Source organism: Bacillus sp. FSL W7-1354 (assembly GCF_038002405.1).
Taxonomy (GTDB): Bacteria; Bacillota; Bacilli; order Bacillales; family Bacillaceae; genus Bacillus; species Bacillus paralicheniformis.
On sequence record NZ_JBBOCL010000001.1, the window covers coordinates 1484666 to 1538940 of the forward strand.

Annotated in this window: 65 protein-coding genes, 2 pseudogenes and 1 riboswitch (1 of these 68 cut by a window edge); of the genes and pseudogenes, 15 read left to right on the top strand and 52 right to left on the bottom strand. The window is 46.6% G+C overall.

Features of this window, described 5'->3' with window-relative positions; translation table 11 throughout:
* Nucleotides 1–78: 78 nt before the first annotated feature.
* The 12 genes from MKZ04_RS07600 to MKZ04_RS07655 all read right to left on the bottom strand — a co-directional run bounded on the left by MKZ04_RS07600 (nt 79) and on the right by MKZ04_RS07655 (nt 11435).
* The gene (locus tag MKZ04_RS07600; RefSeq protein WP_105981052.1) at nt 79–1860 is read right to left on the bottom strand and encodes an ATP-binding protein; all 1782 of its coding nucleotides are present in this window, start codon (nt 1858–1860) and stop codon (nt 79–81) included.
* Nucleotides 1857–2579, bottom strand: a complete 723-nt coding sequence (locus tag MKZ04_RS07605) for a response regulator transcription factor (protein ID WP_020451999.1) — start codon at nt 2577–2579, stop codon at nt 1857–1859. The genes MKZ04_RS07600 and MKZ04_RS07605 overlap by 4 nt, the downstream gene beginning before the upstream one ends.
* 144 nt (nt 2580–2723) lie before the next feature.
* Entirely contained in the window at nt 2724–3899 is a 1176-nt protein-coding gene (ccsB, locus tag MKZ04_RS07610; RefSeq protein ID WP_020452000.1) for a c-type cytochrome biogenesis protein CcsB, read from the bottom strand.
* 12 nt (nt 3900–3911) lie between these two features.
* The gene (resB, locus tag MKZ04_RS07615) at nt 3912–5552 is read right to left on the bottom strand and encodes a cytochrome c biogenesis protein ResB (protein WP_023857483.1); all 1641 of its coding nucleotides are present in this window, start codon (nt 5550–5552) and stop codon (nt 3912–3914) included.
* Nucleotides 5552–6088 carry a thiol-disulfide oxidoreductase ResA gene (resA, locus tag MKZ04_RS07620; protein ID WP_341047095.1) on the bottom strand — a complete coding sequence of 179 codons (537 nt, stop codon included), beginning with the start codon at nt 6086–6088 and terminating at the stop codon, nt 5552–5554. Before resA ends, resB begins: the two co-directional genes overlap by 1 nt.
* 84 nt (nt 6089–6172) lie before the next feature.
* A complete protein-coding gene (gene rluB, locus MKZ04_RS07625) occupies nt 6173–6907 on the bottom strand; it encodes a 23S rRNA pseudouridine(2605) synthase RluB (RefSeq protein WP_020452003.1) in 735 nt (244 codons plus the stop codon).
* Between the two features lie 159 nt (nt 6908–7066).
* Nucleotides 7067–7603 (bottom strand): spore maturation protein, encoded by a 537-nt coding sequence (locus MKZ04_RS07630; RefSeq protein ID WP_023857485.1) that lies wholly within the window; start codon nt 7601–7603, stop codon nt 7067–7069.
* Nucleotides 7604–7607: 4 nt separating this feature from the next.
* Nucleotides 7608–8195 (bottom strand): nucleoside recognition domain-containing protein, encoded by a 588-nt coding sequence (locus MKZ04_RS07635; protein ID WP_020452005.1) that lies wholly within the window; start codon nt 8193–8195, stop codon nt 7608–7610.
* Entirely contained in the window at nt 8183–9337 is a 1155-nt protein-coding gene (locus tag MKZ04_RS07640) for a D-alanyl-D-alanine carboxypeptidase family protein (RefSeq protein ID WP_023857486.1), read from the bottom strand. The genes MKZ04_RS07635 and MKZ04_RS07640 overlap by 13 nt, the downstream gene beginning before the upstream one ends.
* 153 nt (nt 9338–9490) lie before the next feature.
* Nucleotides 9491–9982, bottom strand: a complete 492-nt coding sequence (locus tag MKZ04_RS07645; protein ID WP_023857487.1) for a YpuI family protein — start codon at nt 9980–9982, stop codon at nt 9491–9493.
* 114 nt (nt 9983–10096) lie between these two features.
* Nucleotides 10097–10690, bottom strand: a complete 594-nt coding sequence (scpB, locus tag MKZ04_RS07650) for an SMC-Scp complex subunit ScpB (RefSeq protein WP_341045630.1) — start codon at nt 10688–10690, stop codon at nt 10097–10099.
* On the bottom strand, nt 10680–11435 hold the full coding sequence (locus tag MKZ04_RS07655; RefSeq protein ID WP_079289509.1) for a segregation/condensation protein A: 756 nt from the start codon (nt 11433–11435) through the stop codon (nt 10680–10682). Before MKZ04_RS07655 ends, scpB begins: the two co-directional genes overlap by 11 nt.
* A 182-nt stretch (nt 11436–11617) precedes the next feature.
* Here MKZ04_RS07655 and MKZ04_RS07660 point away from each other — a divergent pair, with 182 nt between their 5' ends.
* On the top strand, nt 11618–11713 hold the full coding sequence (locus MKZ04_RS07660) for a YjcZ family sporulation protein (protein WP_003183108.1): 96 nt from the start codon (nt 11618–11620) through the stop codon (nt 11711–11713).
* 119 nt (nt 11714–11832) lie between these two features.
* Entirely contained in the window at nt 11833–12354 is a 522-nt protein-coding gene (locus MKZ04_RS07665) for a DUF309 domain-containing protein (RefSeq protein WP_035338489.1), read from the top strand.
* Between the two features lie 10 nt (nt 12355–12364).
* On the opposite strand, the gene MKZ04_RS07670 is transcribed toward MKZ04_RS07665, so the two are convergent.
* The 10 genes from MKZ04_RS07670 to MKZ04_RS07715 form a co-directional block, all read right to left on the bottom strand.
* Nucleotides 12365–12739 (bottom strand): GNAT family N-acetyltransferase, encoded by a 375-nt coding sequence (locus tag MKZ04_RS07670; RefSeq protein WP_020452011.1) that lies wholly within the window; start codon nt 12737–12739, stop codon nt 12365–12367.
* 101 nt (nt 12740–12840) lie between these two features.
* The gene (gene ribH, locus MKZ04_RS07675; protein ID WP_003183115.1) at nt 12841–13305 is read right to left on the bottom strand and encodes a 6,7-dimethyl-8-ribityllumazine synthase; all 465 of its coding nucleotides are present in this window, start codon (nt 13303–13305) and stop codon (nt 12841–12843) included.
* A 34-nt stretch (nt 13306–13339) separates the two neighbouring features.
* On the bottom strand, nt 13340–14536 hold the full coding sequence (locus MKZ04_RS07680; RefSeq protein WP_020452012.1) for a bifunctional 3,4-dihydroxy-2-butanone-4-phosphate synthase/GTP cyclohydrolase II: 1197 nt from the start codon (nt 14534–14536) through the stop codon (nt 13340–13342).
* Between the two features lie 21 nt (nt 14537–14557).
* Nucleotides 14558–15205, bottom strand: coding sequence for a riboflavin synthase (ribE, locus tag MKZ04_RS07685; protein ID WP_023857491.1), 648 nt, complete (start codon nt 15203–15205; stop codon nt 14558–14560).
* A gap of 11 nt (nt 15206–15216) precedes the next feature.
* Nucleotides 15217–16305 carry a bifunctional diaminohydroxyphosphoribosylaminopyrimidine deaminase/5-amino-6-(5-phosphoribosylamino)uracil reductase RibD gene (gene ribD, locus MKZ04_RS07690; RefSeq protein WP_020452014.1) on the bottom strand — a complete coding sequence of 363 codons (1089 nt, stop codon included), beginning with the start codon at nt 16303–16305 and terminating at the stop codon, nt 15217–15219.
* Nucleotides 16306–16414: 109 nt separating this feature from the next.
* Nucleotides 16415–16565, bottom strand: a riboswitch (FMN riboswitch).
* A gap of 101 nt (nt 16566–16666) precedes the next feature.
* On the bottom strand, nt 16667–17011 hold the full coding sequence (locus MKZ04_RS07695; protein ID WP_020452015.1) for a hypothetical protein: 345 nt from the start codon (nt 17009–17011) through the stop codon (nt 16667–16669).
* A 264-nt stretch (nt 17012–17275) separates the two neighbouring features.
* Complete coding sequence (locus tag MKZ04_RS07700) at nt 17276–19465, bottom strand: RNA ligase (RefSeq protein WP_341045634.1); 2190 nt, start codon at nt 19463–19465, stop codon at nt 17276–17278.
* A gap of 205 nt (nt 19466–19670) precedes the next feature.
* Nucleotides 19671–19940: a hypothetical protein gene (locus tag MKZ04_RS07705; protein WP_271725293.1), complete on the bottom strand. Its 270-nt coding sequence runs from the start codon at nt 19938–19940 to the stop codon at nt 19671–19673.
* A complete protein-coding gene (locus MKZ04_RS07710) occupies nt 19930–21060 on the bottom strand; it encodes a Rap family tetratricopeptide repeat protein (RefSeq protein WP_043054368.1) in 1131 nt (376 codons plus the stop codon). Before MKZ04_RS07710 ends, MKZ04_RS07705 begins: the two co-directional genes overlap by 11 nt.
* Before the next feature lie 229 nt (nt 21061–21289).
* Nucleotides 21290–21727: a peptidylprolyl isomerase gene (locus MKZ04_RS07715; protein WP_020452019.1), complete on the bottom strand. Its 438-nt coding sequence runs from the start codon at nt 21725–21727 to the stop codon at nt 21290–21292.
* Nucleotides 21728–22063: 336 nt separating this feature from the next.
* Here MKZ04_RS07715 and MKZ04_RS07720 point away from each other — a divergent pair, with 336 nt between their 5' ends.
* Nucleotides 22064–22960 (top strand): DUF1002 domain-containing protein, encoded by an 897-nt coding sequence (locus MKZ04_RS07720; RefSeq protein ID WP_341045637.1) that lies wholly within the window; start codon nt 22064–22066, stop codon nt 22958–22960.
* Here the strand turns inward: MKZ04_RS07720 and MKZ04_RS07725 are convergent.
* Nucleotides 22957–23817 (bottom strand): poly-gamma-glutamate hydrolase family protein, encoded by an 861-nt coding sequence (locus tag MKZ04_RS07725; RefSeq protein ID WP_023857497.1) that lies wholly within the window; start codon nt 23815–23817, stop codon nt 22957–22959. The genes MKZ04_RS07720 and MKZ04_RS07725 overlap by 4 nt on opposite strands.
* A gap of 259 nt (nt 23818–24076) precedes the next feature.
* The gene (gene lysA, locus MKZ04_RS07730; protein WP_020452022.1) at nt 24077–25396 is read right to left on the bottom strand and encodes a diaminopimelate decarboxylase; all 1320 of its coding nucleotides are present in this window, start codon (nt 25394–25396) and stop codon (nt 24077–24079) included.
* A 365-nt stretch (nt 25397–25761) separates the two neighbouring features.
* Between lysA and MKZ04_RS07735 the strand changes: the two genes are divergently transcribed.
* Nucleotides 25762–26091: a hypothetical protein gene (locus MKZ04_RS07735; protein WP_023857499.1), complete on the top strand. Its 330-nt coding sequence runs from the start codon at nt 25762–25764 to the stop codon at nt 26089–26091.
* A gap of 44 nt (nt 26092–26135) precedes the next feature.
* On the opposite strand, the gene MKZ04_RS07740 is transcribed toward MKZ04_RS07735, so the two are convergent.
* The 19 genes from MKZ04_RS07740 to MKZ04_RS07830 form a co-directional block, all read right to left on the bottom strand.
* Complete coding sequence (locus MKZ04_RS07740; RefSeq protein WP_035338481.1) at nt 26136–27608, bottom strand: spore germination protein; 1473 nt, start codon at nt 27606–27608, stop codon at nt 26136–26138.
* Nucleotides 27568–28170, bottom strand: coding sequence for a stage V sporulation protein AE (locus tag MKZ04_RS07745; protein ID WP_341045638.1), 603 nt, complete (start codon nt 28168–28170; stop codon nt 27568–27570). The genes MKZ04_RS07740 and MKZ04_RS07745 overlap by 41 nt, the downstream gene beginning before the upstream one ends.
* A gap of 6 nt (nt 28171–28176) precedes the next feature.
* The gene (gene spoVAE / locus MKZ04_RS07750) at nt 28177–28527 is read right to left on the bottom strand and encodes a stage V sporulation protein AE (RefSeq protein WP_020452026.1); all 351 of its coding nucleotides are present in this window, start codon (nt 28525–28527) and stop codon (nt 28177–28179) included.
* Between the two features lies 1 nt (nt 28528).
* Nucleotides 28529–29548 (bottom strand): stage V sporulation protein AD, encoded by a 1020-nt coding sequence (gene spoVAD, locus MKZ04_RS07755; protein WP_020452027.1) that lies wholly within the window; start codon nt 29546–29548, stop codon nt 28529–28531.
* 12 nt (nt 29549–29560) lie between these two features.
* The gene (spoVAC, locus tag MKZ04_RS07760; protein ID WP_020452028.1) at nt 29561–30010 is read right to left on the bottom strand and encodes a stage V sporulation protein AC; all 450 of its coding nucleotides are present in this window, start codon (nt 30008–30010) and stop codon (nt 29561–29563) included.
* Nucleotides 30011–30023: 13 nt separating this feature from the next.
* Entirely contained in the window at nt 30024–30449 is a 426-nt protein-coding gene (locus MKZ04_RS07765) for a stage V sporulation protein AB (protein WP_025811211.1), read from the bottom strand.
* Nucleotides 30439–31059, bottom strand: a complete 621-nt coding sequence (locus tag MKZ04_RS07770) for a stage V sporulation protein AA (protein WP_020452030.1) — start codon at nt 31057–31059, stop codon at nt 30439–30441. Before MKZ04_RS07770 ends, MKZ04_RS07765 begins: the two co-directional genes overlap by 11 nt.
* A gap of 152 nt (nt 31060–31211) precedes the next feature.
* Nucleotides 31212–31979: an RNA polymerase sporulation sigma factor SigF gene (gene sigF / locus MKZ04_RS07775; RefSeq protein ID WP_020452031.1), complete on the bottom strand. Its 768-nt coding sequence runs from the start codon at nt 31977–31979 to the stop codon at nt 31212–31214.
* A gap of 12 nt (nt 31980–31991) precedes the next feature.
* Nucleotides 31992–32432 (bottom strand): anti-sigma F factor, encoded by a 441-nt coding sequence (gene spoIIAB / locus MKZ04_RS07780; protein ID WP_020452032.1) that lies wholly within the window; start codon nt 32430–32432, stop codon nt 31992–31994.
* Nucleotides 32429–32782, bottom strand: coding sequence for an anti-sigma F factor antagonist (spoIIAA, locus tag MKZ04_RS07785; RefSeq protein WP_020452033.1), 354 nt, complete (start codon nt 32780–32782; stop codon nt 32429–32431). Before spoIIAA ends, spoIIAB begins: the two co-directional genes overlap by 4 nt.
* A 93-nt stretch (nt 32783–32875) precedes the next feature.
* The gene (locus MKZ04_RS07790) at nt 32876–34048 is read right to left on the bottom strand and encodes a D-alanyl-D-alanine carboxypeptidase family protein (protein WP_020452034.1); all 1173 of its coding nucleotides are present in this window, start codon (nt 34046–34048) and stop codon (nt 32876–32878) included.
* A gap of 157 nt (nt 34049–34205) precedes the next feature.
* Nucleotides 34206–35012, bottom strand: coding sequence for a purine-nucleoside phosphorylase (locus tag MKZ04_RS07795; protein ID WP_341047098.1), 807 nt, complete (start codon nt 35010–35012; stop codon nt 34206–34208).
* A gap of 20 nt (nt 35013–35032) precedes the next feature.
* A complete protein-coding gene (gene deoB, locus MKZ04_RS07800) occupies nt 35033–36217 on the bottom strand; it encodes a phosphopentomutase (protein WP_020452036.1) in 1185 nt (394 codons plus the stop codon).
* Between the two features lie 193 nt (nt 36218–36410).
* Nucleotides 36411–37301: a site-specific tyrosine recombinase XerD gene (gene xerD / locus MKZ04_RS07805; protein ID WP_023855928.1), complete on the bottom strand. Its 891-nt coding sequence runs from the start codon at nt 37299–37301 to the stop codon at nt 36411–36413.
* Between the two features lie 6 nt (nt 37302–37307).
* Nucleotides 37308–37532 (bottom strand): YqzK family protein, encoded by a 225-nt coding sequence (locus MKZ04_RS07810; RefSeq protein WP_023855929.1) that lies wholly within the window; start codon nt 37530–37532, stop codon nt 37308–37310.
* Between the two features lie 120 nt (nt 37533–37652).
* Complete coding sequence (gene fur, locus MKZ04_RS07815; protein WP_003183178.1) at nt 37653–38102, bottom strand: ferric iron uptake transcriptional regulator; 450 nt, start codon at nt 38100–38102, stop codon at nt 37653–37655.
* A gap of 118 nt (nt 38103–38220) precedes the next feature.
* A complete protein-coding gene (gene spoIIM, locus MKZ04_RS07820; protein ID WP_026579353.1) occupies nt 38221–38877 on the bottom strand; it encodes a stage II sporulation protein M in 657 nt (218 codons plus the stop codon).
* A 112-nt stretch (nt 38878–38989) separates the two neighbouring features.
* The gene (locus tag MKZ04_RS07825) at nt 38990–40336 is read right to left on the bottom strand and encodes a PTS sugar transporter subunit IIC (protein ID WP_095291550.1); all 1347 of its coding nucleotides are present in this window, start codon (nt 40334–40336) and stop codon (nt 38990–38992) included.
* Between the two features lie 18 nt (nt 40337–40354).
* On the bottom strand, nt 40355–40654 hold the full coding sequence (locus MKZ04_RS07830) for a PTS sugar transporter subunit IIB (RefSeq protein WP_003183185.1): 300 nt from the start codon (nt 40652–40654) through the stop codon (nt 40355–40357).
* A 265-nt stretch (nt 40655–40919) separates the two neighbouring features.
* Between MKZ04_RS07830 and MKZ04_RS07835 the strand changes: the two genes are divergently transcribed.
* The 3 genes from MKZ04_RS07835 (at nt 40920) to MKZ04_RS07845 (ending at nt 43649) form a co-directional block, all read left to right on the top strand.
* A complete protein-coding gene (locus MKZ04_RS07835; RefSeq protein ID WP_025811208.1) occupies nt 40920–42395 on the top strand; it encodes an NCS1 family nucleobase:cation symporter-1 in 1476 nt (491 codons plus the stop codon).
* A gap of 126 nt (nt 42396–42521) precedes the next feature.
* Complete coding sequence (locus tag MKZ04_RS07840; protein WP_328038282.1) at nt 42522–43064, top strand: GNAT family N-acetyltransferase; 543 nt, start codon at nt 42522–42524, stop codon at nt 43062–43064.
* Between the two features lie 24 nt (nt 43065–43088).
* Nucleotides 43089–43649, top strand: coding sequence for a GNAT family N-acetyltransferase (locus tag MKZ04_RS07845; RefSeq protein ID WP_039072810.1), 561 nt, complete (start codon nt 43089–43091; stop codon nt 43647–43649).
* A 272-nt stretch (nt 43650–43921) separates the two neighbouring features.
* On the opposite strand, the gene MKZ04_RS07850 is transcribed toward MKZ04_RS07845, so the two are convergent.
* Genes MKZ04_RS07850 through MKZ04_RS07860 form a run of 3 tightly spaced genes read right to left on the bottom strand, consistent with a single transcriptional unit; the run spans nt 43922 to nt 46112 of the window.
* Nucleotides 43922–44374 (bottom strand): GNAT family N-acetyltransferase, encoded by a 453-nt coding sequence (locus MKZ04_RS07850; RefSeq protein WP_023855935.1) that lies wholly within the window; start codon nt 44372–44374, stop codon nt 43922–43924.
* A gap of 20 nt (nt 44375–44394) precedes the next feature.
* Nucleotides 44395–45558 carry a TIGR00375 family protein gene (locus MKZ04_RS07855; RefSeq protein WP_095291545.1) on the bottom strand — a complete coding sequence of 388 codons (1164 nt, stop codon included), beginning with the start codon at nt 45556–45558 and terminating at the stop codon, nt 44395–44397.
* The gene (locus MKZ04_RS07860; RefSeq protein WP_026579348.1) at nt 45555–46112 is read right to left on the bottom strand and encodes an NUDIX hydrolase; all 558 of its coding nucleotides are present in this window, start codon (nt 46110–46112) and stop codon (nt 45555–45557) included. Before MKZ04_RS07860 ends, MKZ04_RS07855 begins: the two co-directional genes overlap by 4 nt.
* A 76-nt stretch (nt 46113–46188) precedes the next feature.
* Here MKZ04_RS07860 and mciZ point away from each other — a divergent pair.
* The 4 genes and pseudogenes from mciZ to MKZ04_RS07880 form a co-directional block, all read left to right on the top strand.
* A pseudogene (gene mciZ / locus MKZ04_RS07865) lies at nt 46189–46305 on the top strand (Z-ring formation inhibitor MciZ); the annotation flags it as partial.
* Nucleotides 46306–46405: 100 nt separating this feature from the next.
* Nucleotides 46406–47011 carry a TetR/AcrR family transcriptional regulator gene (locus MKZ04_RS07870; RefSeq protein WP_195258090.1) on the top strand — a complete coding sequence of 202 codons (606 nt, stop codon included), beginning with the start codon at nt 46406–46408 and terminating at the stop codon, nt 47009–47011.
* A 5-nt stretch (nt 47012–47016) separates the two neighbouring features.
* A pseudogene (locus MKZ04_RS07875) lies at nt 47017–47363 on the top strand (DoxX family protein).
* Nucleotides 47364–47436: 73 nt separating this feature from the next.
* The gene (locus tag MKZ04_RS07880; protein WP_039072813.1) at nt 47437–48357 is read left to right on the top strand and encodes an aldo/keto reductase; all 921 of its coding nucleotides are present in this window, start codon (nt 47437–47439) and stop codon (nt 48355–48357) included.
* A gap of 41 nt (nt 48358–48398) precedes the next feature.
* Here MKZ04_RS07880 and MKZ04_RS07885 read toward each other — a convergent pair whose 3' ends face one another.
* A complete protein-coding gene (locus MKZ04_RS07885) occupies nt 48399–48632 on the bottom strand; it encodes a YqkE family protein (RefSeq protein WP_023855942.1) in 234 nt (77 codons plus the stop codon).
* 156 nt (nt 48633–48788) lie between these two features.
* Here MKZ04_RS07885 and MKZ04_RS07890 point away from each other — a divergent pair, with 156 nt between their 5' ends.
* Nucleotides 48789–49718, top strand: a complete 930-nt coding sequence (locus MKZ04_RS07890; protein WP_023855943.1) for an alpha/beta hydrolase — start codon at nt 48789–48791, stop codon at nt 49716–49718.
* A 22-nt stretch (nt 49719–49740) separates the two neighbouring features.
* Here MKZ04_RS07890 and MKZ04_RS07895 read toward each other — a convergent pair whose 3' ends face one another.
* A complete protein-coding gene (locus MKZ04_RS07895) occupies nt 49741–49980 on the bottom strand; it encodes a YqkC family protein (protein WP_003183211.1) in 240 nt (79 codons plus the stop codon).
* A 13-nt stretch (nt 49981–49993) separates the two neighbouring features.
* Nucleotides 49994–50317, bottom strand: coding sequence for an iron-sulfur cluster biosynthesis family protein (locus MKZ04_RS07900; protein ID WP_020452052.1), 324 nt, complete (start codon nt 50315–50317; stop codon nt 49994–49996).
* A gap of 109 nt (nt 50318–50426) precedes the next feature.
* Between MKZ04_RS07900 and MKZ04_RS07905 the strand changes: the two genes are divergently transcribed.
* The gene (locus MKZ04_RS07905) at nt 50427–50624 is read left to right on the top strand and encodes a CDGSH iron-sulfur domain-containing protein (protein WP_043054379.1); all 198 of its coding nucleotides are present in this window, start codon (nt 50427–50429) and stop codon (nt 50622–50624) included.
* A gap of 14 nt (nt 50625–50638) precedes the next feature.
* Here MKZ04_RS07905 and MKZ04_RS07910 read toward each other — a convergent pair whose 3' ends face one another.
* Both MKZ04_RS07910 and MKZ04_RS07915 read right to left on the bottom strand, forming a co-directional pair.
* A complete protein-coding gene (locus MKZ04_RS07910; protein WP_341045644.1) occupies nt 50639–51610 on the bottom strand; it encodes a bifunctional GNAT family N-acetyltransferase/GrpB family protein in 972 nt (323 codons plus the stop codon).
* Nucleotides 51607–51981, bottom strand: a complete 375-nt coding sequence (locus tag MKZ04_RS07915) for an antibiotic biosynthesis monooxygenase family protein (RefSeq protein WP_341045647.1) — start codon at nt 51979–51981, stop codon at nt 51607–51609. The genes MKZ04_RS07910 and MKZ04_RS07915 overlap by 4 nt, the downstream gene beginning before the upstream one ends.
* Nucleotides 51982–52538: 557 nt before the next feature.
* Here MKZ04_RS07915 and MKZ04_RS07920 point away from each other — a divergent pair.
* The gene (locus tag MKZ04_RS07920; RefSeq protein WP_023855948.1) at nt 52539–53165 is read left to right on the top strand and encodes an esterase/lipase family protein; all 627 of its coding nucleotides are present in this window, start codon (nt 52539–52541) and stop codon (nt 53163–53165) included.
* 149 nt (nt 53166–53314) lie between these two features.
* On the opposite strand, the gene MKZ04_RS07925 is transcribed toward MKZ04_RS07920, so the two are convergent.
* Complete coding sequence (locus tag MKZ04_RS07925; protein WP_023855949.1) at nt 53315–53527, bottom strand: hypothetical protein; 213 nt, start codon at nt 53525–53527, stop codon at nt 53315–53317.
* Between the two features lie 269 nt (nt 53528–53796).
* Here MKZ04_RS07925 and nikA point away from each other — a divergent pair, with 269 nt between their 5' ends.
* A protein-coding gene (gene nikA / locus MKZ04_RS07930) for a nickel ABC transporter substrate-binding protein (RefSeq protein ID WP_341045650.1) crosses the window boundary here: on the top strand, nt 53797–54275 show its beginning. It continues 1051 nt past the right edge of the window; only the first 479 of its 1530 coding nucleotides appear in the window; it begins with the start codon at nt 53797–53799; its stop codon lies beyond the right edge, outside the window.

The following is a 54275-nucleotide window of genomic DNA, read 5'->3' on the forward strand; positions in this document are numbered from 1 at the left end:
ACAAGTTGCCCTCAAATAACGGAGCACCTGTTCTTCATGAACAGGTGCTCTTTGTTTCTTATGGAACAAGATTCTTCGTCAAATTTGGCCAACATCCTGCTTATTTCTTGGAATGTAAAACGTGAAGGAAGTACCTTCGTTCAGCATGCTGTGGACGGTGATCGATCCGTTGTGTGCATCGACGATGTTTTTAACGATCGCAAGTCCGAGGCCCGTCCCGCCTTTTCCTCTCGTCCTTGCTTTATCCGCCTTGTAAAAGCGTTCAAAAATAAACGGCAGGTCCTCTTCTGGGATGCCGCTGCCCGAGTCTTTCACGGCGATTTTCAGCCCGCTTTGCGCTGACTGCACATCGACATGTACGGTGCCGCCGGCATTTGTATGGCGGATCGCGTTGTCAATCAGGTTCGTTAATACCTGCTCCATTTTGTCCGGATCAAACACAAATTTGGCTTCGTGCAGATCAAGATTGTGAGAAAGCGTAATTTCTTTGTCACCGGCCACTCCGTAAAACTTTCTGAACACCCTCTCGAAAAATTCGCGGAGCTCCACCAGTTCTACGTTTAAGGAAATATGGCCCGCCTCCATTCTGGCAAGGTCCAGCAAATCATTCACAAGCCTTCCCATTCGTAAAGACTCGTCATAGATGACCTGCGCGATTTCCTTTTTTTCTTCCTCAGAGCTTGCAATGTCGTCAACGATTGCTTCACTGTACCCTTGAAGCATCGAAATCGGTGTTCTCAGCTCATGGCTGACATTGGCGATAAAATCTTTTCTCAGCTTATCAAGCCGTCTTTCCTCCGTCATATCCCTCAAAACGGCGACCGCTCCGCGCACATGTGACTGATTGTACAGCGGACTCATGAGCAGCACCCATGTTCTGCCTTGCAGGGTCATTTCAATCATCTGCTCCTTCTCCGTGCCGACGGTGTTTTGAAAAAGCTCACGCGCTTCAGGAGGCAGTTCATGGCCTTCTTTTACATTCATGTTCTGCTCATAATACCACGCCTGTAAAAAGCGTTCAGCCGGAGGGTTAGTCACAAGGATCGTCCCGTCGATATTGATGGTGATCACGCCGTCAGCCATACTGCTTAAGATATTCGACAAATGCTCCTTTTCCTGATTGAGCGCTGTAATATGGAACTTCAGCTGGCGCCCCATTTGGTTAAAGGCAATCGCCAGCTCGCCGATTTCATCCTGGGTCAGGATCGGAATCTTCGTATCAAACTTCCCTTTTGCAAGATCCTGTGCACCCTGCCGCATTTTTCTGAGCGGGTAGGTAATCCGGCTTGACAGGAAGAAAGCGAAAATCGTCGTTAACACAATCGCAATCGCAGCGGCAAAGAGAATATACCTTGTCGTATGCTGTGTCGTATCTTTCACGGCAAGAAGCGATTGAGAAAGAAACACCATGCCTTCATCTTCGCCTTTCCCGTACGGTACACCGACAATCAGCTGATCGTTCTTTTGATCGGAGATGACCGTCCGCTTCTGCACTTTTTGATGCTTCTGAAGCGCTTCGTTCAGATCGGAATCATTTTTAATATCTTTTAATGTAATGGAAGCCACTTTTTGATTTTCCCGCGGTGAATACCAATATTCATTCTCATTTTTGATAACGGTGATGCTCGTCAGTTCATCGGCAAGCTCCCATGTGATCGATCTGGCCGTCTCCTGGTCTTTATGGTTTTCCATGATGACGGCCACCTTGCTGGCGAGCTTTGTCAAATCAGCTTCCGCTTCATCGACATGGTAGTTTTCAATAAACTCAAGCAGAAAGAACGTAAGGATAAATAAGACAAATGAAACCAAAAGCAGTATGGTAAACCACAGTTTACCGACTACGCTCTTCCAAAACTTCATTCGTTTCCGACCTCAAATTTATACCCGACACCCCATACTGTTACGATTTTTTTCGCAGCTTTCGGCGAGACTTTGTTCAATTTTTCACGTAGACGTTTAACATGGGTGTCGACCGTTCTCAAATCGCCGAAAAACTCGTATTGCCATACTTCCTTCAGCAGCTTTTCACGATCGTATACTTTATCAGGAGTTTTGGCCAGGAAGTAAAGCAGTTCATATTCTTTCGGCGTCAGGCTGACTTCGGTTCCGTCCGCCATAACTCTGTGAGCATCGTGATCAATGGATAAGTGAGAAAAAACAAGAACATTTTTTGCCGTTGTATCTGTATTCAGATAAGAGGTTTGCGATGATCTTCTCAAGAGCGCTTTGACTCTCAGCACCACTTCCCTCGGACTGAAAGGTTTTACAATATAGTCATCGGTTCCGACTTCAAAGCCCTGCACCCGGTTCGCTTCTTCGCCTTTCGCCGTCAGCATGATGATCGGAGTGGCTTTTTTGTCGCGTACTTGGCGGCATACTTCAATGCCGTCGGTTCCTGGCATCATCAAATCGAGCAGGATTAAATCGTATTCGTTGCCCAGGGCTTTATCGATGGCTTCGTCGCCATTCTCGGCTTCCTCGATCTTATAATTTTCCCTTTCCAGGTACATTTTTAAAAGTCGTCTGATTCTTGCCTCATCGTCTACTACTAATATTTTTGTCTCTTTCGTCTGTTCCATCGTAAACCTCCTGATTTGAATCTTCTTACATTCATTTTATTAGAAAAGCGATCGTAAGCCAAGCTAAGAATGGCCTTTCCCAATTTAAAACGATAAGCTGCGGAAGGCCCGGCGAAAAGCCCGGACCTTCCTGCACCGCACGGATCATGCATAAGAGTGAAGTCCAGCGATGACAAGGTTTACAAAAATAAGATTAAACATAATAATGGCAAAACCGATAACGGCAAGCCACGCCGATTTTTCGCCGTGCCAGCCTCTTGAAAGCCTGAGATGCAGATAAGCTGCATAAAACAAAAATGTAATCAGCGCCCAGACTTCTTTCGGATCCCAGCCCCAGAATCTGCTCCATGCCAGCTGTGCCCATATCATTGCGAAAATAAGCGCGCCAAGCGTAAAAACCGGAAAGCCGATCGAAACGGATCGATAGCCGATTTCATCGACAAGGTCAAGGTTCACATTTTTCACGAGCGGCTGAAGAAGCTGACTGATGCGTTTTCTGATGATCAGCCTGATGACACCGTAAAGCAATGCGCCGGTTCCAAACGACCAGAGAACCGTATTCAGCTTCCGTCCTGAAAAAATAGGCGGCACATTGACAAGCGGCTCCATTCTCTCCTCTGTTAAAAGTTCGCCTTTGTTCGGCCCGATCAGAGCGGGAAGCTCGTAAATCATGACGTCTTCCTGGTTGTCTTTATCAATCCACTTGAACTGCGCTTCATAGCCCCCAATGCGGAATGAGGTCGTGACAAGGATAAACGCGAGCGTTGTCACGAGCATAAACATGACAAATTCGAGCCAGAACGTTTTTTTGCCAGGCTGTGACTGATCCACATGCTTGAGCAGAAAGATCACGCCGGCGACAAAGCTGATGGCGAGAATCGCCTGGCCGAGAGCTGCAGTCGTAACATGAATATAAAGCCAGTTGCTTTGAAGCGACGGAATCAGCGGTGTGATATCGGTCGGAAACATGCTGGCATATGCGATTAACAGCAGGACAACGGGCAGTGTAAACAGCCCCAAAGCAGACAGCTTGTAAATAAAGTAGATGATGATGAACGCCAGAACGAGCATCATGCTGAAAGCAGTTGTAAATTCGAAAAGATTGCTGACCGGTGCGTGTCCGGAAACGATCCATCTCGCAATAAAATATCCAAACTGGCATACAAATCCGATGATCGTGATCAACACTGCGATCGACGCCCAGCGGTTCTTCTTCTTCCGGTCTGAAGCCTTGCTCCTGATGGAGCCGCCAAAAAAGAAGACCGCTGAGAGATACAAGAGAAATGCCGCGTACAATAAATTGCCGCTTAACTCTGCCATGAAAACCCCTCCCTATGCTGGCCGTTTATTTTTTTCCTTTGACAGTTCTTTTTGATCGGCCGGTTCGGATATCCCCGTATCCTCAAGTACGGCCTTCAAGTCCTGTTTCAGCCCGTACCAGTTTTTATTCGTATGTCCGGCGACGAGCACATGCCCGTCCAGCGTTCTGAGCCAGATCCTTCTGTGGTGCCAGTACATCCCCTGGATGACGCCGATCATAAAGATGGCGCCGCCGACCATGAGCACCCACAAAGTCAAATCTTTTCTAATGGTGAGGCCTGAGAGATTTTTCGTTTCGACGTGGTCAAACTTCATTTTGTATTTATTGTCGTCAGAACCTTCGATTGTTTCCTGAATCGCAACGAAACTCTTTTCTCCTTTAGGCTTATCCGGGGCGGTGATCTGGAATACAAAAGCCGGATTGTTCGGATTCCTCGTTTTCGTGCTCGGCTCCCCGTCTTTGTTAAAATAAAAGTCCGGCAGGTAGCTTGCAATATGAACTTTGTAACCGTTGCCAAGATCATATTCCGGCTTCGGCTCCAAGAGGTTGATTGCCACTTTGCCGAAAGATTTCCCGCTGTCTTTTTCAATCAGCTGAAAGACCATTTTGTCGAGCTCGCCTTCCTTGTAAGTCAGCTGATAGAGTGCATATGAACCGAATTTCAGCGGGTCATTGACCCTGATCTTGCCGCTTTTCACTTTCTTCAATTCAGGCGCTTCACCCGGGAGACTGTCATTTTTTCTTTCATATAGTTCAACATCGGTTTGATATGTTTTTGCGACAGTACCGTCACCTGCTTTAGTAATCGCCTCTGAAAATACTTCTTTTTCTTTTTCACTGTCGTACATTTCTTTTGTAAACCGGTTGTTTTTCAAGTAGTAATGGCCGTCAGTTCCCGGGATGGGCACGGTCTCCCCTTCCCTGATCCAAAGGGTTTCGTCGACATACATGCCCGGAACAAATCTGAGCATGACACCGATGAGGAATATGATCAGCCCGATATGGTTCACATATGGGCCCCATCTTGAAAAACGGCCTTTTTCCGCAAACAGGTTTCCGTTTTCTTCTTTGACTCGGTATCGTTTTTTCTTCAGTTTACCGACGATTTGTGATCTGGTGTCTTCAGACATGTCCGCTTCCGTCCGGCTGAAAAGGCGCTGCCTCTCCATAAAGTTCGGATTTCTCGTGACGCCCTGATTTTTCAGCGCCCTGTACAAAGGAACGACCCTGTCAAGGCTGCAGATCACAAGCGATATGCCGATTGAAGCAACCAGAACAATAAACCACCATGAACCGTAAAGATTGTGGAAACCGAGAGTATAATAGATTTGTCCGAGAAGCCCGTATTGTTCGCTGTAGTATGTATCAGCCTGCGCACCCGGCGGCAGGAACATTTCCTGCGGGAAAATCGTTCCAAAAGCAGATGCTGTCAGCGTAATGACGATCAGCCAGACGCCGACCTTTACAGACGAAAAGAAATTCCATATTTTATCTACGATTGTTTTGTTATATGTTTGAGAGCGTCTCGCACTTCCGTCATACCGCATGTCAAGGAGTTTGGCATCCTGTTTGACGAGCGGCTTTCCGCACGATTCACACAAAACGGTGCCCGTCGGATTCACATGGCCGCATTCGCATTTGATTTCTTTCATCATGACGATCCCTCTGGTTTGATCATATTCATATAATCATGGATCATTCGTTCTGTCATCGTGCCAGACACGACTTTGACAATCTCTCCGTCAGGATTGATCAAAAACGTGGTCGGCAGCGGTGTGACATCGTATGCGTTCAGAACCTGCCTGTCTTTATCAAGCACAACCGGAAAATTGACGCCGTAGTCTTTCATAAAGTTTCGGACGGCAAGGTTTGATTCGCCGACATTGACGGCGACGATTTCAACCCCTTGATCCTTAAACACTTTATATTGATTCGCCATGTAAGGAAATTCTCTTTTGCATGGTTCGCACCATGTTCCCCAAAAGTTTAAAAATACCCCTTTGCCTTTTAACTCGTTCAGCTTGAGACGGTTGCCGTCAACATCCTCCAGCGAAAAATTGGGAGCTTTTTCCCCCACCGCCACACTCTCCGTCTTTTGAAACACGGCGCTGTACAGCGTGTAGCCAAGCGCTGCAAGCAGCACAAGGAGGATGCCTGTCCGAATGTAAAAACGCTTTTTTTTCATAATCCGCCCCCTCATTTAGACATTCAGTATCATTATATCATCTCATGACTGCCTGCCATTTGCCTTTTTTGAAGGTTGTGTGAAAATTTAGAAAGCCGCTTTACCGTGTTCAGCCAATGCCCTGAGCCTTTTCACTTCATGAGGCGTGAGCTCTCTTTTTTCCCCGGTTTTCAAGCCTGCCAGGTTCAAAAAAGCGTACTCTTCCCTTTTCAGCTTGAGCACTTCGTGTCCGATGGCTTCAAACATTCTCCTGACCTGACGGTTTCGCCCTTCATGGATTGTGATTTGGACGATGCTAGTCTGCTTTTTCTTATCGAGTGACAAAAGCTTCACTTTTGCCGGAGCTGTCTTTCCTTCCTCAAGGCGTACGCCCCGCTCAAGTTTTTTTAAATTCTCCTTTAAAGGAATGCCTTTCAGCTTTGCCACATACGTTTTATTAATTTCGTATTTCGGGTGCATCAATTTATTGGCGAAGTCCCCGTCATTCGTTAACAATAAGAGGCCGCTTGTATCATAATCAAGCCTTCCGATCGGATAAATCCGCTCCTCCACCTCTGTGAAAAAGTCGGTCACAACTTTCCGGCCTTTATCGTCTTTAACCGCTGATATAACCCCTCTCGGTTTATACAGGAGAAAATAAACGGGTTCTTCGCTTTCAAGCTGGACGCCGTTTACCTCGATCCGGTCTGAGCTTGATACTTTAACGCCGAGCTCTCTGACGGTTTTGCCGTTGACCGTGACTTTCCCTTCTTTTATAAGTTCCTCCGCCTTTCGCCTTGATGCAATACCGGCGTGGGCGATTACTTTTTGAAGTCGTTCCATATCTTTCACCTCATGTATTATCTTACTTTTTTCCAGACCAACAAACAAGTTTGCGGGCGCCTTCTTCCTTAGGAAAGAAGCACTCCGCCCTTAAATGTATCCTTTCTCACGTCAAAAGTAAAACAGTTTTGGCTAGAAAAGCAAAAAAGCGCCTGTTGATCAGGCGCTTCCAAACAGCAATGTTACAATAATCACAGACGCGATAATCCCCGCTAAATCAGCAAGCAGTCCCACTTTTAAAGCATCCCCCATTTTCTTGATTCCGACCGCGCCGAAATAGACGGTCAAAACATACAGCGTCGTGTCTGTCGATCCCTGCATGACAGAGGCCAGCCGGCCGATGAACGAATCGGGTCCGTAAACTGCGATTAAATCGGTCGTCATGCCGAGCGCCGCCGTTCCCGAAATCGGCCGGATCAGAGCCAGCGGAACCACTTCCGTCGGAATTCCCACGGCGGAAAATACCGGCTTTAAAAGATTCATAAAAAAATCGAGCGCCCCTGAAGCACGGAAAACGGTGATCGCTACAAGCATACCGACCAAATAAGGGATAATGGAAAACGCAATTTGGATTCCTTCCTTCCCTCCCTCAACAAACGCTTCATAAGTCGGGACTTTTTTGAATGTACCATACAGCAGAATCGTGGCGATGATAAACGGGATAAGGGCCAGAGAAAGCCAATTGATGAATTCCAAATGCTCACCCCTTCTTTTTTCTTCTATAATAAAAGTATCGGTCGATGAAGATCGCAAAGATTCCCGATATTAAAGTCGCCAAAATGGTCGGCCCGACGATGTCTGTCGGCGCCTTTGCATCATATGTCATCCTGACCGCGATGACGGTCGTCGGAATCAACGTAATGCTTGACGTATTGACCGCCAGAAAGGTGATCATTGAGCGGCTCGCTTCCCTGCGGTTCCGGTTGAGCGCCTTCATCTGTTCCATTGCTTTAATGCCGAGCGGTGTCGCCGCATTGCCCAATCCGAAAAAGTTGGCCATTAAATTGGATAAAATATACCCCATCGCCGGATGATCCGGAGGGATCTCGGGAAACAGCTTTGAAATGAACGGCCGGCACAACCTGCTGAATTTTTCGAGAAGCCCGGATTGTTCGGCGATTTTCATCAGCCCCAGCCAAAAAACAAGGACGCTCATCAGGCCGATCGAAATCGTGACAGCTTCCTTCGAACCTTTAAATACGGCCTCATTGACTTCCTGAACCGTTCCGTTGAAAAGCGCAAACACCAGACCGATCACCGTTAAGCCGACCCAGATTATATTGACCATGATGAACCGCCTGCCGCTTTTTGGAATACGGATTGAAAGGTCTCGAAAAACGATTTTTTCGGCTTTTTGTTGCGTTCGTTTTCATAATAGATCGGTACACTTGCAATCGTTTTTCCGTTGAACATGACGTTCATTTCCCCGATGATGTCCGGGATTTCTTTTTTGTTTTTACGCCACGATTTTTTCGGTTTAAGAAGCTCGATGTCAACCTTCACGTCTTCTTTTTCATCTTCGTTTAACAAATATGTGACATCCCGTTTAATAAAAGCTTTATTCCCGTAAAAAGAGTCTTTTAATTTCGGAACCTCGCCTTTTTTGGCGATGATATATGTTTTGTAGTGGCCGTATACATAGTTGAACATGTTCATATGATCATTCCAGTCGTCAGGGGCATTGATGGTGACGGCGATCAAATCGGTTCCGTCTTTCGATGAAGTGGAGACGAGCGTGCGCTTCGCCAGCTTGGTATATCCCGTCTTCCCGCCTGTACTGTATTCGTAAAGCCCTGTTAAAAGCTTGTTTTTATTTCTCCAGATGCCTTGCATCGTTTCTGCCTTATAGCGCTTCGTTCCGGCGATTTTTTGGTACGTTTCGTTTGTCATCGCATATTTCGTCAAAAGCGCCATATCATAGGCCGAGGAATAGTGGTCAGGGTGATCATCGAGTCCGTGCGGATTGCGGAACAGGGTGTTTTCCATGCCAAGGTCGGCCGCTTTTTGATTCATCATGTAGACAAACCCTTCCAGGCTTCCGCCCACATGCTCAGCAATCGCAACGGCTGCGTCATTTCCCGATCTCAGCATCAAACCGTAAACAAGGTCCTTGAGCTTCACCTTTTGCCCGCTTGTCAAATAGATTGATGATCCCTCCGTTTTGACCGCCCTGTCGCTGACCGTGACTGTCTCATCCAATTTGCCCGATTCCACGGCCAAAATGGCTGTCATAATCTTCGTAATGCTTGCAATGCGCCGTTTTTCATGCTCATCCTTCGCAAACAATACCCGTCCGGATTGCCCGTCCATGACAATCGCGCTTCTTGCGCTGACATGAAGGGAAGGCTGTGCTTCAGCGATTTGGTATGAAGAGCATAAAAGAGAGCATATGATGATGGCTGCTGCAGCCTGTTTTAGAAAAAAGCGCATTTTTTCTCACGTCCTTGTGGTTGTTTGTACAAGTTTATGCGCTTGTCTTTCCGTTATGAACACCAATTGGATGATTCCCCGAGAAAAATCTCAAGCAACATTAAAACTCCCCCTTTCATGAAAGGGGGAGTTCCGGCACACGGTTCATTTAAGCTATGATCTCGGCTGAACCATCTTCATCCGATAGTCAGTCGCATAGTATTCCAATTCTTCTCTCATCGATTGATATTCTGTTTCAAGCGAAGCCATCAAATTTTTTAATGAGGCCGGCGCTGGTTCGTGAAAGCAAATGGCGTTTTTTCCCGTGTAGGCCGCTCTGCTGTCTTCGTACCAAGTATCTTTTTTCGGTGTAAAAAATTCTTCTATGCATCGATGATAGATCTGATAGAGCGTCCTTTCGGCGGCAGCGTCCTGAAAAGGAACCTGCTTCAGCCTGATTCGGCAAGCCAGAAGCCCTTCTTCACAGTAAACCGCCAGTTTTCTCAAGTTGCTGAGGACATCGCGATAATAATCTCTGCTCCCGGGCTCTTCGGCTTCAAGGGATGAGAGCGTCGTTTCGTTTAAATAATCGCTTAGCGTCTGAACGGTCTGTGCTAAAAATTCGCCTGCCTGCTCGGTTTGGGCTCTTGCCATAGATTTTCCCATTGGTGTCGGCACCCTCTCCTCATCGCTTTGTTACAATCGTATTCTTTCATGCATGAAATTAAACATAAAAAATACGATAATATATATTATCATACTTCGGTCCTTAAGGTGAGTCTATTTTAAATCTTCGAACGTCTGGTTAAAGTTCTCAAAGAACAGATCGGCTTCTTCCTGAACCCCGTCTTCTTCTACATTTTCGGGCAGCGGCGGAAGCTCTTCAAGCGTTTTTAAGCCGAATTGTTCAAGAAATGTTTCGGTTGTACCGTACAAGATTGCCCTGCCCGGTCCGTCCGCCCGGCCTACTTCGCACAACAGCGCTTTTACGACAAGGCTCTGGAGAATCCGTTCAGATTTGACCCCTCTGATCTCCTCGACTTCCGCTCTCGTAATCGGCTGCTTATATGAGACGATGGCCAAAACTTCGAGGGCAGCCTGAGAAAGCCCTTTTGAAGGGGCTTCAATCAGCTTTTTCAAATAGACGGCGAATTCTTTTTTGGTCGAAAGCATGTACGTATCCGCGTACTCGACAAGCTCGATGCCCCTGTCTTCTTTTTCATAGGTTTCTTTGACATCGAGCATAATATCCTGAAGCTCGGCTTCATCGATCTCCAAAACGGATAATAGCTGTTTTTTTGTCAGGCCCTCGTCGCCGGCGGCATACAAAAGCGCTTCGACAATGGCTTTCCAATTCACGATATCAAGCGTCATGAATCGCTTCACTCCCTGTTATGTAAATGTCTGAAAAGTTGTGTTCCTGCTCAATGATGATCAGCTGGTTTTTCATCAGCTCCAAAATCGCCAAAAACGTCACAACGAGATGCTCTTTCTGTTCGTATGGGAACAGTTCCATAAAATGCATCCTTTGACGGGACGATTTCAAACAATCGACGATTTGCGTCATTCGTTCTTCTATCGGTATTTCCTGTCTTGAAATTCTAGTTTCAGACGGCCGGTTGATTTTTTTGCGGTTCAGCACCTTTTGAAACGCCCCGAGCATGTCGTAAACGGTGACGGACAGCTTTTGCTCGCTGAGTTTGATTTCCTTGGCATAGTCGCTTAAATCGCTCGGCGGCTTCGCGAATGCTTTTTGCCGCTCTTCCTCGCGCTCCTTCAAATTTTGCGCGGCACTTTTGTATTTTCTGTACTCTATTAATTTTTCAATCAATTCTTCTCTCGGGTCCTCTTCCTCCTCGAGAAACTCTTCGTCAAACAGCTCCTCTTCCTGCTTTGGAAGGAGCATTCGGCTTTTAATGCTGAGAAGGGTCGCAGCCATCACCAAATATTCACTGGCCACGTCGAGCTCAAGTTCGCGCATCGTATGCACATATAATAAATACTGCTCGGTTATCTTCGCAACAGGTATGTCATAAATGTCTATTTCAAGGCGGTTGATTAAGTGCAGCAGCAGATCCAGCGGCCCTTCAAACGCCTCGATTTTCACCTGATATTCCATGTTCATTTCTCACCATTTTCAAAATCGCTTCTAAGCCGGCTAAAACTGGCTACCCTTTAGTATAAATTACGCGTCTGCATGAAGTCCAATATAATTTAAGAAGCTTTGGCATTCGCCTATACGATTTGAGCGTATGCTGCATAGAATACTGTGTAAAATCTTAAACCTGAGGAGGGAACAACATGGGAGGTAAAGGCTTCGGCTACGGCGGAGGATTTGCTTTGATTGTCGTTCTGTTTATTTTGTTGATTATTGTAGGAGCGGCATGGATCTATTAACATAAAAATGAGAAGCGTCCGTTACCCGGGCGCTTTTTTCATAGCCTGGATATATCTCCATTTTTCCTCCGTTCCGTTCTTATGATACACTTTAACGGAAACTTAAAGGAGGATGTCAGATGTATCCCCAAGCTTATATCGATTACCTGGCCGAATTCCACGGGTCAAGGGATTATTTTGAATGCCACGAAATTTTAGAAGACCATTGGAAAAAGGACAATCCCGGCGAGCGGAAATCATACTGGGTTGGATTGATTCAGCTGGCAGTCGCACTCTATCATCAGCGGAGAAACAATTTTGCCGGTGCAGAGAGATTAATGGCGAACAGCATCCGCATCCTGGTGTCCGAAAAAGACGCAGTCGAATCGCTCGGATTGGATTACAGCCGCTTCATCAAGCTGTTAAGGAAGACTTACCAAAAAATTAAAGCCCATTCTCCTTATGAAAGCATCATGCTTCCAATCACAGATGAATCTTTGATCAAAGCATGCCGGAAACAATGTGAAAAAAAGTCGTATGAGTGGGGAGCAAACGATCCACCGGACGCCTTCATCATTGATAAACACCTGCTGAGAGACCGGACTGAAGTGGTTGCCGAGAGGGAAAAACAAATCGAACGGCGAAAAAAGAGCAGAGGCTAGAAGCCTCTGCTCATTGGTTATATGTGATGTCTTCATTTTCGTGATCCTGACAGCGCTCAAAGAATCCTTTAGTTAATTCATTCGGAACCAGCGGTTTAGGTGCAAACATTTGCGAAATGGCCGACACCATTTTTTTGCCGATTCCTTGATGACGGTGAGACGGGTTTACACTGATATGCTTGATCTCGACTTCTTCTTCTCTTTTCTCTACTCCTACACAGCCGACAATATCCTCGCCTTCTTTCCATAGGAACAGCTGCCTTTCAGTGTCCGTTTCATAGTCTTTAATTGTCTGCTGAAGCTGCTTGACGTCCTTCTCATTCGGCATAAACGAAAGGAGCCCCATCGCAATCTTTTCGAATGACTTTTTATAACGAATTAACATAAATACCCCTCAATATATCAAAATGTGGATCTAACGAAGGCTAGTCGCTTCACATCACATTATAAACATTTTTATAACCTTTTTAAACTCTTTTTCGGTAATTATTGAAGCGACCGGGTCAGGTTCGCCATTTCAATCGCTGCCGCGGCAGCTTCTGCACCTTTATTTCCGGCTTTTGTTCCGGCGCGTTCTACCGCCTGCTCGATCGTGTCTGTCGTCAATACGCCGAAGATCACCGGAACGCCTGTTGACATGCTGCTCGCCGCAATCCCCTTTGCCGCTTCATTGCAGACATAGTCATAGTGGCTTGTCGCTCCTCTAATGACCGTGCCCAGTGTAATCACGGCGTCGTATTTTTTCGTTTCAGCCATTTTTTTGGCGATCAGCGGAATCTCGAATGCTCCGGGAACCCAGGCGACATCAATATCATCAGCTTTGACCCCATGTCTCAACAGCGTATCTTCTGCACCGCTTAGAAGTTTGCTTGTAATAAAATCGTTGAACCTTGACACAACGATCCCAATTTTCAAATCTGTTCCAATTACATGACCTTCTATTTTATTCATATGAATCCCGTCCTTTTTTGTGATTGATTTTAGTTTAAAAATGAAGCATATGCCCCAATTTTGATTTTTTCGTTTTTAAGTACTTTTCATTGTCTTTTTTTGTCTCCATCTGCAGCGGCACCCTGTCTGCGATCGTCAGTCCGTAGCCTTCGAGACCGGCAATCTTTCGCGGATTGTTCGTCAGCAGCTTCATTTGTTTCACGCCGAGGTCTCTTAAAATTTGGGCGCCGATCCCGTAGTTGCGAAGATCTGGGAGAAAACCGAGCTTTTCATTAGCCTGCACGGTGTCATATCCTTCTTCCTGCAGTTTATAAGCTTTCAGTTTATTGATTAAGCCGATTCCTCTTCCTTCCTGTCTCAAATAAAGGAGCACGCCCCGGCCCGCTTGTTCGATTTGCGCGAGTGCGGCAGCAAGCTGCGGGCCGCAGTCGCAGCGGTAAGAGCCGAAAACATCGCCCGTCAGGCATTCTGAGTGTACGCGGACAAGGACAGGCTCGTCTCCGAAAGGTATATCGCCTTTGACGAGTGCTATATGTTCCTTGTCATCGATTTCGTTTGTATAGCCGTAAACCTTGAATGTGCCGAATTCGGAAGGCAGCGTAATCTTCACTTCTCGGTTGATCAGCGTTCCCTTGCTGTAGCGGTATTCGATCAAATCTTTAATCGTAATCATTTTCAAGTCGTGCTGGTCGGCTATTTTTTTGAGTTCAGGCACCCTTGCCATCGTGCCGTCTTCATTCATGATTTCGCAGATGACGCCGGCCGGCGCGGAACCGCACGCCTCCGCAAGGTCAACGGCCGCCTCCGTATGTCCGGCTCTTTTTAAAACGCCGCCTGTTTTCGCAATCAAGGGGAAAATGTGCCCCGGTCTTTTAAAATCGCCCGGAAGCGCGTGATCATCAATCAACGACATGACGGTCAACGACCGCTCTTGAGCGCTGATCCCCGTCTTTGTATCGCGGTGATCCACACTGACCGTAAATGCCGTGTGATGAGAATCGGTATTTTCGTCCACCATCGGATGGAGGTCGAGCCGTGAAGCGATCTCTTCATTAAGCGGCGCGCAGATCAAACCCCTTCCGTGCGAAGCCATAAAGTTGATCACTTCAGGTGTTGCGTATTCTGCCAGCGCAACGAAATCGCCTTCGTTTTCCCTGTCCTCGTCATCGACCACGATGATGACTTTTCCTTGCTTCAAATCGCGTATCGCTTCTTCAATTGTGTGAAACATAGGCGCGCGGCCTCCTTTCATTTAAAACCCGTTTTCTTTAAAAAACGATTCAGTCAATGGCTTTGCCTGTTTGTCTTGTTTTGCTTGGTGGAGAAACCGGTAAATGTATTTGCCGATCATATCGCACTCGATGTTGACGATGCTTCCGGGCTTTTTTTCCGAAAAAATCGTTTCATCCAATGTGTGCGGGATAAGCGAGACTGTTACTTGATCTTCCGTCAGTCCAAAAATGGTGAGGCTGACGCCGTCTACGGCGATCGAACCTTTTAACACAAGCATTTTGGCCAGTGAAGGGTCAAGTTTTAAATCATAGTATACGGCGTTAGCCGCTTTTTCTATGCGCACGATAGACGCGGTGCCGTCGACATGCCCCGACACCATATGCCCGCCGAAGCGGCCGTTTGCCGCCATCGCCCGTTCAAGATTGACGCGGCTTCCTTTTTTTAATGTGCCGAGTGATGTTGCTTTCAGGGTTTCAAGCATGACATCCGCCGTGAAACTGCCGGAACCGAACTCATTTACGGTCAGGCAGACTCCGTTGACAGCAATGCTGTCGCCAAGCTTCACATCCTCGGTCACTTTGTTGGATTGGATGACTAAAGACATGGCGCTTCCCGCCTTTTTCATGTCCAAAATCATTCCGACTTCTTCAATGATGCCTGTAAACATATGCCACCGCCTTATTCTTTTATCGGTTTTGCCGCCAGCTTTATATCCTGGCCGATTTTGGTAATGGTTGTGAAATGCAGTAAGGGGACATCTTTCATCGATTGAAAGCCTTCACCGGAGAGGATGCTGGGAGATTGCAGCCCTCCGATTAATTTAGGGGCAAGATAGAAGATCATTTGCTGATAGAGTCCTTCTTTGACGAAGCTTGCGTGAACCGTCGCACCACCTTCGACAAAGACTGAAGCGATACCTCGGTCTGCAAGGTGCAGAAGCACGTCGCGCACCGGAAGTTCATCCGCATCCAGCACGGTTACCTGTACACCTTCTTTTTCCAGGTTCCGAACCTTTTCGGGATCTGCCTTGGACGTCGTGTAAATCCAGGTTGCCGCTGCTTTATCCTGAATGACTTTTGACTGAAGCGGGATTGACAGCGTCGTATCGAGAACGACACGCACCGGCTGATTCACTGCACCGGGGAGACGGCATGTCAAACTCGGGTCGTCTGCTTTTATTGTGCCCGATCCCACTAAAATACTCTGGTGGTTTTTTCGGTATTGGTGAGCGTCCATCCGCGCTTCTTCAGAAGTAATCCATTTGCTGTCGCCTGTTGCGGTAGCGGTTTTGCCGTCAAGGCTGGCAGCTGCTTTTAATGTCACATACGGAAGGCCTGTCCGCATAAAATGCATGAACTTTTCGTTCAGCTCTTCCGCCTGTTCTTTGAGAACGCCTGTTTCGACCTCGATCCCGGCGCTTCTCAGCATCCCGATTCCTCTTCCGGAAACGAGCGGATTCGGATCTTCGGCCGCCACGACTACCCGCTTCAAACCGGAACGGATAATCAGTTCCGCGCAAGGAGGCGTTTTGCCGTAATGGCTGCACGGTTCAAGCGTCACATAAATGACGGCTCCTTCCGCATGGCGGCCTGCCATTTGAATGGCGTGCACTTCTGCATGCGCTTCGCCGTATTTTAAATGAGCCCCCATTCCGACCACTTCACCGTCTTTGACGACAACGGCTCCGACAAGCGGATTGGCTCCTGTCTGACCTTCACCCTGCTTCGCAAGCTCCAATGCAAGATTCATATAATGCGCATCTGTCATGAATTTCCCTCCCTTCTTCCAAAAAAATAACCCCGGATGTCGATCCGGGGGGTTGTTTTTGTGCATGAGAAATAAAACTATGCATCATCATTATTTTTCACATAGTCTCTTCATCCTTCTCCCATCCAGACTTTCACTGTCGGCTTCAGCTTCTCACTGAATCCACCGCTTTGCACGAAGCACAGCGGGTCACGGGCTCTAAAGCTGTCTCTCGCTTTATTACCGCCGGTCGGGATTTTCACCCAGCCCCGAAGGATACAATCGATATTTACTTGTCCTTATGCGTAATTATAGCGGCCGCATATTAAAATTGCAATGAAAACTGCTTGCACAAAAAAACCCTCTGAGAAACAGAGGGTTTTTAATCTGCCACCTTGACGACTTTGATTAATCCGTCGATTCTGTTGGCATTAGAGAAGTAGGCCTTTACTTTGTCTCCTTCTTTAATGTCGGACAGATCCTGGTTGAGATTTTTCGCATTGAAAATGATCTTCGTTCCGTTATCTGATACCCCGTGGTATTCAGTGCCGTCAATTTTGGTGATCTTATATTGATAAATGGTATAGTTCTTTTCCTCAGATGAGACGGTTTGGCTGAGCGCCGTTGAGACATCTTGAACGCTTCCGTTTTTTAAATAATAAAAGCCTCCGGCCAGTACGGCAGCCAAAACGAGCAGAACCGTGAGCTTGAATCTTATTTTCCCCATGATCAAAACCTCCAGAACACGTTCTGAACTATCCTATGTTTATTTCCTGTGAATGATGAAATAAAACATGTTCGATTCAGACGGAAAATATGTGGTTTTTAAGTATAACGCAAAATGAAGGGAAATCGTTTCATATTCAGACGAAATACTACTTATAACCTACGAATGTACATTCTGGTTTAGGGGTGTGTGTGTGAAAACAAGCTTGAAAATTGAGTCTAAATAACTATGTTTCAAGAAACCGTTTGTTCTGTTTTCTTCACTTTAGGTTTCGCTGTAAAAGTCGTTTCGGATGGTGATAACGGACTGGTTTTTAAGATACTCGCTGTCTTTCGTTTTGGCCCAGGCGAGAAACTTCACATGCTCGGAATGGAACAGGGCCTCGTGATGGGGCGAGCGACCAGCAGCCGCGCCGAGTCTGTGCTTGATACCGCGCACGAACTTCCAATATTGATAGAAAGGCAGTTTTAATTTTGTCATAAATCCTGCCGAGTCTTCAATCACATATCCTTCCTCTTCAATCGACGGGTCATTTGACACAGACAGGTACCATTTATAAAAATCGGTCCACTGGTCAAAAGAAATGACTTTTTGCTTACATTCTACGCGAAATGTCTCAGCAAAACAGAGGACATCTTCATACGGCAGCTTTTCATATTTCATCTGTCTTTTGACAATGTCGAGAAGGACAAGCTTATCCGATTTGTACTCGATAATGTGCGGATCTTTTTCTGGCAGCACGACTTCAAACACTAACGAAACATTGCGTGTTTTTACATATTCTTTTATATCCTCAATCTGAGATGCGTCAAACGTTTTGTGAAACAGCTCTTCCACCCATTTCGCATGGCCGTCTTTTTGTCCGCTTGCCGATGTATAAGATTTTGAGGTGAAGACGAGCTCATCGGTTTCAGAATTGTAGCCGACCGTTCCCAAAAATCCATTCGCCTTATCATAAACAGTGACCGGAAAGCGCAGCGTGTTAACGAGAACATGCATTTTCGTCGTCAGGCGTTCATCGATGTTGAAAAATTTGTTGTAGCTTCTGCTGACGATTTCCTTGGTGTTTCTGTTGATAAACAGCCCTCTTGCCTTCATGCTGACGCTGTCCCATTTTCTCTCCTGAAAAGCCTTCCTCGTAAAGTTAAAAGAGGAAATGCCTCCGCCTAATTTTTGCTCAGATACATAATCGTGTTCGTCCAAATGCTTTAGAAAATGGTCGACAGTCAGCTCCTCGTGTTCGTGATGAGAATCAAGCGAAGGAGAGGACGTTTTAAACACATCATTTTTTATCTCATGTGTTTGAATGCCAGACCGATCGATGGTGACAACCCTTAAATGCCCGCCGTGCTCCACCTGCCCTTCCAGGTTATATGATTTTGCGGCTGCATGCACTGGAAGCCGGAACATGTTTCTGTGCCCGTGGATTTGAATGATGTTCCGCCCTTCCATATTTTTCGTAAAGACATGGTCGATATCTGTCTCATATCCGCCGACACCGTTGATCAGCTGACTGGTAGCTGTAAGCAGAAGGTTGTCAGGAAGCGCGGAAATACCTCCGTGCGTGATGATGTAAGTATCTTCTCCATACGTGAAGTAGACAATTTGGTGGAAGCGCCTGGCCAGTTCCCTGATATCTTTTTTGTCAAAGCCTGCTTCGTCTAATTCCGGTTTTGTCTTCTTGTTGAATACGCTGCTTCTTGTTTCTTCATCATGCCCGTATTGCTTCAAATATTTATCATGATTTCCTTCGAGCAAAATCACATTTTTACGATCTTTGATACTGAGCAGGAATTGAACGACTTTTGCGTTTTCTATTCCTCTATCAAGCATATCACCTGTAAAAATATATAACTCGTCATCTTCGAGTCTGCCTTTCAAATAAGAATCCAGCACCGTAAAACAGCCGTGCACATCCCCGATCACATGTATTTTTTCATAACTGTCGAGCCGCCTCGGCTTATACTGCATCACATCGTCAAATTCTTCCGGCTTGATGACCGTTGTCCAGGAAGGCGCCGGTTCGGTTAAAATCCGCTCGTGCATGGCGTGAACCACGCTGTCGGGCACCCGCTTATGCTCAGCCCTCTCCCGGTTTCTCAACAGAGCGGTCTCAAGCGGAATATCGGAAAAATCAACCACATACGCTCTGTAGCGATACTTTAAAACGAGAGCTTTATAGCTTGAAATCATGCTTGGTTTCGCATGTGTGGCATCAACAACGGTGAATTCCCCCCTTTCCATCCTTTCTTCAAGGAGGGTGAACAAAAGCTTCCATACTTTTCCGTCATTTTTTTGAGAAATGTCGTATTTCCCTTCCAAATTTAACACGGGTGACTGATGGATCAGCCTCAGCTGATCAGCAGACAGTGTATATTGATTCAATTGATGATCCCTGATCCAGGTTGATTTTCCGGTGCCAGGGCAGCCTCTAAGCAGTACCAAAGTCCTCATTATTGATCTCCTTATTTAGTTCTGATAAGTTTTATTATAAAAAAATTTAGCATCCCTTCCAAGAATATACGTCCTTATTTGCATTTTGTTTCAAAAAATATCCCCTAAAGGGGACTTTTTACGTGTTATTTCACACCTATCCTCTTTTTATCGGACATAAAAAAGGCAGTGCTCATATAAGCGAGCACTGCCCTTTGACGGAATATTATGTTACATTTCGTTCTCCGATATGAATCGGTGACGTTTTGGCAGATGTTACGTTTCTCTCAGCAACATGTACCGGTGTGGATGTTACATTTCTCTCAGCGATTTGCACCGGTGTGGACGTTACGTTTCTCTCGGCGATTTGCATCGGTGCGGACGTTACATTTCTCTCGGCGACTTTCATACCATCTGTTTGCGTCATCAGCACAGCACTTGCCAGAGAAAGTCCTGCTACTGAAGCAGCGGCGGTTAACAACAGTTTAGATTTCATACGACCAGTCCCCTTTTTTCATTTGTTTTCGAGCACTGAATACCGTTTGATAGAAATAAACAGAGTCGCTCAAGCGCCCAATTTCATTATAGTATTCAGCAGCTTCCAATGCCAAGTCCTCAATATCGGGATACATCTTTTTTGACCCGAGCAGCTGAAAAGTTTCCAGCATTTGAGCTCTTCCGTCATCATCAAGATACAAGGCTTTCAAAAAATGAAATTTTGATAGATAGATCGAATCGTCTGATCGCCGGGCGATGTCAATCCCTTTGTTTAACGCGTCATCCGCCTGTTCCAGCTGCTTCAGCTTGAAATATGCATGTGCAAGACTAAAAAACGCTTTTGGGAGAATATCTGATGACTCTTCTTGATAAATCGCAGCAGCTCTGTTGAAGTATTCAGCCGCCCGATTAAAATCCCCCATCTTATAATAGCAGTTACCCAAATTGTAATAGGTGTGTCCTTCCAATATGAGCTGGCCTTTCTCCTGTGAAAGCTTCAGCGCCTTTTCAAGATGCGAAAGCGCTTTTTCATTCGAATCCAGATCGTCATAGTTGCCTGCGATGACGAACTCGCATTGGATTCTCCGAACCGTGTAAGTTTCATGCGCCTGGTAGGTTTCAATCGCTTGAAGCGCATAATTCATCGACACGTGGCTCTGTTTCATATGATAAAACACTTCAGCCATTTTAAAATGAAACTCGGCTCTCTCTATTTCGTCCTCGACATGCAGCAGCTTTTTTTCGGCGCGCCTGTAAAAAGAGATCGCTTTAATATAATCATGGTTTTTATATTCATACATCCCTCTAAAAAAATTGAAATAATATTCAAGCAGGCCTGTCAGCTTTCCTTGTTCATCTTCGATATCTTTTAATATTTCAGAAAAGTCAGGCGGGGTTTCGCCTTCTTCCAATGGTTTTACGTAATCAAGCATAATTCTGTGTCTGAATTCCATTAAGGCGTAATACAATAATAAGTCTTGATCTTCTTCCATTTGAGAAATTTCGCGCTCAATTTCTGCCTTCAGCATTTCGGCGTCCGTAACATTGAATTTGCGTATCGCGTTATACCAGTCATTAATTTTTACGCCGACTGCAGTCGATGGGATTTTTACGCTCACCCCTTACGCCCCTTCCTTTTATACAGATTGCGTTCTCTTTCTAGCTCTTCACTTGAATATATTTTACATAAAGGGTCATTTTTTCACAATTATTTTATTTATTAGGATCATCATTTCCTAGCAAAACGCGGTCGAAGAATCGGTCCCTGGTCCTATTGCATCTGGAAAATGAACACCGTTTCAGACAAAAAAACAGCCCGGCTTAGCGGGCTGTTTCTTCGCTTTCTAATTATGCGTCAAATACTTCGACTTTTTCCATGCCTTGTCCCTGCTCCATTGAAGTGACAGCATCAAGACCTGATGTGACTTTTCCAAAAACAGTGTGTACGCCGTTCAAGTGCGGCTGAGGCTCATGGACGATAAAGAATTGGCTGCCTCCAGTATCTTTTCCTGCGTGAGCCATTGAGAGAGAACCGGCTTCGTGTTTATGCGGATTCCCTTCTGTCTCGCATTTAATCGTATATCCAGGTCCGCCTGTTCCGGTGCCGTGCGGGCAGCCTCCTTGGCTGACGAAGCCCGGAATGACGCGGTGGAACTTCAACCCGTCATAGAACCCTTCGTTTGCAAGTTTTTCAAAGTTGGCGACAGTTCCCGGCGCCGCTTCCGGATATAGTTCAAACTCGATTTTTTTGCCGTTTGTCAGTTGTATGTATCCTTTTTTAGCCATCTTGATTCTCTCCTTTCATTTCACAAGGGTCATTATATCATATCAAAGAAGCACAGAGCCAATCTACCTGAAATAAACGGCGCTCTTGCATCACTTTTGTAAAAGATTTTAAAAAAAGGTTGAATCGCCTGTGAAAATCATGAATGATAAAAGAGCGTGTGATACGATACCCGGAGGGCATTTGACTTGAAGAAAAATGGATCTCTTTTTTTCTTTGAAACCTCTCTCATCTTTCATCCGTCTATATTTCGGAACGCATTATTTCCGTTCCGGCAGGCTTCTTTAAAAGTACAGCAATTCTGCCTGAAGCCTGCATTTTTAAGGAGGGCATTGAGCTTGAAAAAATCGATACTAGGAATCTTTACAGCATTGTGTCTGCTCATTTTCCCGCAGGTCAGCTTTGCTGACGCCGCAGTGGGTGATGTGATCGTCACGCTGGGGAAAGACTTGTCAAGCCAGGACAGACAAAAGGTATTAAAAGAAATGAATGCGCCTGAAAATGCGACCATCATCGAGGTGACAAATGATGAGGAGCATAAATATTTAGGGGATTATATACCGAAAGCACAAATCGGAACAAGAGCGATTTCTTCTTCTTCGATTACCGTAGCGAAAAAAGGCACCGGTTTGGAAGTGCAGACACACAATATCAGCAGAATTACGGATGAAATGTATTTAAACGCGCTGATGACAGCCGGTGTAAAAGACGCTAAAGTCTATATCACTGCACCATTTGAAGTATCAGGCACAGCCGCTTTGACCGGTTTAATGAAAGCCTATGAAACGACTTCGGGCGAAAAGATCTCCGAAGACGTGAAAAAAGTCGCGAATGAAGAGCTAGTCACCACTTCAGAGCTTGGCGAGAAAATCGGCAGTGAGAATGCATCAGCGCTGATGGCCAAAGTCAAGGAAGAAATCTCGAAAAACGGGGTTCCCGAATCAAAAGAGGAATTGGAGAAAACGATTGATTCCGCCGCTTCCGATCTGGGCGTGACGCTTACAGAGGATCAGAAAAAATCTCTCATGTCTTTATTTAATAACATGAAAAATATTAATATCGACTGGAACCAGGTTGGAGACCAGCTTGACAAAGCAAAAGATAAAATCACGAAATTCCTGGATTCTGAAGAAGGACAAAATTTCCTTCAAAAACTGATCGACTTCTTTGTGTCTCTGTGGAATGCCATCGTTTCCGTATTCACCGGCGGCGGCACCTCAAATTCCAACGGTTAACACAACCGCCAAAACACCTCCTTTTTCAATTGAAGGGGGTGTTTTATTTTTGCAGAGGGGAAGTCCCCTCCGTCTTCTTCATAGTTTTCGTGAATAAAATCGGTCAGCAGTTTTGTAAATCGGTAAAACGTTTCGTTTTGCGTCGCTGCCCTGTCTTTTAGCGTGAACCGATCAAATAAAGATTGGCGGAATCCTGTGCTCATTTCAAGCTGAATGCTCAGCCCGGAAAGCGACTTGTTGGCGATGTTATTCGGATGGGTTCCGGCGTACTTGTCGTCCGTCGCCAGCATTTCAGCGGCAAACCCCGAGCGATTCAGCTCATCAACCAATATTCTGATTTTAACGCGGTCTGTCCCGCCCACTTTAATAGCGCGGTCTTCACTGTAATAGCCGTGAAGCGACATGACATACTGGTGGCTCGCAGTGATGGCGAGCGCCGCCGGCTCGTCAAAACGGGTGCTTGTAATGTGAAGATCCCTATTGCCTGATGATTTCAGCCCTTCAAACAAGTACAAGGAATAATTTTTCGCCACTTCATTGGCGATTTCACTTGTTCCGGGTTCGATGCCGCCTCCATGGATCGCCATGATGAGCATCGGCACTTTTGCGTCCTTCTCCGTCATTCGGTAAGACGCCGGATCTTCATTCCGCTTCAATTCTTCAAAGCTTGAATATTTATCAGCGGACTGTGTTGCAGGATGAGCCGCAGCAGAATATGGGAATGAAATCACAGCAGAAATTAATAAAATATTCACAGAACTGTTTATTGCTGTAAAACACTTCGCTATGTTACAATCAACACATTGCTTCAGGCACTGGAGCATGCGGTGGAGTAGGGATACTTTGGCCGGTTTCATCTACTCCGCCTCTAAATCCGCAAAATCAGCAAATCTCATCCTTTTCACCTTGATCATTGCCTTTACCATCTCCTTTGTTAAATTTTTGTTAAATTCCCAATATTATATACAATCAGCCCGGTCGCTGTTCTATGCATGTCATGATCTTTTTTGCAAAAAACACCGCCCGATGGCCGGGAAATATTCTTCATGCGGCAAACGGGAAAAAATTCTTTTTGAATAAAAAAATGGAGACCCCCTTGAGGGAATCTCCATTTTTTTATTGTTTTACTTTCGATTTCAGCGGCAGATCCAGCTTGACGATATCCTCATACGTCTCTCTCTGAATGACGAGCTGCGCTTCTCCATCCTCGACAAAAACGACGGCCGGGCGCGGAATGCGGTTGTAGTTGTTGGCCATGCTGTAGCCGTATGCACCGGTGCAGAAAACGGCGAGCACATCTCCGTCACGAACTTCGGGGATTTCCAAATCCCAAATCAGCATATCTCCGCTTTCACAGCATTTTCCTGCGATTGATACGGTATCATGACAAGCATCGTTCATCCTGTTGGCGACGGCCGCTTCATATTTTGCCTCATAAAGCGCCGGCCTGATATTATCGCTCATGCCGCCGTCAACAGCCACATATTTGCGAATGCCCGGCACCTCTTTTTGCGAACCGGTCGTGTACAGCGTGGTTCCCGCATCTCCGACAAGAGACCTGCCCGGTTCGATCCAAATCTCAGGAATGTCAAAGCCGAAATGCTCGGCATTTGCTTTGACCGCCTCGATGATTTTTTCAACATAGACATCGGCAGCGAGCGGCTCGTCGTCTTTTGTATAGCGGATGCCGAAGCCCCCGCCGAGATTGAGCACTTCCGGAATGAATGAGTAAGTCTCCCTCCATTCAGCGAGCTTTTCAAAGATCTTGTCTGCCGCAAGAACAAATCCTGCCGTATCAAAAATTTGCGAACCGATGTGGCAGTGCACGCCGAGGAGCTTAAACGCAGATGAGCGAAGGACTTGTTCGATGGCTTGTTCGACCTGCCCATTGTGCAGATCAAAACCGAATTTCGAATCTTCCTGTCCCGTCGTAATATAATCATGCGTGTGCGCTTCAACTCCCGGTGTGATTCTGAGCAAAACGTCTACAGTTTGTCCTGATTGCTTGCAAAGCTTTTCTGTAATGGCGATCTCGTGAAAGTTATCGAGCACGATGCAGCCGATTTGATGCTCCAGAGCCATGGCTAGTTCTTCAGGGCTCTTATTGTTTCCGTGAAAATGAATCCGTTCAGCGGGGAACCCTGCTTTGATCGCAGTAAAAAGCTCTCCTCCCGATACCACATCCAGAGACAGCCCCTCTTGTTCGGCAAGCTGAATCATGGCGACCGCTGAAAACGCCTTGCTTGCATACGCTACCTGCGCTTTTAAACCGGCTTCCCTGAATGCCTTCTGGAATTTTCGGGCGCGCTCTCTTATCAGCGCGACATCGTATACATAAAGAGGTGTTCCATATCTTTCTGCCAATGATAGAACATCGACACCGCCGATTTCGAGGTGTCCACTTTCATTTCGTCTGCTAGTACCATGTAAAAACAATTGTCATTCCCTCTTTCTCTATCTACAAAGGTGCAAGGGGCGGTCCGATTGCTGCCCGATGCATCTTCCGGCTTCATGATAGTGCGATTCTTATGTTGTATTATAACATTTCGTTTTAAAAACTAAACCACCATTTGTCCAAATTTTCTTGATTTACAAAGGGAATAATCCCCTAAAAAACCAATCCATTCTATTGATTATAGAATAACAGAAAACAGCACTTGATAGAAATAGGCATACATAACGTCCATTCAGTTAAAAAAAGAGCTGAAAAATCGAGATTATCGCCCATACAAATAGGCATTTACCTGAATATAATCTTAAAGATGAAAACTAAAAAAACGAAGTGGGAAAGAGGTTATCATATGTATCCAAACCGTTACCCCTACACCCCGGCTCCAGGCTATACACCGGAAGATGTATACGGCTCTTATCAGCCGGCTGTACATCATGAACAGCGAATTTACGAGCCTTATGAAGGGCAGATTATTACAGCTCCGGCGAATACGAGATTTTGGCGGAGAGGAACCGAGGTTTTCCTTCATTCGTCAACGTTTGACCCGTCCGGCCGCGAAATGCTGTATGTCGTCTATCCGATCAGAAGACAGAACAACATCTGCAGCCTCCGGGCAGTCGCGATCTCTGCGAACGAATACAGAGGCATCGGGACCCAAAGACCTGAATTCGATTACTGAAAAAGAGGCTTTTCCCCGGGGAAAAGCCTCTTGGAATACCGTCTTCACGGCTGTCTGGAGCGGTTTCGCGGATGAACGATGCTCGGCCTGACTTTTCCCCCGGGAACGGAAGTGCGCACGAGAACATGCCAAAACGCTTTTCCGTTGAACGGGAGGAGAGGCCATAAGTAAGGCGTCCGCAATGATCTGATCGAAGTCATCACTATAGTTAAGATCGTTAATCCGATGACAAATCCCTCCACTTTAAAAAGCGCCACCAATATCAGCATAAACAGCTTCACCATTTTATTCGCCAGACTCAGCTCGTAGCTTGGTGTCGTGTACGCTCCGATTGCCGAGAGGGAAACGTATAAAATGACTTCGGGAGAAAACAAGCCGACATTGATCGCGATATCACCGATCAATACGGCAGCGATCAGGCCCATTGCAGTCGAAAGCGCCGTCGGCGTATGAATGGCGGCCATTCTTAAAAATTCGACGCCGAGATCCGCCAGGAAAATCTGCATGATAATCGGGATATGAGTGTCTTTGTTTAAACCGATAAACGATAGATTATCAGGCAAGAGCGACGGCTGAATGACAAACAATAGCCAAAGCGGCAGCAAAAAGGTGGAGGCCAAAATACCGAAAAACCGCACCCACCTTAAAAACGTCCCAACAGCCGGTGTCTGTCTGTATTCCTCAGCATGCTGTACATGGTGAAACAAAGTCGTCGGCGTAATGATGACGCTTGGCGACGTATCGACGATCACGATGACATGCCCCTCTAAAATATGGCTTGCGGCTACGTCTGCCCTTTCCGTAAACCTGACAAGCGGAAACGGATTGAAGCCTTGGCCGACAATGAATTCCTCTACCGATTTATCCGACATCGGCAGTCCGTCGATCTTCACATTTTCAATTTCTTTTTTTAATACTTCAACAAGATCGGGATCTGCAACATCTTCCAAATAGCAAAGGCAGATGTCTGTTTTGGAGCGTTCACCGATATGAAGCATTTTATAGCGCAGGCGTTCATCTCTGATCCGGCGTCTGATCAGGGCTGTGTTGACGATGATGTTCTCGACGAGCCCGTCTCTTGCACCGCGTACGACTTTTTCTGTATCAGGCTCTTCCGGCGTTCTGCCCGGATAGCTTCTGACATCAATGATAAATGCAAATCCCGCATCTTCGACGATGATGGCAACCAGTCCCGACAGCACTTGGTCCACCGCTTCATCAAGCGTTTCTGCTTTTGAAACCTGCTGGTTCAAAAGCCTGTTTTCGACAATGTCTTCGACCTCGCCCGACTCTTTTTCTTTATCATTGAGATGCACCAGTTCCCTTAACAGGTGAATGATGTATTGGGTGTCACACAACCCGTTGACATAATAAAGCTGAACTTCATGGCCGAGGATAAAGACCTTGCGTACGCCAAGGTCAAAGCTTTCTCCCATGCCGACCCGCTTCTTGAAATACGCTTCATTCTTAGAAGGATCAAGGAATACGTTCGTCTTCTCTTGCTTTTGAGCACTCATGATACCCGCTCCTTTCTAAAATGAGCTCGACCGCTTTCATTGTAATCGGCGACCCTTTTTCCACATCGTCTTTTCTGTTCATTTTACCGATATCACCGATTCCGACGATGATCGGAACATCCAGCTGATCAAGGCAATAGACCGTGTCACCGTTCATTCGTTTGACATCGAGCTCTTTGACCCCGAGTTTATCGACGCCGAATTCCGTCAGTTCACCTTCCGCATCGATTGATACATCGACCCTTGTCCACTCTGCATAATGAGTTTTTGAAGCGACGGCGATGACCCCGAGCACCTCGATATCGGCATGCATCGCTACATATTTCATCGCTGTCTCTCCCGGCCCTTCGCCTTGAAGTCCGGAATCATCAAACATGACGAATACAGGATCATGAGGGGTTTCTAGGATCATGGATACAAGCTCCGGTCCCGTTTTAATGCTTGGATTCCCCGCCGATTGGGAAATACAGCGGCCGCCCGTTTTTCTTGCCGCATATTCGATTGCTTTTGCAGCGTATATATCGCCGTCTGTGACCAAAATGACCTTGCGTTTTGCTGGCATTATCCTTTATCCTTTCGGTTTAAAAATCACGGCAACAAGAAAAGCAAACAAGATAGCGGCAGATACACCGGCAGATGTCAGTTCGAATATCCCCATGCCGATTCCGATAAAGCCATGTTCCTCAGCCTGGTGCATCGCGCCGTGCAAAAGAGAATGGCCGAAGCTGACAATCGGGACTGTAGCCCCGGCACCGGCAAATTCGATAAAACGGTCGTAAAGGCCGAAACCGTCAAGGATCGCTCCTGATACGACAAAAGTTGACATGACATGAGCCGGCGTCATTTTAAAGATATCAAGCAAAAGCTGGCCGATGACGCAAATCAATCCTCCTGCAATAAAAGCAATGACATATTCCATCTTAAGCGTTCCCCCCTTCGGCCCGTTCAAATACGACGCCATGGGCAATGCATGGTATCGATTCTTTTTGCTGGACGATCGTCGGGCTTAAAAGGGCGCCTGTCGCTACAACAAGCACTCTGTTCAGCCTTCCCGCTTCAATTTCTTTAAAAATGTGGCCAAAGGTGACGACAGCGGAACAAGCACATCCGCTTCCGCCTGCAAAAACCTGCTGGTCAGGCGTATAGATCATCAGTCCGCAGTCATTATGTTTTGTCCCGACATTGATTCCTTCCTCTTTTAACAAATCCTTCAAAATCGGGCTGCCGACACCTGAAAGGTCGCCGGTTAAAATTAAATCGTAATCATCAGGGGTGCGTCCCAGATCCTCTAAATGCTGCTTGATCGTATCCGCCGCAGCGGGGGCCATCGCCGACCCCATATCCTGCGAATCGGTAATCCCCAAGTCGATAACTCTTCCGACGGTTGCACTGCTGATTTTGATGCCGCCTGGCTGCTGACTGAGGACGACTGCTCCGCTTCCGGTCACTGTGGATGTAGCGGTTCCCGGCTTTTGGCCGCCGTATTCCGTCGGGTAGCGAAACTGCCTTTCAGCAGTAGCATTATGACTGCTGGTTGCCGCTAGGGCACGCTTTGCGAAACCTCCGTCAATCAATGCCGAACTGATCGCGATCGATTCCATTGATGTCGAGCATGCTCCAAATAAGCAAAGAAAAGGAATTTTCAAATGCCTCGCCACATAGTTGGCTGTCACGTTTTGGTTGAGCAGATCGCCTGCCAAAAAGATATCGATGTCTTCCTTTTTAAGATTTTGTTTTGATAACGCAGTCTGAACCGCATCCTCCATCAGCTTGCGCTCTGCCATCTCCCAGTTTTTCTGGTTGCAGTGCATTTCATCATAGGTTTTGTCAAATAAGTGTCCAAGCGGACCTTCTTTTTCTTTAGGTCCAACCGCTGTTCCGCTCGAGTTAACAAACAGCGGGTTCTCGAACTCCCATGTTTGTTTTCCAGTTAATTTCATGATGTTTTCCTCCTAAAACAACTTGTCAAAGGCAAAGCGGATCATTCCCACAATATAAGCGGCCACAACGCCGAACACGATGACGTTTCCGGCAAGCTTGAACATGTTTGTCCCCACGCCGAGAACATAGCCTTCGCTTTTATGCTCAAGGGCTGCACTCGTCATACTGTTGGCGAACCCTGTAACCGGAACGGCGGAACCAGCGCCGGCAAACTGGCCGATTCTGTCGTAGACGCCAAGGCCTGTTAACAGAGCGGAGATTAAGATGAGCGTAGCAACCGTCGGGTTTCCAGCTGTTTTTTCATCAAAGTGGAATACGGCCATATAAAAATTCTGGAGAGCCTGGCCGATCGTACAGATCAGACCGCCGACAAGAAAAGCCTTGATACAGTTCAGGACATAAGGCGGCGTAGGCTGATAAGCTTTGACTTTCGATTGGTAATTATCTTTCAAACTTGACATCATATTCCTCCTTTTATGACAAATGAACAAAAATGAGCCATTGAAACATCGAGCCAAGGATCTTCCCGAACACAATGGCCATTAAAAGAATCAAAATCCTGTCCCCCATACCGATGCGTTTCGCCAGTATCGGAAGCACGTTCAACACTTCTGTCAGCGCCGCTGCAAGCATTCCGATGAAAACGCCCGCAAAAAGGCCGATCGGAACAAGCAGCCATTTGGATAAAAAAAAGCGGGACATGTTCAGCGATTCCCATCCTCCGAACACCGCGCCCAGAATGACAGCCCATTCATACGCCTGGATAAACCCTTGCGTTTTCGTCAGCTGAGTCAGTCTCGGTATAATGCCAAGCACGGTAAGAAAAGCGACAAATCCAGATCCAACCGCAATCCCTCCTGCGAGTCCGAGAAAGATGATAAAGATCACGCTAATGATCATGAATATCCTTTGTCGTTTCTTTGTTTTCGTGCAATGCCACATAATGGTCCAAATCAAGCTGATATTTAAACATCTCGACCTCCAGAGGGCTCGGCTCCTCGTTAAACCGTTTTTTAAATAAATGATTAAAAAACAAAATCATGCCGAGACCGAGACCGATGCTGTACGGAATCTGCAAAAGGTATGGATAGCGGTTCTCCTTGCCCGTCACCATTTCGTAAAGCAAGATGTGTACGTCCCTCATGCTGACATCTTCATGAAAGTTCATGACAGCAAGGCCGGCACCGACGAACAGGAGCAGCCAGACGCCGACGAACAGTACGGGAGACAGCCCCCTTTTCGGATATTGGATCTCCACGATTGTTTCGGAACCGCCGACGGTTTGGACGTCAAGGTCAGGAAACGATTTATGTACAGCTTCGATCACCTTCATCACGTCCAACACCACCATGCTTTGATCCGCTTTGCTGACCTGATAAATAGGCAGCCGTTCAAGCTTTTCTTTGTATCGGCGGTCGCCCGCTACCTGTGCGATATGGCCGAGCAGAATCAATTCATCGGGATCGGCCTCAAGCCGGTGGCGGAGTCTGATAAAAACTTGACGTTCCATCTGGGTCACTTCCTATATGATGGTTATAGTTGTAGTATGAAGTACATCCCATTTATCATTCAGCAAGCGGCAAAAGACCATAAATTACCACAAAAAAACCGGAACACTCTTTTTTGGAGCGTTCCGGTTTTTCATTAGACATCCGAGCAGCCTCAGCTTTCAAATTGATCCATCTGGTTTTTGATTTGCTTTAAAATCTTTTTTTCAAGCCTCGACACTTGCACCTGGGATATGCCGAGGCGGTCGGCAACTTCAGATTGCGTCTTGTCTTTGTAATACCTTAAATAAACAATCAGCTTTTCCCGTTCATCCAAATCCTTGATGGCTTCCTTCAAAGCGATTTTATCGAACCACTTCTCTTCCGACTGATCGGCGATTTGATCCAGAAGTGTAATCGGGTCTCCGTCGTTTTCGTAAACCGTTTCATGAATGGATGAGGGAGAGCGGACCGCTTCCTGAGCCATCACGACTTCTTCCGAACTGATTTCGAGATAATCGGCGATTTCCTGAACGGTCGGAATCCGTCCGTTTGACTTGGAAAGCTCGTCTTTTGCCCGCCGGATTTTGTTGCCGAGTTCTTTCAGCGAGCGGCTCACTTTGACGGTTCCGTCATCTCTGATAAACCGCTGAATCTCGCCAATAATCATCGGGACGGCGTAGGTGGAAAACCGAACGTCATAGGAAAGATCGAATTTGTCCACCGACTTCAAGAGGCCGATGCAGCCGATTTGAAAGAGGTCATCAGGCTCATAGCCTCTGTTCAAAAAACGCTGAACGACAGACCAAACAAGACGCATGTTTTTTTCTATGAGGAGGTCCCTTGCTTTTTGATCGCCGTTCTGGCTGTTTTTAATCAGTTCTTTCACTTCATGGTCTTTAAGCTGAGTGTTCTGGTTTTCTTTTTTAACCTCCACATCCATAACAAATCTCCCTTAATTGCAAAGCGCTTTGCTTTTTGATAAGTGCTTTGTTAAGTGTATTGTGGTTCCCATCTCAGGTGAGGAGTCGATCGAGATATCATCCATGAAATTTTCCATGATCGTAAAGCCCATTCCCGACCGCTCGAGTTCAGGCTTTGTCGTGAACAGGGGCTGGCGCGCTTCCTCAAGATCAGGGATGCCGACTCCTTCGTCACGAATCGTTAAGTAGACGATATGATCATGAAGGGTGACGGAAATGTATACGTCTCCCTGCCCTGAGTTTTCATAACCGTGTATGATCGCGTTTGTGACCGCTTCGGATACGACCGTTTTAATTTCGGTCAGTTCATCCATCGTCGGGTCGAGCTGAGCGATAAAAGCAGCGACTGTCACCCGTGCAAACGATTCGTTTTGGCTGAGTGCCGTGAACTGGATATTCATTTCATTTTTCATGACGCCACCCCCAACGTTTCAAGTGCACGCTGCTCTGATTGCTCAAGGCGAATGATTTTAAACAGCCCGGACATATCAAATAAACGTTTGACAGCAGGAGAAATGGCGCAGACGATCATTTCTCCGCCGAGCTGTTTAATCTCCTTATATCTGCCGAGCACGACGCCAAGTCCTGAACTGTCCATAAACGAAAGGTCTGCAAGATTCATGACAATATGGCGAATGCCGGATTGTTCCAGATGGTCACTGACTTGTTTTCTCAAGGTTTCTGCTGTATGGTGATCGAGTTCACCTGTCAACCGAATGCATAGTACGGATTCTTTGACGTGAATATCGATTCCGAGGCTCATCCTCATTCCTCCTTGGTTTAAATCGGATAATGAGTGTTTCGCTTCAGACTTTATAAATTCCTTCACCGTGACAAAACTAGTGACCGTTCGGCATTATTCACTCCACTTCGTCCAGTGGGTCATCGTCCGCTTGAACATCGTCCACATCCCTGCTTTATCCATGTCTTTTTCCGCGACAAGAGGGCTTTCAGCGAGAACCTTTCCGTCCTTTTTCAATACGAGCGTCCCAAGCTCTGTGCCTTTTTTGACAGGGGCCTGGATATCTTCCTTCTGTTTGATTTCTTTTTTAACAGCTTCGATATTTTCGCCTTTTTTCGTCAAAAGGGAAATCGGTTCCGATGTGACAAGGTTTATTTTTTGCTCATGGCCTTTATTGACCTTCAAATCGGAAATGATTTCATTGCGTTTATACATCGGATGCGTTTCATATTGGCTGAATGCAAAATCAAGCATTTTTGTGATTTGGGCATTTCGTTCTTTTGGCGTACTGGCACCAAAAACGACAGCGATGACGCGCATGTTTCCTTTTTTCGCTGAAGCTGTCAGGCAGTACTTTGCTTCATTTGTAAAGCCGGTCTTGACTCCGTCAACGCCGGGATAAAATTTGATGAGGCGGTTTGTGTTGACGAGCCAGAATTTTTTATCACTGTTTTCTCTCAGATAGTCTTCATATGTTCCCGTAAATTTCGTGATGTTTTCATATTTTAAAAGCTCTTTCGCCATGAGTGCCATGTCATAGGCTGTGCTGTAATGGCCTTCTTCAGGCAGACCTGTCGTATTTTGAAAAGATGTATCCTTGAGGCCGAGCTCAGCGGCTTTTTCATTCATTCTTTTGACAAATTCCTCTTCAGATCCGGCAATATGCTCTGCCATTGCCACAGAGGCATCATTACCCGATCCGATGGCGATCCCTTTCAGCATATCTTCAACCGTCATTTCTTCGCCGGGCTCAAGGAAAATTTGCGATCCCCCCATTGAAGCGGCATACTCGCTTGTTCTGACTTTGTCTTTCATTTTGATCTTGCCTTCATCAAGAGCTTCCATGATCAACAGCATGGTCATCACTTTTGTCATGCTGGCCGGGGGAAGCTTTTCACGGCTGTTCTTGTCATACATCACCTTACCGGTATCCCGCTCGATTAAAACGGCAGATTTTGCGTCATCAGCAAGCTCCGACGGTTTCTTTTCGCTCTCTTTTGCAAACGCCGGCGGCGCAGTCATCAGGATTATCGTAAAAATCAGCAATTTGGATAAATGACGTTTCATCACCCAGACCTCCATTTCGTAATCCTCTCTATTTTTTCCAATCCAGTTGGATTTATACGGATTGATTGGAAAAAATTTCTCATCAGGCAAAAAGAAAGAGCCAATGCAGGTTCTTATTTGAACTTGCATTGGCTCACATTTCAACTTCGCGGCGGTTTTAGCCAATTTTGGCGACGGCCGCTTTAACAAACCGCAAAAAGTCGGCTTTTACTTTTTCGGTGACTTCGATCACTTCGTCATGGGAGAGCGGCTGATCGAGGATTCCGGCTGCCGCGTTTGATATACACGAAATGCCGAGCACGCGAAGGCCCGCATGTTTTGCCACGATGACTTCCGGAACCGTCGACATGCCGACAGCATCCGATCCGATCGTTCTGAGGAAGCGCACTTCGGCAGGCGTTTCGTATGTAGGTCCTGTGACGGCTGTGTAAACCCCTTCTTGTACACTGATGTTCAATTCTTCGGCTGTTTTTTTCGCCAAGAGGCGCAGTTCCTTATCATATGCGGATGACATGTCAGGGAATCTGACACCCAGCGAGAAATCGTTCGGCCCGATCAGCGGATTCGTTCCCATATAATTGATATGATCGGATATGATCATCAAATCGCCGGGACGGAACGATTCATTGACGCCGCCTGCGGCATTGGTCACAATTAAAGTCTCGATCCCGAGTTCTTTCATGACACGTACCGGGAAGGTTACCTTGTCCATTGAATATCCTTCGTAAAAATGAAAACGCCCTTGCATCGCGACGACTTGCACATTTTCAAGTCTGCCGATGACAAGCTGTCCGGCATGCCCTTCAACAGTGGAAACAGGAAAATCCGGGATGTCTTCATATTTAATGCGAACGGCGTCTTTTATCTCATCAGCAAGCACGCCAAGGCCCGATCCCAAAATCAGGCCGACCGCCGGTTTGATTTCTGTTTTGCTTTTAATATAGTCTGCGGCATTTGCAATCATCTGTTTCACGTCGTTTCCTCCTATTTCAGCAGGGATAAAAAGCTTTTTCCGTACTTTGGCATATTCGTTTTAAAGTTGTCGGCAATCGTCGCGCCGATGTCCGCGAATGTATCTGCGAGCGGAAGCGCACCGGGCTTTTCGTGCTTTTTGCTGTATACAAGAAGCGGCACGTACTCCCTTGTATGGTCTGTGCCATGGTGAACCGGATCATTGCCGTGGTCGGCGGTAATGATGAGCAGATCGTCTTCACGCATCTTTTCAAATACTTCAGGAAGGCGCGCGTCGAATTCCTCGAGCGCTTTTCCGTATCCTTCAGGATCGCGGCGGTGCCCGAACAGCGCGTCAAAGTCCACGAGGTTTACAAAGCTGATTCCTGTAAAATCTTTGTCAAGCGTTTGCACCAGCTTGTCCATCCCGTCCATATTCGATTTCGTTCTAAGCGATTCCGTAATGCCCTCGCCGTCGTAGATATCGGAGATTTTGCCGATCGCAATCACATCATAGCTGTCATCTTTCAATTCATTCATTACGGTTCTGTCAAACGGCTTCAGTGCATAATCATGCCGGTTCGGCGTCCGTTTAAATTCGCCCGGCTTGCCGACAAACGGCCTCGCAATGACGCGTCCGACCATATATTTCTCGTCAAGCGTAAGCTCGCGCGCGATCTCGCAGATTTTGTACAATTCCTCGAGAGGTACGACTTCTTCGTGTGCGGCAATCTGCAGAACGGAGTCCGCTGAGGTGTAGACGATCAGCGCGCCGGTTTCCATATGCTCCGCACCGAGCTCATCCAAAATCGCAGTGCCTGATGCAGGTTTGTTTCCAATCACTTTTCTTCCGGACTTCTGTTCAAGTTCATGGATCAATTCGTCCGGAAAACCTTCGGGAAACACCTGGAAAGGTTTGTCTATGTAAAGTCCCATTATCTCCCAATGACCAGTCATCGTATCTTTTCCGTTTGAAGCTTCTTTCATTTTGCCGTAATAGGCAAGCGGCTCTTCTGCCTTTTCGACACCTTTGATTTCTCGGATGTTGCTGAGTCCGAGCTTCGACATGTTCGGCAGGCGGATGCCTCCCATGTGTTCAGCAATATGGCCCAATGTATCTGCGCCTTTGTCATTAAATTGATCGGCATCAGGCGCCTCGCCGATTCCAACGGAATCCATCACAATTAAAAATACGCGGTTGTAATCAAATGCAGGCATTTGTCGGCCTCCTTTTTTTCTTTCTGTCAGCTGTAGGCTGTCACGCTTGGCATAAAAAAACCAAAATACCGCTATTAGCCAAGTATAAACCGTTTACACAACAGTTGACAATACGAACGGGAATAGTGAGAAACTTCCCGCAATTTGCTGCTCACTCAACATGAAAAACCGTGCTTTCGCCTGTTCTTTTAGGCTATGCACGGGGATGGTATTGCTTATATACGTCTTTCAGCCTTGTTTTCGTCACATGTGTATAAATTTGCGTCGTCGAAATGTCGGCGTGTCCGAGCATTTCCTGAACGGCCCGGAGATCGGCTCCGTTTTCGAGCAGGTGTGTGGCGAATGAGTGCCTCAGTGTATGCGGCGTCAGCTCTTTATTAATTCCCGCTTCCAAGGCGATTTTCTTTAAATTTTTCCAAAACCCCTGCCGGCTCATCTGTCTGCCGTGGTGATTCAGAAACAGGGCGTCTTCGGAATTTTTTTTCAAAAGCTTTCCCCTCGCTTTTGACAGATATTCGCCGACTGCATGTGACGCCGCTTCGCCGAGCGGAACGATCCGCTCCTTTCTTCCTTTCCCGAAGCAGCGGATAAAGCCCATCGATAAATGGACATCGGACAGCTTTAATGCGATCATCTCGCTGACGCGGATTCCTGTCGCATACAGTAATTCCAGCATCGCTTTATCGCGGTAGCCGAACGGCCCCGTCAGCTTCGGCGTATCGAGAAGCGTTTCGACTTCCTGTAATGACAGCACCTTCGGGAGCGTCCGTTCCGTTTTTTGTGACTCAATATGGACGGACGGGTCCTGGGCCGTTACTTTTTCCCTCAGCAGAAACTGGTGAAAGCTGCGGATGGAAGCGAGATGCCTCGCAATCGTCTTACCGGATTTTCCGGCGTCTTTTAAATGCTTTAAAAACTGGATGATGGTAAGCCTTGTCACCTGGTCAAAAGAGCTCAGCTGCTCCTGTTCCTCTAAATAGGCGGCGTAGCTGTTCAAATCCCGTTCATAGCTCACAACCGTGTTGTGGGAAAGCCCCCGTTCAACAACGGCGTAGTGGATAAAGTCTTTAATATGAACTTTCACGCTATCCTACTCCCCGTTCAAATAAAAAAAGATTAACCGGTTAAACCAGCTGCCCTGCTCGTCCCCTTCCATCGAGGCAACCTTGAGGGCTGCTCCTTCAGGTTTATCATACCGATGATAGTTTTCATACTCTGAATTTATCCATATCATAGCATAATAAAACAAGACGGTAAAACCGGTAAACAGCACGAACACCTTGATCATATCGGCAGCCGTTTTCAGCATTTTCATACGGTTTCAGGTCCCTTCTTTTGATTCGATTACTAAAACTTATGCCAAATGAGACAAGTTTTATACGTCTGAATCAAAAAAGAACCCGCTCATGGCTGAAAGGGTTCTCTCCGGTTTAGACTATTCCGATTCCTTTTGCTGACAGTCATGACAGATGCCGTGGAACGTCAGCCTGTGGTCTTTTATTTTAAATTTCCAATCCTTTTCAATGATTTCTTCCACGTCTTCAAGCAAATCTTCTTCAATTTCAACAACCGAACCGCATTCCATGCAAACAAGGTGGTGATGGAAATGCGCGGCACCTTCTTTACGGAGGTCATATCTTGACACACCGTCGCCAAAATTGATTTTATCCACTACTTTTAATTCAGTTAACAGTTCAAGAGTCCGATATACTGTCGCAAGACCAATCTCAGGAGATTTCTCTTTTACGAGGAGGTATACATCTTCTGCGCTTAAATGGTCTTCCTCATTCTCAAGCAGCACCCTTACAGTAGCCTCGCGCTGAGGGGTGAGTTTATAGCTGGAAGAATGCAGTTGCTTTTTAATCCGATCAATACGTGTTTCCATTGACTTTCCCTCCTACGCCGCATTACCTAGCTTATTATAACAAAACAAGCGCAGGGAGCCAACTATAATCATTATAAATTGAGAAACAAAATGAATATTTTTTAATAATCATTATAAATTAATGCTGTTTCGGCAAGACGTACTCCGTCAGCTTTTCCATCAACACCGGTGAAAGATATGCTTCAAAGGAAGAGGATATAAGAGACATCGCGAGAATCAGGACGAGCACAAAAGCGTACCGGCCAAACCAATGGACAGGCGCTTCTGCAAGGCTGCGTTTGACAAAAAGCTGGCGGATGAGCCTCATCGAAAAGGCGATGGCGCAAGTCCCCATGATCAAGTAAGCCGGGATCAGCAGCATATTTTGCGGGAGCACGGAGACAAAAGACAGGAAAAAGCCGTTGATTCCCATTTGATTGACGAGAAAGCCGACTGTAAATCCGACGACGATCCCTTTTAAGAAGACCATGATAAAAATGACGGGCAAGCCGATGATGGAAATCCCGAGAATCCACATTAAGCCTAAATATTTCATATTATGAAGAAAGCTCTGCAAAAACATTTCCTTTGAGCTGGCTGCTTTTCCTTCTGAAAGCTGTCCAAAAAATCGATTCAAATAGTAGAACAAATCTTCTTTTTGACCGATCGTCATGCTGTTGACGATGACCGCGCCGAAAATCACACCCATTAAAAACAGTACTGAAACAAATAAATAGATTGACAGATGATCCTTCATATGTTGAAAGATGAGCTCTTTGATTGTGGGCTTCCGCATGTATCTTCCTCCCAGACGTGCTTTTGATTTTAATAGATTGTATGAGAGAAAAGAGAGCCGCATGACTTTTTTTGAAAAAAGACAGGCGCCCGTAAAAGGCGCCCTGATCACGTTATGATTCCTCCCTGTTTTCCGAAGAATGCTCCCTGTCCGTATTCACAGTCTTGTTGGCAGCCATTACAAACGGCAGATAAATCACTGTTGAAATGGCGAGGCAAAGAAAGCCGACCCCGAGCGCAAGCCAGTTTCCTCCTGTCCCGAGAAACGGAATCAACGGCCCGGGCGTTGTCCACGGAACAGCGTATGCGATCGGCGGAATCAGCTGAAACTTGATGAACAAGTAGCCGATGACAGTGTTGACTGCCGGAACGATGATAAAGGGAATCATGAAGATCGGATTGAGCACGACCGGAAGTCCGAAAATAACAGGTTCATTAATGTTAAATATCCCCGGCCCGATCGAAAGCTTACCGATGTCTTTATAATCCCGGCGCTTTGAAGCGATGAATATTGCGATCAAAAGCCCCAGCGTCATGCCCGATCCTCCGTAGTTTGCAAAGGCGTCATTCAGCGCCCATGTTTCAGGAAACGGAGCGTTCCAGGCAGAGCCTGTTTTGGCGGCAAAAGCGAGATTTTCAAGGTTTGCTTCGGCAAAGATCGTTTCTCTGATCGCCGCGATTGTATTCGGGCCGTGAATGCCGAACAGCCATAAAAAGTTGGCGACGATTCCAAGGAAAACAACAGTGAAAATATTCGTTCCCATCTCTCTCAACGGCGCCTGCAGCACGGTATACACCAATTCATGCAAACCGTTTTTCGACAGAGACAATAGCGCAAAGCTTAACATCGCAAAACCAATCGTAATGAAGATGATCGGAAACAGCACTTTAAATGTCCGGGCAACCGCAGGCGGCACCTGCGGAGGCATATGAATTTGCAGGCGCTTGGCATTTGAAAGCCTGCTGAACACTTCACCGACGAGGATCCCGATGATTAAGGCAACGAACAGCCCTTGCGCACCGAGCCACTTCGTCGTTAAAAAGCTCTCGTTTTCGATCAGGCGGTACGGTGAATAAATGATAAAATAACAGGATACGGCCGTTAATCCGGCAAGCAGTTCATCCGCTTTCATTGAGATGGCTAAATTGCGTGCGACGAGAAACACAACAAATATGGACATAATATCGAGCGATCCCCGCAGTACGGGGGTAAAGACCGACTGATAATCAGCCAAGTTCGGAAATATCTTTTCAAGGAACAAAATTTTGGCGATAAACCCGTCCGGAGATAAAATAGCGAAATTCAATAAAATGATAATCGACCCTGCCATAATAATCGGAAATGATAGAATAAAAGCATCTCTGATCGCACATATATGGCGCTGTGAGTTCAGTTTTGTAGCAACGGGAACCAAAAACCGTTCCACGTTCCGCTCAAACTTCTCCATAAACCCGCTCATCCCTGTCTCCCCTCCTTTTTATTTCATCAGCTGCAGCGCTTTTTGCAACACAGCTTCGCCGTTCATGGTGCCGTAGTCGCGCATGTCGATCACCTGAACCGGCGTGTCTCCCGCGCTCGCCTCAACCTGTGACTTTTGGTACCTGACTTGCGGCCCCAGCAATACGACGTCCGCGCTTGACGCGGCAGTCCCGGCTTCGGATACAGGCAGTGCGATGATGTCGACCTCTTCGTTCAGCGCCTCGGCATGCTTTTTCATTCTGCTGACAAGCAGGCTCGTTGACATGCCGGCCGCGCAAACCAATAAAATTTTCTTCATTATTTGTTAACCCCCTTCAGTTTCACCTTTTTCCCCGCCGATCAGAAAACGCTTTCATTACAATGCGGAGTAATATTTCAACCTGGTCTTTTATCCTATGACCGAGATAGACAACTGTTTCATAAAAATCAATATTTTTATAACGGTTTCAAACGGCTCGTTTAGTCAACCTCAACAAACGCCTTGAAACATTTGTTTAGTTTATCTAATGAATTTTTCAGAATAATAAGTTATATTTTTCCTTAAAAATAAGCGGAGGGATTATATGAAATCTGTCCAATATGAAAAAGTTCAATCAGACCGTACACTCTCAAACAGCGACCTGCAGCCTCTAAAGCCTGAGGAACGCACATGGAAAGCGGTCAATTTCGCATCGATCTGGATGGGCTGCATCCATAACATCCCGACTTACGCAACGGTTGGCGGACTGATAGCGATCGGGCTTTCTCCGTGGCAGGTGCTTGGGATTATCGCTGTCGCTTCGGTCGTGCTCTATGCAGCCCTCGCATTGAATGGACATGCCGGCACAAAATATGGCGTGCCTTTTCCCGTGTTAATCAGGGCTTCTTTCGGGATATACGGGGCTAATATTCCGGCGCTTCTCAGAGGTTTTGTGGCGATTATGTGGTTCGGCATTCAAGCGTTTGCGGGAAGCATGGCGCTTAACATCCTGATCTTAAATGTGTGGAGCGGCTGGAAAGACATCGGCGGCGATTGGAACTTGTTTGGATTGCATTTATCAGGGCTTTTGTCATTTGCTTTCTTTTGGGGAATTCATCTGCTTGTCCTTCACCACGGAATGGAGTCGATCAGAAAGTTTGAAGTCTGGGCCGGCCCGCTCGTTTATCTCGTCTTTGGCGGAATGGTGTGGTGGGCAGTCGATATTGCGGGAGGACTCGGTCCGATTTATTCGCAGCCGGGAAAATTTCAGTCATTCGGCGAATTGATTTGGCCGTTTCTTGCCGGTGTGACGGGAATTATCGGCATATGGGCGACACTCATTTTGAACATTCCCGATTTTACGAGGTTTGCAGCCTCTCAAAAAGAACAAATCAGAGGGCAGTTTTACGGTTTGCCGGGCACATTCGTTCTGTTTGCATTTGCAAGCATTACCGTCACCTCCGGCTCACAGGCTGCCTTCGGGGAGCCGATTTGGGATGTTGTCGATATTCTCGCCCATTTTGACAACCCGTATGTGATCGCGCTTTCGGTCATTACGCTTTGCATCGCCGCCATTTCGGTAAACGTTGCAGCGAATATTGTCTCGCCGGCCTATGACCTGGCCAATTTTTTGCCGAAATATATCGATTTTAAGCGAGGCAGCTATTTGACAGCTGTTTTGGCCCTGTTCACTTTCCCATGGAAGCTGATGGAGAATGAAGCGAGCGTGTTTTCGTTTCTCGGCACAATCGGCGGAATATTGGGGCCGGTCGCAGGCGTTATGCTTGCCGATTATTTTATCATCCGGAAGCGCACGCTTCACATCGAAGATCTCTACTCTCTAACCGGGAGGTATACGTACTATAAAGGCTACAATTACCGCGCATTTGCCGCAGTTGGACTCGGAGCGTTTATGTCTTTGATCGGGACATACTTGCCGGCCCTGAAACCCCTCTATGATATTTCATGGTTTTCAGGCGTGCTGCTCGCATTTGCCGCATACATCTTTTTGATGCGCATCCATCCCCCCGGCGTCCTTAGAGATAAAACCGCTGACTACGCTGCCGAAAGCAATGTATAAGCACGGGCTCAAGGTCCGCGAAAACGCTATTCGCGGTCCATTTTTTGTTATATTCAGTCATTTTAAACAAATTCGAGCTAAGGAATGTGATAGACTAATGGATATAAAAAATGATTGGAGTATCACATGAACAAACGCTTTGATGGTAAAGGGCTGAGCTACATCGTCAGGCAAGCTGTCCAACAAGATGCAAAGGAATTATCTGCTGTAAGGGTACAGATCGATGGAGAAACCGAATATTTGGACAGGGAAAAGGGTGAAGGTTTTATTGATGAAACGGGTTTTAGAGAGCTGATCAAAAGAGACAGCGAACATGACCGATGCTTGTTTTTAGTGGCGGTCGCTCGAAACAGGATCGTCGGCTTTTCAAGATGTGCCGGACAGGATTTAAAACGCTTCTCTCATCAAATCGAGTTTGGCGTATGCGTAATGAAAGAATTTTGGGGATACGGCATTGGAAAACGCCTTTTAAACGAATCGATTGTTTGGGCTGATGCCGCAGGCATTCAAAAAATGACCCTGCGCGTGTCGGAAACAAATGAGAGGGCTTCTGCCCTGTATCAAAAGCATGGCTTTAAAATAGAAGGGATTTTAAAAAAAGACAAGCGGCTTTCTGACGGAACATATAACAACACGATTGTGATGGGAAGATGGCACAATCAAAAATAGAAAGAATATCTGGAGGGAACCTGGATGAATCCGATACTGCTCGATTTTCCGGACAGTTTTGAAACCCCGCGCCTTTTTGTCAGAGCGCCAAGGGCAGGCGACGGCGCGGCCGTCCATGACGCCATTCGAAAATCGTTGCCTGAGCTCAAGCCGTGGATGCCGTTTGCAAGGGAAATGCCCGAGGAAGAACATGTAGAAATCAACGTCAGGCAGGCACAGGCCGATTTTATTTTGCGCAACGATTTACGGATGCATATTTTCCATAAAGAAACGGGAAAGTTCGTCGGCAGCACAGGCCTTCACCGCATGAACTGGCAAGCGAAACGGTTTGAAATCGGCTATTGGCGCAGTTCTGAATTTGCCGGACAGGGGTACATGACCGAAGCACTTAACGGACTGATTGATTTCGCGAGGGGACACATCAAAGCCAAGCGGCTTGAGATATGCTGTGACAGCATGAACACGAAAAGCAGAAAAATGGCGGAGCGCCTCGGCTTTCAGCTGGAAGCCGTTTTACAAAGCGATGACCTTTCGAATGATTTAAGCGAACATCGGGACACATGCATGTATTCGCGCATCTTCTAAAAAAAGAACCCTTATGATCTTCATGAAGCAAATCATAAGGGTTCTTTCGTTTATGTTTCATATGCAGCTTTGCAAGCTCTTCCCGCCTGCTTTTCGTTTTTCTGACGTGCGTGCTGAATTCAGGCGCCTTGCCTCTTGATACGGCGGCATCTCTGCCTGTGTTTCTCAACATGTGCTCACGCTTTTTCCTTGCCTTGCTTTTGGCCATGTTCCCCACTCTCCTGTCAAATTTTTATCTTATTATTATAGAAAGGCGGGGTTCTGAACGCAAGTCATACGGTTTCTGCCGTTTTGATCATATCCACATGCGGAATGCCGTCCTCCATATAGACGTCTGATATTGCTTTAAATCCGAAGGAGCCGTAAAAGGAACGCAAATGATTCTGGGCGCTGATCTTGACCCTTTTCTCCCCCCGCTCGTCTTCCAAAAAGCGGAGCGCTTGATCAAGAAGCGTCTGCGCATATCCCTTTCCCCTGTCCTCTTTACGGACGATCACCCGGCCGATTGATGCCTCCGGGTAAGCCGTACCGCTCGGGAACAGCCTGCAATACGCAGCGATCTCTCCTTCTTGGCTTAGAAATAAATGGTGTGCCCGCTCATCTAAGTGATCAAGCTCATGATACGGACAGTTTTGTTCAACGATAAAGACGTCTATTCTAAGCTTGATGATGCGGTACAACTCTTCCTTCGACAATTCCTCATACGATTTTAGTTTCCACTCCATCCCTTTTTCCAAAGCCCCCTTCAGCTCTGCACTTTTCCATAGGTTCCGCCGCCTCCGGCTTTCAGCTCTAAATCCCCGTTCCTTGCTTTGATCACGAGATCAGCCGTCTGCGGACGAATGGTTTCTTTTAGTTCGCCTTCTTTTACCCGGTGAAGGATATTCATCTCAGTGCCGAAAGCATCTTTCAGCTTCTGAATCGTTTTCGGACCGATGCCGGGGATCAGCTGCAGCGGAACCTGGTGAACGTACGGCGGGCGCTTGACCGGGCTTTTATCCTGATCGTAAAGCTCCATTAGACGTGTGCTGACGCCTTTTGTAAACTTTCGGCTTCCGCACGCTTTACACACCGTTTCACCTGCCTCCTGCAAATTGCCGCATGTTTCACAAGCGGTTTGAAAATATTTGCCCAACTGCGGATTCATTCCGTAATTGGCGGCAATGCAGCGCCCTTCTTGTCCTCTTAAAGCAAGTGAAAACTCTTGAAAGCTGGCATGTTTAATGTGTAGCTTATTATACTCCCTGCCGATTTTCCCAAGAGAATGGGCGTCCGAATTGGTCAAAAATGCATAGGGATTCAGTTCGGATACGTGTGAAGCCATATCGGTGTCGCTGCTCAGCCCGAGTTCAACCGCATCAATCATCTTCGGGTCAAGCACCTCTTGTAGCGAAAATTTGACTCCTTTGCCATACAGGCTCTTATGCGGCGTAAAAATGTGCGCGGGAATGAACAAGCCGCCGAGCTCTTTCACCTTCCGCTGAAGGCCGATGCCTGTCTCATAGATGCGCTGGGAGCTCAGATGGATATTCGTCACCCTTTCCGAGAGCCAGGCGGAAAACTGCTTCATTGCGGAGATCGACGGCATAAATGCCAGCACATGAATCGGGCCCCGGCATCTGTCATCATTGATTTCCAATTCAGAACCGCACAGAAGCACGGTATCTTTATATTTGATTCCGCCGTCTGCAAGCTCTGTATAACGGCCTGAAGACACCCCTTTTTCAATTTCCGCCAGCACCTCCGGTGAATGACAATCTATAATGCCGATCAGTTCCATTCCTTTATGCTCGCTTGCTTCAATCAAAATTTCGTCGAGCGTAAGCGTTCTGGCAGCCGTTATCTTAACGGGCCGGCCTGATTCCGTCCGCCCGATATGGATATGCATGTCTGCGAATATTTCTTTCATTTTTTTGCTTGCAGGGCCTTTCTCAGCTCCAGATACTGCACGGCATAAGCCGTTTTCGCATCATAGATGTCCTGAGTTTCCATCAGTTTCAGCGCACCTGTAAGCGGCACCTCCATTACTTCTACAAATTCGTCTTCATCAAGTTCGCGCTTTTCTTCAAGCGGTGTCAGCTCTTCGGCAAGATACAGGTGCACCAATTCGTCCGCAAAGCCCGGCGATGTGTAAAAAGCGGTGATTTTCTCCAGCTTTGCCGCCGTGTATCCCGTCTCTTCCTCAAGCTCCCGCAGCGCGGTATATTCAGGTTTCTCTCCTTTTTCAAGCTTGCCTGCCGGTATTTCAACGATCGTCCGTTCAAGCGCTTTTCTGTACTGCTTCACCAAAATGATGTTTCCTTTATCAGTCAAAGCAAGCACCGCAACAGCGCCCGGATGCTTCACGATTTCGCGCTTTCCCGTTTTACCATTCGGCAGTTCGACGTCTTCAAGATAAAGATCGATCACCTTGCCCGAAAAAAGTTTTTCTTTAGATATGGTTTTCTCCTCTAAATGCTTCAGTTTGATCATCTCCTAAGTTCTGCTCTGGCTTTTGATCCCATACATTTTATCATACACCATGGAAGGGGGACGCGCCATGAAGGTCTACCGGCTGAACAACCGCATCGTCATGTCGGGGAAAGCATGGGAAATCCGCGCCAAGCTGAAGGAATACGGACGAATGTATCACTATGTGAAAGACTGGCTTTCTGAAAAAGAAAATCGCATGATTTTGATTGACATCAAGAAGGATCGCATGAAATAATACTTTTCAGTAACATTACTTGAAAGTATTATTTTGGAGGCGGATGGATGTGGGAAATGAAAAAGGACGCAAAGGTAAAGAAAGCCGGAAGCGGCTGCTTACAGTTGCTGCAAACGAATTTGCAAACCGGGGATTCCATGAGACGAAAGTAAGTACGATTGTCAAAAGAGCGGGGCTGACTCAGCCGTCTTTCTACTTATACTTTCCAAGCAAAGACGCCATCTATAACGAGCTGATCAATGGCTTTCACGCGAACTTAAAAAATCTGATCGAATCGTTTCGTTTAGAAGAAGGAATCGAGAAAAAACACGTATCAAAACGGGTAACGGCTGCTGTAGAGGCTGTATTTCGTTTTTTGGCAGAGGACCCGGATTTGACCCGCATCGGTTTTTTTCTCAGCCCGGAAGCATATGAAATGAAAAAAGATTTAACACTGGCCTTGAAAGAAAACTTGAAAGCAGAGCAGGAGCTTGGCTACTTCCGGTCCGGCCTGGAAATGGAGACCGTTGCCGAATGCCTGACAGGCATGATTGAGCACCTTGCCGATATCTATTTGCTTGACGGATCAAAAGACTCCTCAAGTCTCGCAAAACAAATCACGGATCTTTTGATCCACGGGATGCTCGTTAATCCGCAACATCCAGAAACGGAGTGAACATGGTGGCATTTATTTTCGTAAAAGCAGGATTGGCGGCATTTATGCTGATCGGAGGCGTAATCAAGGCGATGCACGTTCCTTTTCAAGTGGAACATTGGCGCCATTATCAATACCCGCTGTGGTTTCTTTCAGTAACAGGATTTCTTGAAATCGCCGGAGCGCTCGGCATGATCGCCGGGATTTGGAATGTGCATCTGGCTGTCGGCTCGGGGCTGTTGTTCTCCCTGCTTATGACAGGCGCCATTCATGCCCACCTATTCCGGGCGCGGCAGCTTTTTTTACGGCCATCCCTGCCGCGGTTTGTTTGATTTGCGCCCTAAGCGTGATCATCTTCGAGCTGTACTTCTGATTCCGATGCCGATGGGTTGAAAACTTCGCTCCTTTGTATTACGTTCAAAGTAAGAAAAAAAGGAGTGAAGCTTATGAAAAAAAGGACGCTCGGACATTCCGATTTACAGGTGAGTGAAGTCGGCCTCGGCTGCATGTCTCTCGGAACAGACAAAAAGCACGCACTGTCAATTTTGGATGAAGCTTTGGCGTTTGGCATCAATTATTTGGATACTGCCGACTTGTACGATTTTGGACGCAACGAAGAGATTGTCGGTGAAGCAATCAAATCAAGGCGCCAAGACGTGATCCTTGCGACAAAAGCAGGAAACCGCTGGGAGGAAGGAAAACCGGGCTGGTTCTGGGATCCCCGGAAAGCGTACATAAAAGAAGCCGTCAAGCACAGCTTAAAGCGGCTGCAAACCGACTACATCGATCTTTATCAGCTGCACGGCGGCACGATTGAAGACAATATCGACGAAACGATCGAAGCTTTTGAAGAATTAAAACAGGAAGGCGTCATCCGCCATTACGGCATTTCTTCAATTCGGCCGAACGTCATTAAGGAATACATCAAAAAATCAAACATCGTCACGGTCATGATGCAATACAGCTTGTTGGACAGACGGCCTGAGGAATGGCTTTCTCTCCTTGAAGAACATGGAATCAGCGTGATTGCAAGAGGACCTTTGGCAAAAGGGATTCTGACAGAAAAACCTCTGTCAGATGCAAACGCCGCGATCAAGAAAAACGGCTATTTATCGTATTCCTACGATGAACTCGTTAAAACAAAAGCGGACATTGAAAAAACGGCGCCTGATTTATCCGCGACCGAAACCGCGATGAAGTATATTCTCGCCCAGCCGGCTGTCGGAGCGGTCATCCCCGGAGCGAGCAAAATCTCCCAGCTTCGGGAAAACGTTGAATCTGTCGGCGGACGCGGTCTGACAGAACAGGAAATCAAAGCACTCCGCTTTTATACAAAACGCGGCGTGTACACTGCACATCGCGAATAAAGCAATAAGAAAGCCCCGTCTCTTGATCAGACAGGGCTTTCTTACTTATACTTCTTCCAGTCGTCAATTCCGCTTTCGTTGAGGAGCTCTTCAAAACTTTTATTTTTTTCCCTTTCCTGTCTTTCCTTGATGAGCCGTTCTTTCTCACGCTCTTTTCTTTTTTCGTCCTCCTCTTTCAATTCGCTCTTCATTTGCTGAAGTTTATCTTTCAAATCGTCGGCGAGCGCATCTTTCAGCAGCTGCCGGGCATTTGGGTCTTGTTTTTTCTTTCCCATATCCTGTCCTCCGTTCTCCCTGTTTGTGATGATAGTTTATCAGGAATCTAAAAGTTCAGGCAAGCCGTCACTCGGAGAGCCGTCTCTCTCAGCAAATGCCAATCGTTGTGTGGTATGATAAAGTGAGAAGCATTTAAGAAAGGAAGAATACATCAGATGTTGATTTGGCTGGCTGCTATCGGGGCGGTTTTGCTGTTTATTGCCGCGCTCGGAATCTATTTTACGAATCAAATCATGTACATTAAAAAACGGACAGACGAATACATTATCGAGCGGGAAACGGCTGACGGCCATTATGACGAAAAAGCTTTTGCCGCTCTCCCGAAAGAAGAAATCAACCTCCCTTCTTCTTACGGCTACAATATTAAAGGATACTACGTCCATCCGCACAAAACGAAAAACACCGTGATTATCTGCCACGGGGTGACGATGAATCTGTTGAATTCGATCAAATATATGAATCTGTTTCTTGATCTCGGCTGGAACGCCGTCATATATGACCACCGGAGGCACGGCACAAGCGGCGGAAAAACAACGAGCTACGGATATTATGAAAAAAACGATTTGAAAACGGTTGTCCATTGGCTTCGGGAAAAACACGGCGAACACGCGCTGATCGGCATTCACGGCGAATCGATGGGCGCTGTCACGACGCTTCTTTACGCGGGAATGGACGATGCCGACGCTGATTTTTACGTGGCCGACTGTCCGTTTGCCACATTTGAGGATCAGCTCGTTTACCGGCTGAAAGAAGATTTTCATCTTCCGGGAGCTTTCATTTTGCCGCTTGCCAGCCTCTTTTTGAGATGGCGGGACGGCTACCGCATCGGTGATGTCTCCCCTTTATCCGTCGTCGGGAAGATCAAAAAACCGGTGCTGTTCATTCACAGCAAACAAGACGACTATATCCCGCCTGAATCGAGCGAAATGCTTTACGAGAAGAAGCCGGGGGAGAAAAGGCTTTATATCGCTGAAAAAGGTGCGCACGCGATGAGCTATACCCAAAACAGAACCAGCTACAAAAACACGGTGCGGGACTTTCTTCAAGAGATCACAAATCGGCGTAAAGAAGGCGAACGAGCATAAGTCTCGTCCGCCTTCTTTTGTGCTACAAAATATCCGTAATGTCGCTCATATGATCGCCGATCCAAGAGATGGCCGTCTCAATTGTATCGAATTCCTTTGTTTCAAAAGTCATTTCATCCTGAAGAAGCCAGACATCCTTTTTGACGGACTCTGTCCCTCCGATTGACCAATGAAGGAGTGTATACGGATGATTTTGATGTAAAAAGGACGCCCATGTTTTATTTTGAGCGGTTTGTTTTAAAGATTTTACCTTTTGATTCAAATCGAACGCCACCCTATTTCACTAAAATACTCATTCTGGGAGAAAGCACCTGTGCCGGACTTTTCAGCATCAAGGCACCCGCTTTCTCATAATAGTCGATGGTCATCGCTTCATCAAAAAAGACTTTTTGCGATGACTGAATATAAATCGGAAGCCCGTTTGTCTCAAGAGGCTCGCAACTTCCCGATAATTCGTCCGTCAGCCACAGAACCGGCACGCCGCTGACCGCGCATCCGCAGCCCTCGGAATCATAGCGAAGCTGGATCTTTTTATCAGGATAAGGCTCTGTTGCCCGTTGAATGGCTTGTTTTGCCTGTGCAGTGATTTCAAGCTGCATGATATCATCCTTCTCTTTTTCGTTTACGGACATTGTACCACAGGAGCGGGAAAAAGCGCATCGTTTCCGACTGTCAGGCATAAATATGAAGGGATTCGGAGGTGGAATGATGCCCAAAAAAGTGCAGATTAAAGTGATGGACAACGGCGGTTTCCGGGTCACGGGAGACGTCGAATTGATCGATATGGAAGGAAACCCGTTCCCTGAAAAACCCGCTTTTTCGCTCTGCAGATGCGGAAAATCGCTGAAAATGCCTTACTGTGACGGAAGCCACAAAGGAACGTTTGACTCTTGTGTCAGAGCCTGAAACAGGAGGGGGCTTTACCTGTCCTCCCCTCCCTTTTCCCATTGTTCAGCCAAGCGCTCAGTCTCTTTTATCCAGCCGTTTTTGCCGTCAACATAGCCCGCCATGTCAAGCGGAAACATCTCCGCCAGCTTCATCTTCAGAGCAGCATATTCTTCGGCCCGCTCCGGATGCGAGATTAAATAATCCCGAAACGCGAGATGCCGCCTGATATCGGGATGCCCGCTTTCATACAGATGGACATGGTGTGTACGCTTCCGTCCTCCTTTTTGAAAGAACCTTCTCCCCGGAATTCCGTTTTCCCCCTTCGATTCATAGCCGAGCATTTTCATCCCCTTTTCGAAGCGGGCGGCGGAGCCGAGATCGTTTACTTCGATCAGGATGTCAATGACAGGCTTGGCGCTCATCCCCGGAATTGACGTGCTTCCAATGTGGTGAATATGCAAGACTTCATTCTGGAAAAGCGCTTCAAGCTGCTTTTTTTCTTTGAAAAATTCGCCCTCCCACTCCTCTTGATAGGAGACGACTTTCACCTTTCTCGGCGCATTCAGCGTCAGTCTTGAAAGAACAATTCCTTTTTCAGGTTCATACTGCTCAATCTCGGAAAATCCCAATTTCTGATATAGCGCTTTTGCCGGTTCATTCTCCGCTCCCGTCGTCACTTCAAACGCTTCGGCTTCCTTCTCCATCAATAGATAACGAAGCAATGCCATCGCAATTCCTTTTCGAAAATGGACGGGATGAACGGCCAGCCTGCAGATCGTCAGCTTTTCGGCTGTATGTATAAAGGAAGCGATTCCGGCTAATTCTTCTCCCTCAAACCAGCCGATGAAAGTATCACGGGAATCCATCACATCAAAAGCTGTTTCATTCAGCTGCGGAATGCCCTGAAATTGAATAATCTCCGCTTCTCTTTCATAAGCCGGCCTTTGAACATTTACAATGCAGCGGGCCGTGTGCGGGTCTTTATGATTTAACAATTGAATCATTGCATTTCCTCCCCGCCGGTGCCATCTGACGGGGGCCGGCCGGGCCGCTCCGAAATCCTTGCGGCTTCAACTTTTGCAACCCGCACGGCAAAGTCAGAATACCATTTTGTTCGGCCTTTTTCCTTCGCCTGCCGGTGTTCGCTGTGAAACTTCCATTTTTCAATCGCCTCAAGGCTTTCCCAATAGGAAACCGTTATTCCTTTTCCGTTCATGTCCCTTGCGCTTTCTGCTCCTAAAAAGCCTGGCTGTGCTGCGGCAAGCTTTAGCATGTTCGCAGCCGTCTCTTTGTAGCCATGATCCCCGTTCGTTCTGACCGATGTGAAAATCACTGCGTAATACGGCGGCTCCGGCGTTATTGAAATCATGTTCATCCCCCTTTGGTAAACAGGACTTGATCCTGATCCGGTCTGTCATCATTCGAAACGTCTTTTTTTTTACGAAAATCCCGTTTTCCGCTGATAAGCAATCAACACTTTGTTGATATGCAGCGGACCGCTTTGCAGTCGGAAAAACACTGCACATGAGAGCACAGGCACATTGTTTTCAGTGCCCATGTTTTCATCAAAATCTAACCTCTCCTTTCAACATTGTACCTGACCATCGGCACAAATGTTCTGCAACTAAGCAATGGATATGCTTCCTTATTATACCGTTTCCTGCTCCCAATTTACCATTTAAATACGTCAGTAGATGAATGGGAGTAAATTCTTAGTTCTAATTCAACAGCACAAATCGATTTGCCATCTCCCTGAAAAGCTTCACTTACCTTGCCCCATAGGATACCGGCGCGCCCAGCGGCAAAAAATCGTTTCATATACTGCTCTTTTTTCGAGTGTAAAAAATAGATAAATTTACACTTCGTTTTCATATGTTCGTTTTATAGAATTGTCGTTGTTGTGAACTTATTACTTTTTTAGGAGGAGAAACAATGCGTCGCCATTCATTTTTATCTATTCTATTGATTTGCATGCTGTCTGTTGTGTCCGTATTTTCATGCCGGCCTTCAACAGCTTCCGCCGCTTCCCACAATCCGGTCGTCATGGTTCACGGCATCGGCGGAGCCAATTATAACTTCATCGGCATTAAATCGTATTTACAATCTCAAGGCTGGACAAGCAGTGAGCTTTACGCCATCAACTTTATCGATAAAACAGGAAATAATAAAATCAATGCGCCGACATTATCCGAATACATCAAGCATGTGCTGAATCAAACAGGAGCATCAAAAGTCGATATTGTCGCCCACAGCATGGGCGGGGCCAATACGCTCTATTATATTAAAAATCTGGACGGAGCAGATAAAGTCGGACATGTCGTTACCCTTGGGGGTGCTAACCGGCTGGTTACAAACACGGCGCCTCAGGGAATCGCTCCGAATGACAAAATCTCATACACTTCGATTTACAGCACAAGCGACTATATCGTCTTAAACAGCCTCTCCAAACTTGGTGGTGCAAACAATGTGCAAATCTCAGGCGTAAGCCATGTCGGCCTTTTGTTCAGCAGCAAAGTGAATGCCTTGATTAAAGACGGTTTGACCGTCAACGGGAAGTAAAAGTGAAGGAACCTTGAAGAGCTAAATTTCTTCAAGGCTCCTCCTCATTTATCGGGACTGTCTTCCCGCCCGGCAAAAATAAAAAGGACTCTAAATAAACGCCATTTCCGATCGTTCATTCAGTGTCCGTCAACCCCGTCGATATATGATTATTCCACAATGATTTCAAAGACTCTTTGTTCGAGATTGTATTTAGCGTCTTGGAATGTAAATTTATAATCATCTGCGTCGGCATCAGGTGAAAGCCAAGCTCCGTATTTTCTGATCGTCTGGACGATGCTTTCGAGTTCAGCAGGAGTGAAGTCACCTATGTCTGTGCCTTCGGTTTCAGCGGTATGGCGTATTTTTACTGTAATCATCATCGCTTTATGGCTCCTTTCACTTGCTGTTTGAACATCTTATTAACAGCATATTTTTTTCCCCTGTAAATCGTTCCATTAACTCCCTTGTTTCAAATTATTCGGGCTTTCTTTTTTGCAGACCTATTTTATATGGAAAAGCTGGCCGGGCTCCGAAAAATTTGTCCCCGCACTTTCGTCAAACACGAACAAACATTCCTTTACAACAAAGGAAATATCCCCTATGATAATGAAGGTAAATCGAAATCATTACTACTTGGGGGTATTAACCGATGGCTTACATAGCAAAACGCATGATCATACCGATTGTTTTTCTCTTCATTCTCGCTTCCTGCTCCGCCGGAGGCGCTGACTCAGCGAAAGGTGATGAGAAGAAACTCACCTTTCTTTTCAATATTCCAAGTCAAACCCTTGACCCGAATCTCGATGTCAATTATACGGCTGTCCGCGCCGGCATCAGCGAAACGCTCGTCAAAATCAGCGCTGACCTTTCCATCGAACCTTGGCTTGCCAAGGATTGGGAAAGTAAAGACGGACAAACATGGGTCTTCACCCTTAAAGACAATCTGACGTTTCAAAATGGCAAAAAAGCGGATGCCAAAGCGGTAAAAGCGTCTTTAGAACGGACGATACGCGAGAGCAAAGCGATGAATAACGCCTTAAAAATCAAAGAAATCAAAGCTGCAGGACAAACATTGACGATTACAACAAAGGAGCCTTTTCCCGAATTCCCTTCAGAATTGGTTCATCC

Excerpts from the sequence above, each read along its gene's own strand:
- MKZ04_RS07925 (WP_023855949.1), bottom strand. The coding sequence starts at position 53,527 with ATGATGATTACAGTAAAAATACGCCATACCGCTGAAACCGAAGGCACA.
- MKZ04_RS07655 (WP_079289509.1), bottom strand. The coding sequence starts at position 11,435 with ATGGAATATCAGGTGAAAATCGAGGCGTTTGAAGGGCCGCTGGATCTG.
- MKZ04_RS07705 (WP_271725293.1), bottom strand. The coding sequence starts at position 19,940 with ATGAAATCTAAACTGTTGTTAACCGCCGCTGCTTCAGTAGCAGGACTT.
- MKZ04_RS07735 (WP_023857499.1), top strand. The coding sequence starts at position 25,762 with ATGTATCCAAACCGTTACCCCTACACCCCGGCTCCAGGCTATACACCG.
- spoIIM (WP_026579353.1), bottom strand. The coding sequence starts at position 38,877 with ATGCGGAAGCCCACAATCAAAGAGCTCATCTTTCAACATATGAAGGAT.
- MKZ04_RS07855 (WP_095291545.1), bottom strand. The coding sequence starts at position 45,558 with ATGAAAGAAATATTCGCAGACATGCATATCCATATCGGGCGGACGGAA.
- MKZ04_RS07910 (WP_341045644.1), bottom strand. The coding sequence starts at position 51,610 with ATGATTCAATTGTTAAATCATAAAGACCCGCACACGGCCCGCTGCATT.
- spoIIAB (WP_020452032.1), bottom strand. The coding sequence starts at position 32,432 with ATGAAAAATGAAATGAATATCCAGTTCACGGCACTCAGCCAAAACGAA.
- MKZ04_RS07680 (WP_020452012.1), bottom strand. The coding sequence starts at position 14,536 with ATGTTTCACACAATTGAAGAAGCGATACGCGATTTGAAGCAAGGAAAA.
- rluB (WP_020452003.1), bottom strand. The coding sequence starts at position 6,907 with ATGGAACGACTTCAAAAAGTAATCGCCCACGCCGGTATTGCATCAAGG.
- MKZ04_RS07845 (WP_039072810.1), top strand. The coding sequence starts at position 43,089 with ATGAATCCGATACTGCTCGATTTTCCGGACAGTTTTGAAACCCCGCGC.
- scpB (WP_341045630.1), bottom strand. The coding sequence starts at position 10,690 with ATGACGCTTGATATCGTGAATTGGAAAGCCATTGTCGAAGCGCTTTTG.
- ribH (WP_003183115.1), bottom strand. The coding sequence starts at position 13,305 with ATGAATAAAATAGAAGGTCATGTAATTGGAACAGATTTGAAAATTGGG.
- MKZ04_RS07840 (WP_328038282.1), top strand. The coding sequence starts at position 42,522 with ATGAACAAACGCTTTGATGGTAAAGGGCTGAGCTACATCGTCAGGCAA.
- MKZ04_RS07790 (WP_020452034.1), bottom strand. The coding sequence starts at position 34,048 with ATGAAACGTCATTTATCCAAATTGCTGATTTTTACGATAATCCTGATG.
- resB (WP_023857483.1), bottom strand. The coding sequence starts at position 5,552 with ATGAAAGAAATCAAATGCGAATGCGGCCATGTGAATCCGACGGGCACC.
- MKZ04_RS07765 (WP_025811211.1), bottom strand. The coding sequence starts at position 30,449 with ATGATCATTAGCGTGATCTTTATCATCTTTCTCGGACTCGCAGGAGGG.
- MKZ04_RS07745 (WP_341045638.1), bottom strand. The coding sequence starts at position 28,170 with ATGCCAGCAAAACGCAAGGTCATTTTGGTCACAGACGGCGATATATAC.
- deoB (WP_020452036.1), bottom strand. The coding sequence starts at position 36,217 with ATGCCTGCATTTGATTACAACCGCGTATTTTTAATTGTGATGGATTCC.
- MKZ04_RS07885 (WP_023855942.1), bottom strand. The coding sequence starts at position 48,632 with ATGGGAAAGAAAAAACAAGACCCAAATGCCCGGCAGCTGCTGAAAGAT.
- MKZ04_RS07725 (WP_023857497.1), bottom strand. The coding sequence starts at position 23,817 with ATGAAACCGGCCAAAGTATCCCTACTCCACCGCATGCTCCAGTGCCTG.
- MKZ04_RS07635 (WP_020452005.1), bottom strand. The coding sequence starts at position 8,195 with ATGGTCAATATAATCTGGGTCGGCTTAACGGTGATCGGTCTGGTGTTT.
- MKZ04_RS07900 (WP_020452052.1), bottom strand. The coding sequence starts at position 50,317 with ATGCAGCTTGAAATCACTGCACAGGCAAAACAAGCCATTCAACGGGCA.
- spoIIAA (WP_020452033.1), bottom strand. The coding sequence starts at position 32,782 with ATGAGCCTCGGAATCGATATTCACGTCAAAGAATCCGTACTATGCATT.
- MKZ04_RS07660 (WP_003183108.1), top strand. The coding sequence starts at position 11,618 with ATGGGAGGTAAAGGCTTCGGCTACGGCGGAGGATTTGCTTTGATTGTC.
- ribE (WP_023857491.1), bottom strand. The coding sequence starts at position 15,205 with ATGTTTACAGGCATCATTGAAGAAGTCGGAATGATTTTGGACATGAAA.
- ccsB (WP_020452000.1), bottom strand. The coding sequence starts at position 3,899 with ATGGCAGAGTTAAGCGGCAATTTATTGTACGCGGCATTTCTCTTGTAT.
- MKZ04_RS07665 (WP_035338489.1), top strand. The coding sequence starts at position 11,833 with ATGTATCCCCAAGCTTATATCGATTACCTGGCCGAATTCCACGGGTCA.
- MKZ04_RS07905 (WP_043054379.1), top strand. The coding sequence starts at position 50,427 with ATGCCCAAAAAAGTGCAGATTAAAGTGATGGACAACGGCGGTTTCCGG.
- MKZ04_RS07880 (WP_039072813.1), top strand. The coding sequence starts at position 47,437 with ATGAAAAAAAGGACGCTCGGACATTCCGATTTACAGGTGAGTGAAGTC.
- MKZ04_RS07670 (WP_020452011.1), bottom strand. The coding sequence starts at position 12,739 with ATGTTAATTCGTTATAAAAAGTCATTCGAAAAGATTGCGATGGGGCTC.
- MKZ04_RS07835 (WP_025811208.1), top strand. The coding sequence starts at position 40,920 with ATGAAATCTGTCCAATATGAAAAAGTTCAATCAGACCGTACACTCTCA.
- MKZ04_RS07740 (WP_035338481.1), bottom strand. The coding sequence starts at position 27,608 with ATGAGTGCTCAAAAGCAAGAGAAGACGAACGTATTCCTTGATCCTTCT.
- spoVAD (WP_020452027.1), bottom strand. The coding sequence starts at position 29,548 with ATGAAATTAACTGGAAAACAAACATGGGAGTTCGAGAACCCGCTGTTT.
- MKZ04_RS07645 (WP_023857487.1), bottom strand. The coding sequence starts at position 9,982 with ATGGGAAAATCTATGGCAAGAGCCCAAACCGAGCAGGCAGGCGAATTT.
- spoVAC (WP_020452028.1), bottom strand. The coding sequence starts at position 30,010 with ATGTCAAGTTTGAAAGATAATTACCAATCGAAAGTCAAAGCTTATCAG.
- ribD (WP_020452014.1), bottom strand. The coding sequence starts at position 16,305 with ATGACAGATGCGCATTATATGAATCTTGCATTGGAGCTTGCGAAGCAG.
- MKZ04_RS07890 (WP_023855943.1), top strand. The coding sequence starts at position 48,789 with ATGTTGATTTGGCTGGCTGCTATCGGGGCGGTTTTGCTGTTTATTGCC.
- fur (WP_003183178.1), bottom strand. The coding sequence starts at position 38,102 with ATGGAAACACGTATTGATCGGATTAAAAAGCAACTGCATTCTTCCAGC.
- MKZ04_RS07810 (WP_023855929.1), bottom strand. The coding sequence starts at position 37,532 with ATGAAAATGCTGAAAACGGCTGCCGATATGATCAAGGTGTTCGTGCTG.
- MKZ04_RS07850 (WP_023855935.1), bottom strand. The coding sequence starts at position 44,374 with ATGGAGTGGAAACTAAAATCGTATGAGGAATTGTCGAAGGAAGAGTTG.
- MKZ04_RS07700 (WP_341045634.1), bottom strand. The coding sequence starts at position 19,465 with ATGAGGACTTTGGTACTGCTTAGAGGCTGCCCTGGCACCGGAAAATCA.
- MKZ04_RS07695 (WP_020452015.1), bottom strand. The coding sequence starts at position 17,011 with ATGGGGAAAATAAGATTCAAGCTCACGGTTCTGCTCGTTTTGGCTGCC.
- sigF (WP_020452031.1), bottom strand. The coding sequence starts at position 31,979 with ATGGATGTGGAGGTTAAAAAAGAAAACCAGAACACTCAGCTTAAAGAC.
- MKZ04_RS07715 (WP_020452019.1), bottom strand. The coding sequence starts at position 21,727 with ATGGCTAAAAAAGGATACATACAACTGACAAACGGCAAAAAAATCGAG.
- MKZ04_RS07640 (WP_023857486.1), bottom strand. The coding sequence starts at position 9,337 with ATGCGCTTTTTTCTAAAACAGGCTGCAGCAGCCATCATCATATGCTCT.
- MKZ04_RS07795 (WP_341047098.1), bottom strand. The coding sequence starts at position 35,012 with ATGATTGCAAATGCCGCAGACTATATTAAAAGCAAAACAGAAATCAAA.
- MKZ04_RS07770 (WP_020452030.1), bottom strand. The coding sequence starts at position 31,059 with ATGGAACGTCAAGTTTTTATCAGACTCCGCCACCGGCTTGAGGCCGAT.
- spoVAE (WP_020452026.1), bottom strand. The coding sequence starts at position 28,527 with ATGGAATATGTCATTGCTTTTATTGCAGGAGGATTGATTTGCGTCATC.
- MKZ04_RS07600 (WP_105981052.1), bottom strand. The coding sequence starts at position 1,860 with ATGAAGTTTTGGAAGAGCGTAGTCGGTAAACTGTGGTTTACCATACTG.
- MKZ04_RS07920 (WP_023855948.1), top strand. The coding sequence starts at position 52,539 with ATGCGTCGCCATTCATTTTTATCTATTCTATTGATTTGCATGCTGTCT.
- MKZ04_RS07915 (WP_341045647.1), bottom strand. The coding sequence starts at position 51,981 with ATGAACATGATTTCAATAACGCCGGAGCCGCCGTATTACGCAGTGATT.
- MKZ04_RS07605 (WP_020451999.1), bottom strand. The coding sequence starts at position 2,579 with ATGGAACAGACGAAAGAGACAAAAATATTAGTAGTAGACGATGAGGCA.
- MKZ04_RS07825 (WP_095291550.1), bottom strand. The coding sequence starts at position 40,336 with ATGAGCGGGTTTATGGAGAAGTTTGAGCGGAACGTGGAACGGTTTTTG.
- MKZ04_RS07830 (WP_003183185.1), bottom strand. The coding sequence starts at position 40,654 with ATGAAGAAAATTTTATTGGTTTGCGCGGCCGGCATGTCAACGAGCCTG.